Below are 57,671 nucleotides of genomic sequence, written 5' to 3'. Positions count from 1 at the left end.
TCGTAGTCTGGTTTCGTACGTCCTAACCATTGACGGCTTGTACGAGTGAAGACTTCTTGAAGACGGTTTGATTTGGTTTCATCTGGTCCAAAGATACGGAAGTTATCTGGGTTCGCATCCACAAGATCTGCTGCATACTTACCAAACTCGATCATATCTTGCGCCATGATGGCACCTGGTGTTTCGATCTTGAAGGCATGTTTCTTCCAATCAGCAGTGTCCATTGGTTTGATAACACCTGCGTTTGTGATTGGGTTCATAGCCATGCGACGGTCACCTTTTGGTGCGATTTCAGCAATTTCAGGAACTAGTTTACCAGTTTCGTCAAACAACTCTGCTGGGCGGTAAGATTCCAACCATGAAAGAAGGGCATCTACATGCTCCATGTGGTGAGCATCTACTGGGATTGGCACTTGGTGCGCACGGAATCCACCTTCGATTGGTGTTCCTTCCCAAGCTTTTGGACCTGTCCAACCTTTAGGAATACGAGCAATCAAGACAGGGTATACTGGTTGAGTTGCTTCTTCTGCAGAACCTTTACGAGCTTCTGCTTGGACTTTCTTGATTTCTTCAATCGCCTCGTCCAATTTTTCTGCAAACAAAGCATGAGCTGCTTCATGGTCGTCAGAAATAGCCGTTACGTCTGCAAAAATTGGTTTCCATCCAAGACCTTCAAAGAAGAGGGCCAATTCTTCGTCTGTTTTGCGTTCGAAGATTGTTGGATTGTGGATCTTTCCACCGTTGAGGTAGAAGATTGGAAGAACAGCACCATCATTGACTGGGTTCAAGAAGGTATTGGCCAACCAACCAGCCATCAATGGACCAGTTTCCCCTTCACCATCACCGATTACGGTTGCGGCAATCACATCTGGATTGTCCAAAACAGCTCCCGCTGCGTGAGAAAGAGCATAACCAAGTTCTCCACCTTCGTGGATAGATCCTGGAGTTTCAGGTGCCGCGTGAGATGCAATCCCTCCTGGGAATGAGAAGATTTTACATAGGTGTTTAAATCCTTCTTCATTTTGTGGGATATTTGGATTCAATTCTGTGTAAGAACCATCTAAGTAAGAGTTGGACACCATAACTTGTCCACCATGACCTGGTCCTTCAATGTAGAACATATCCAAGTCATACTTGTTGATTGCACGGTTCAAGTGTGCGTAAATAAAGTTTTGTCCAGGTACAGTTCCCCAATGTCCGATTGGGTGAGCTTTCAAATCGTTTTCAACCACTTCACGTTTCAACAACGGGTTGTCTTTTAAGTACATTTGAGCAGCTGAAATATAGTTTGCTGCGCGCCACCACGCATCCACTTTATCCAAGTATGCTTTGCTGTTAAAATCAACAGTCATATTGTCTCCTCTCAAATTCTAGCTATGATTCTGATGAATTAGAATCCAGTGCAAGTATTTAGGTTATAAACATTCTGTTTCACTAACATGAAGACAGAATGAGCGCGAACCAAATTTAATTCAATTCTTTTCTATTCTATCAATAATTTATCTTTTTGTATATAGAAAAATTAAAAAAAATATAGTTTTTTATAAAAAGTTACTAATCTCTTCTAAAATCAAACCATTTTTCAATTATTTTACAGACAGCTTTTTGGTAAAACTACTAAAAAGCCTTAAAAATCAGCCATCTATAAATTTCCTTGTCACATAAAATCTTTCATGATATACTTTAGATATCAAACTAAAGGAGGTCGATATGATTAAGGAAAAACGCAATAAAGGATTTGTTTCAGGTCTGGTGCTTGCCCTTGTCTTCCTGGCATTCGCAGGATTAATGTTTTCATTATGGATTCGTCACCAAAATCCTGCTACTAGCTTTGCTAAGGCAGAAAAGTCTGGGGATCCTGTAACGATGCAAGTCTATGATATTTATCCAGAACCTGTCGGAACTGTGGACAAAAGGCATGTACTCTATATTGTCCAATACGATAACCAAAATGATGGTAAGTATGCAGGGATCGAAACCAAAAAAGACGATACGACGATTAAAGAAATCATTGATAAAGCGAAGAATGGGGAACTGCAGACCAATCCTTATCAACTAAAGGGAACGCAATTAGCCCCTTTGGCAAAGGATAGCAAGAATACATCTCGCAATGGTCGCCTTGTCGGTTATAGTGAGTACATCCATTCCCTCCTTGACCCGACTTCTGTCGTGTCACTCAATATGACGACCAGCTATTACTTAAGCCTTACGGAATATAACAAAGACTCCTTATTCCTCTTACTAGGTTCAGTTGCTTTAGTTGGACTTACCATTACAATGGTTGTAGCCAGCTTCTCTGTTCGGAAACGGACCATTGCTTCCTATCAGGAACTCCACCAAAACTATCCCGAACTCCAAGGAGATCTAAACCGTTTGGCTGATGAGGCCAGTTACTACAATCAAGACTTAAAAGTTATCTTATACAAAAATCATTTGATCACCTATTTCAGAGGAACACAAACGATTGATTTACGAGATGTTCAACAACTATACTTACATGTCACTCGAGTTCGTCAATCAGGTATTGCCCGCTCTATCTTCCAATTGTGCTACATCCGCAAGGACAAGCCAAAGAAACAGCACCGCCTAGCCATTAAAAATAAGAAGAACGCTGAAGAACAACTCTACACTCTCTTTGCACAGGTGTCTGAGCGATTCCCAGATGTCAAGGTTGGAATTTAAAGCTTTCTAACTCCTCTTTTGAAATACTTTTCTAAGCCCTAAAACCCCCTCATCAACCAATTCTGATGAGGGGGTTTTTCTATTTAGGTCACATTTAAAACGAAGAAAATTAAATCACTTTCTTACCATTTTTATAGACATCTGTCACTAGGTTGGTCGCAAAGAAATAGAAGAGATAATCTAGATTTGGTGCGTCATAAATCGTGATATCAGCTTGTTTTCCAACATCGAAAGAGCCAATCGTTTTGGCACGATCTACTGAGTAGGCTGCATTGATGGTCACTGCATTGAGAATTTCCACTGGAGTTAGGCGCATCATGAAGCAACCAAGGTGCATGGCAAACTGGAGATTGGCTGTCGGACAGGATCCTGGATTGCTGTCTGTTGTTAGGGTAATAGCCATGCCAGCGTCCAACATCTTACGAGCTGGTGCATAGGTATCTTCCATGAGGCTGAAGGTTGTTGCAGGCAAAAGATTTCCAATAACTTTTGCTTTTGCTAGTTTTTGAATGCCCTCATCAGTAATGACCATCAAGTGTTCTGCACTGGTAGATTCCAATTCGGCTGCCACATCCACGCCACCAATGGACTCAATTTCATCCGCATGAATTCGTAATTTGAAGCCCATTTCCTTGGCTTTCGACAGAAGATAGCGTGATTCATCCGCTGTAAAGACACCCTTTTCACAGAAGATGTCACAGAATTCAGCCAGATTGTCTTCTTTTACCTTTGGAAGCATTTGTTCAATAATCAGATCTAAATACTCTTGAGAACGGCCCTTGTACTCTGTCGGGATCGCATGAGCTGCCATAAAGGTTGAAACCAGATCAATTTCATGGTCTCGGTCCAAGGCTGCTACTACATCTAATTGGCGTTTTTCCGTTTCCCAATCCAAACCGTAACCACTCTTGGCTTCAACAGTTGTCACCCCATGGCGCAACATATAATCCAACAGTCGTTTGGATTTGTCATAAAGGTTGTCGAAGGACGCTTCTCGTGTCGCCCGGACAGTGCTCAGAATCCCTCCTCCTTGAGCGAGAATATCTAAGTAGGAAACACCCGCTAACTTTTTAGCAAATTCATGTTCACGACTGCCTCCATAGACCAAGTGGGTATGGCAGTCAATCAAGCCAGGGGTCGCAACTTTTCCTTCACAGGATTTTACTTCCGTATGGTCATCGATCAGTCCTGAATCTGGTTGACCGGTCCCCACTGCAAGTATCTTTCCATCTTTAATGGCGATATAAGCATCGGAAAGGATTTTTGCCTCTGCCATCTCCTTGCCATAAAGAGGATGACCGAGGTCGTTTGGACAAAACAACTGGTTAAAGTGGGTTAAGATTACATCAGCAGACATATGAATACTTTCCTTTCTATTTCCATTGTTATTCATTTTATAATTCTAAAGCAAAAGCGTCAAAAAAAAGTCAAAAAGTTTTTCCCTCATTTTTTTTTGCTTTATTAAAAATTAAATTTATTTTTGACTCTTTATTGACGTTTCTTGGATACAATAAAGAAAATATAAATTCATAGTTTATACATAAGGAGGTTCCTACTATGTCATTTATAGACGATAAAGAAATTGCAGCTGCTATGTCTGTCAAACTTGACTTTGATGTCCTACCTGAAAAGGCAACGTTTCAAGAAGGCATCCGTCGTGCACCTGATAGAGGCTTCCGCTTAACGCAAGCTCAGACTGAGATTGCCCTTAAAAACGCTCTGCGTTACATCCCTAAAAAATTCCACCAAGAGTTGATCCCAGAATTTCTAGAAGAACTAAAAACTCGCGGTCGGATCTATGGCTATCGCTTCCGTCCAAAAGATCGGATCTATGGAAAACCAATTGATGAGTACAAAGGAAACTGCACTGCTGCTAAAGCTATGCAGGTCATGATCGACAACAACTTGAGCTTTGAGATTGCTCTTTATCCTTATGAATTGGTTACTTATGGAGAAACAGGATCTGTCTGTGCTAACTGGATGCAATACAACTTGATCAAGAAATACTTGGAAGTCATGACGGAAGACCAAACCTTGGTGGTTGAATCTGGTCACCCACTCGGTCTCTTTAAATCTAAACCAGAAGCTCCTCGCGTTATCATTACCAACGGTCTCTTGATCGGTGAGTATGACAACATGCACGATTGGGAAATTGCTGAAGAGATGGGCGTTACCAACTACGGTCAGATGACTGCTGGTGGCTGGATGTACATCGGCCCTCAAGGAATCGTTCACGGTACCTTCAACACTCTTCTTAATGCTGGACGTCTTAAACTCGGTGTGTCTGATGATGGCGACTTAACTGGTAAACTCTTTATTTCATCTGGTCTCGGTGGTATGAGTGGCGCTCAAGGGAAAGCAGCTGAAATTGCCAAAGCTGTTGCGATCGTTGCAGAAGTGGACCGCTCTCGGATCGAAACCCGTCACTCTCAAGGATGGATTAGTCAAGTGACAGACAGTGCCGAAGAAGCTGTGAAATTGGCTCAAGCAGCACTGGAAGCTGGTGAATCAACTTCTATTGCCTACCATGGTAATATCGTAGACTTGCTTGAATATGTCAATGAACACCAAGTTCACGTTCATCTCTTGTCTGACCAAACCTCTTGCCACAACGTCTATGATGGTGGCTATTGCCCAGTTGGTATCAGCTTTGAAGAACGGACACGTTTGCTGGCAGAAGACAAAGAAACCTTCCACCGTTTGGTCGATGAAACTTTGGCTCGCCACTTCGCAGTGATTAAAGATTTGACTGCTAAAGGCACCTACTTCTTCGACTATGGTAATGCCTTCATGAAATCCGTGTACGACTCAGGCATCAAGGAAATTTCTAAGAATGGTCTCGATGACAAAGACGGCTTCATTTGGCCATCTTATGTAGAAGATATCATGGGCCCTATGCTCTTTGACTATGGTTACGGTCCATTCCGTTGGGTCTGCCTCAGCGGTAAACACGAAGACTTGATTGCAACTGACCACGCAGCTATGGAAGCGATCGATCCAACTCGTCGCTACCAAGACCGCGATAACTACAACTGGATTCGCGATGCTGAGAAGAACCAATTGGTGGTGGGTACAGAAGCTCGTATCCTCTATCAAGATTGTATGGGTCGTGTCAACATTGCTTTGAAATTCAATGAACTCATTCGCCAAGGTAAGATCGGACCAGTCATGATCGGACGTGACCACCATGACGTATCTGGTACAGATGCTCCATTCCGTGAAACATCCAATATCAAAGATGGATCGAACGTTACTTGTGATATGGCCGTGCAATGTTATGCTGGTAACGCTGCTCGCGGTATGAGTCTTGTTGCTCTCCACAATGGTGGTGGTACTGGTATCGGTAAAGCTATCAACGGAGGATTCGGTCTCGTTCTAGACGGTAGTCACCGAATCGACGAAATTATCAAATCTGCTATTTCATGGGATACCATGGGAGGGGTTGCTCGTCGGAACTGGGCACGGAACGATCATGCTATTGAAACAGCGATCGAATACAACCGTCTCCATGCAGGAACAGACCACATCACTATTCCTTATCTTGCAGACGAAGATTTGGTCAAAGATGCGGTTCAAAAATTGTTTTAATTCAAAAAAATAAAAATTGAGAAAGGGGAGGAGAATACATTGCCCTCCTTCCCCACTTCTCCTATAAAAAGAGGTAATCATATGGCAAAAATTGTTGAGTGTATTCCAAACTTCTCTGAAGGACGCAATCAAGCTGTAATCGACGGATTAGTCGCTACTGCGAAAAGCATTCCAGGTGTTACATTATTAGACTACTCGTCTGATGCTAGCCACAACCGCAGCGTCTTTACACTCGTTGGGGATGAAGAAACCATTCAAGAAGCGGCTTTCCAATTGGTAAAATACGCATCTGAAAACATCGATATGACCAAGCACGAAGGCGAACACCCTCGGATGGGAGCAACAGACGTTTGTCCATTCGTTCCAGTCAAAGATATCACAACAGATGAATGTGTCGAAATCGCTAATAAAGTGGCGGAACGCATCAATCGTGAATTGGGTATTCCAATCTTCCTCTATGAAGATGCCGCAACCCGTCCAGAACGCACCAACCTCGCTAAAGTTCGTAAAGGCCAATTCGAAGGAATGCCAGAAAAATTGTTGGAAGAAGACTGGAAACCAGACTACGGTGAACGCAAGATTCACCCAACTGCAGGGGTTACTGCTGTCGGTGTCCGTATGCCGCTCGTTGCCTTCAATGTCAACCTGGACACAGATGATCTAGAAATTGCCAATAACATTTCTAAAATCATTCGCGGATCCAGCGGTGGATACAAATACTGTAAAGCGATTGGTGTTATGCTAGAAGATCGCAACATTGCCCAAGTTTCTATCAACATGGTCAACTTGGAAAAATTCCCATTGTATCGCGTCGTTGAAACCGTTCGTTTCGAAGCACAACGCTACGGGGTTCGAATCATCGGAACAGAACTCATCGGACTTGCTCCAGCTAAGGCTTTGATCGACTCAGCGGAATACTACTTGCAATTAGAAGACTTTGACTACAGCAAACAAGTCTTGGAAAATCACTTGTTGGGTTAGAAAGGGAGTTCTATGAAACTAGTTGACTTAAGTATTACTGAGTTTGCCAAGGTTCTTGGTTCAGATGCCCCAGCTCCAGGTGGTGGTTCTGCTGCTGCCCTATCTGCTGCAAATGGGATTTCCCTTACAAAAATGGTCTGCGAACTGACCATTGGTAAGAAGAAATACACTGAATTTGAAGACCACATCAAAGGGGTTCACGAAAAAAGTGCCCACCTCCAAGATCAATTACTAGAAGCCATTGACAAGGATACAGAAGCTTTCAACGTCGTATCAGCTGTCTTTGATCTTCCAAAAGAAACGGAAGAAGAGAAAGCCGCTCGTCGTGAAGCCATGCAAAAAGCTTTGAAACATGCGACAGTATCTCCTTTCTCTATGATGGAGCTCATCGTTGAGGCGCTTGAAACCACCAAAGAAGCTGTTGGCAAGTCCAACACCAATGCGGCGAGTGACCTAGGGGTGGCTGCTCTCAACCTTAAAGCTGGCCTTCAAGGGGCTTGGCTCAATGTCCTAATCAACATTTCAGGAATCAAGGACCAAGACTTTGTCCAAGAATACCACGGCAAGGGTCTCGAACTCCTCCAAACAGGCTCTGACCTTGCAGATAGTATTTACCAAAGCATTTTAGAAAGCCTATCATAAACCTATCATTCAACTTTATAACTTTAATACCTACAAAGAAAGAAGGGATTCTATGGTTTTATCGGATATTGAAATTGCCAATTCTGTCCAAATGAAGCCCATCACCGATATCGCTGCTGAACTTGGATTGACCGAAGAGGATATTTCACTCTACGGAAAGTACAAGGCAAAAATTGATAGCAACCAACTGGAACAACTCAAGGATAAGGAAGATGGAAAGCTGATCCTCGTGACAGCCATCTCCCCAACACCTGCTGGAGAAGGAAAGACAACCACCTCTGTTGGCTTGGTCGATGCTCTTTCAGCTATTGGTGAAAAAGCCGTCATTGCCCTGCGCGAACCTTCTCTTGGCCCTGTCTTTGGGATCAAGGGGGGAGCTGCCGGTGGCGGGTACGCTCAAGTGGTTCCAATGGAAGATATCAACCTTCACTTTACCGGAGACTTCCATGCCATTGGGATTGCCAACAACCTCCTTGCAGCCTTGATTGACAACCATATCCATCACGGCAATGAGTTGGGCATCGATTCTCGTCGCATTACCTGGAAACGGGTGGTCGATATGAACGACCGTCAGCTCCGTCATATTGTCGATGGCCTTCAAGGAAAAACAAACGGGGTTCCTCGTGAAGATGGCTTTGACATCACCGTGGCTTCTGAAATCATGGCCATTCTCTGTCTCTCAGAAAATATCCTTGATCTCAAAGAACGTCTTGATCGCATCATTATCGGGTACAACTACCAAGGACAACCGGTCACAGCCAAAGACCTCAAGGCTGGAGGGGCCATGGCAGCTGTCCTCAAAGATGCCATTCATCCGAACTTGGTGCAAACCTTAGAGCATACTCCTGCCATCATCCACGGCGGACCATTTGCCAATATCGCCCACGGCTGTAACAGTGTGCTGGCTACTAAACTAGCCCTCAAATATGCAGACTATGTTGTGACAGAAGCTGGCTTCGGAGCAGACCTCGGTGCTGAAAAATTCATCGATATCAAGTGCCGTATGGCTGGACTCAAACCTGCTGCCGTTGTCCTCGTCGCAACCATCCGTGCCCTCAAGATGCATGGTGGGGTTGCCAAGGCAGACTTGGCTACTGAAAATGTCCAAGCCGTTATCGATGGTCTACCAAACCTAGACAAACACTTGGCCAACATTCAAGAAGTCTATGGTCTACCAGTGGTCGTTGCCATTAACAAATTCCCACTGGATACAGAGGCAGAGCTAGAAGCTGTCTATGAATCTTGTAAGAAACGCCATGTAGATGTGGTCATTTCAGATGTCTGGGCACATGGTGGAGCTGGTGGTCGTGACTTGGCTGAAAAAGTCATTCAACTGGCTCAAGAAGAAAACCACTTCTCTTATGTCTATGACGAAGAAGACAGCATTGAAACAAAATTGACCAAGATCGTCACAAAAGTCTATGGTGGTAAAGGCATCAGCTTAACACCAGCGGCCAAACGCGAACTGAAAGAATTGGAAGCTCTGGGCTTCTCAAACTACCCAATCTGTATGGCCAAAACCCAATATTCCTTCTCAGACGATGCGAAGAAGATGGGAGCACCAAAAGATTTCACAGTTAAAATCAGTAACCTTAAGGTGGCTGCCGGAGCTGGCTTCATCGTAGCTCTCACTGGTACCATTATGACCATGCCTGGCCTACCTAAAGTTCCTGCCAGTGAAAAGATTGATATCGATGCCCACGGCAATATCACTGGTCTCTTTTAAGAAAGAGGACGTCCTATGGTGACTATCCTTCATCTTACCCCCGCAGATTATCAAACTTCTACTTGGTCTGGTGGCCAAACCACCCAACTCTTTCTCTCCCCAGAGGGAGGAAGCTATCCAGATCGGACCTTTGACTTCCGCCTCTCTACTGCAACGGTAGAGGTTGAAAAAAGTAACTTTACCGATCTCACGGGCTACCACCGAATCTTGATGCCCTTGAATGCCTCCATTAGGCTCACCCATCACCATAAAGAAGTGGTTTTGAACCCCTTTCAAAGCTACTTCTTTGATGGGGGAGATCCTGTATCTAGCCAAGGGACTTGTCAAGACTTTAATTTGATTTACAAACCTTCTTATCAGGGGCATATGAGTGCTATATCCCCAAAAGAGAGTGTCAAAAGTCAGAGTCGCTATCAATTGATCTACGCTCTCTGTCCACTAACACTCGAATGGGGAAACAATCATTCTCGAACTCTCCAAACTCACGAGCTCCTGTATATCGAACAAGCATCTCCTCTTCAAGAGATGACAATCACGTTTTTACCCCATCAGTCTGGGGAGCAACCGATTGCTATCTGGACTGGACTACAATAATGTTCACAAAGGAGAAACATTATGAACGGAGCACATAAACAGTCGATTGAGGAACAAGAAAAAGCGAAATTCAGCTTTAGCGGTGCCACTCTTTACGGTATCAACGCCGTAATCGGATCTGGTATCTTCCTCCTTCCTCAAAAAATTTATTCTGGCCTCGGACCAGCTTCTCTAGCTGTCATGTTCGGGGTTGCCATTCTCGTCATGCTACTATCAGCCTGTCTGGCTGAAACGGCTGGCTACTTCGACAAAAACGGTGGAGCCATGCAATACTCAAAAGCCGCTTTCGGAGACTTCGTTGGCTTTAACGTTGGGATTCTCGGTTGGGCCGTTACTGTTATCGCTTGGGCTGCCATGTTAGCCGGATTTGCTAAGATCTTCATCATCACCTTCCCAGCATTTGAAGGCTACAACCTACCGATTAGTATCGGTATGCTGATTCTCTTGAGTCTGATGAACATTGCCGGTCTGAAAACCTCTAAGATGTTTACTCTGACAGCTACTGTTGCAAAATTAATTCCGATTGTCCTCTTCTCACTCTTTGCCATCTTCTTCATTCCCGGTGGCGTGAGCAAGGGCAACTTCACACCTTTCCTTCAATTGGAAAGTGGAACAAACCTCTTCAGTTCTATTTCTAGTACAGCCGTCTACATCTTCTACGGTTTCATCGGATTTGAAACCATGTCTATCGTTGCAGGGGAAATGCGCAACCCTGAAAAGAACGTTCCCCGCGCTATTCTAGGTTCTATCAGTATTGTATCTGTTCTCTACATGTTGATCATCGCAGGAACAATCGCCATGCTTGGTGGTCGCATTATGCAAACTGGTGCACCTGTTCAAGACGCATTTGTCGAAATGATTGGCCCTATCGGAGCTCCACTCGTTTCTTACGGAGCCCTCATTTCAATCGCCGGTCTAAACATCGGTGAATCCATCATGGTCCCTCGTTTTGGTGCCGCATTAGCAACTGAAAAACTCTTGCCAGAAGGGCTTGGAAAAACAAACTCTAAGAATGCCCCTGTCATTGCCATTATCATTTCTGGTATCTTCGCCTTCTTACTCTTGTTATCTGGCTCTTTCGAAACATTAGCAACCTTCAGTGTTGTCTTCCGTTTCTTCCAATACATTCCAACTGCTTTGGCAGCCATCAAACTCAGAAAAATGTACCCAGACAAAAAGGTTACCTTCCGAGTACCATTTGGTCCTGTTATCCCAGTTCTAGCTGTTGTGATCAGTATCTTGATGATTGCAGGGGACAACCTGATGAACTTTGTTTGGGGTGCCATCGGTCTCGTGATCGCAAGTGGACTCTACTTTGTTTTCCACGGCGATAAACTACATAAATCTAAAGCCCTTCCTCACTAATTTTCTTTACACACTAGATGGGAACAGAGACGGGAGTGAAGCTCGGTTTTGCTCCCTAACCCATCTAGGACTCCACGAATGTCAAACCTGAGCCCTTTTCTCTATGACTCCTTTCAATTTTTTTAGATCAATAGACAATGGGCCCATGTTTGGTATTCAAACCGAAGTAAACAACACTACTTCCACAGAACAACTATTCATAATCGGAGGTTTTATATGACTCAATTGATTCATTTAGATGGTAATAGCTTAACACTCGAAGAAGTCATCGCTGTCGCTCGGCACGGTGCCCAATGTGAGCTTGATGAACAAGCCAAAGAAGCCGTTATCGCATCCCGTAAAATCGTTGATGACATTGTCCGGGAAAAACGAGTCGTCTATGGTGTAACCACTGGCTTTGGTTCCCTCTGTAATGTCAGCATCTCTCCAGAAGATACTGTTCAACTGCAAGAAAACCTGATCCGAACTCACTCATCTGGCTTCGGTGATCCACTTCCTGAAGACGCCGTTCGTGCCATCATGCTGATCCGTATCAACTCACTCTTGAAAGGTTATTCTGGCATTCGTCTATCAACTGTTGAAAAACTATTAGAATTGCTTAACAAAGGAGTGACTCCTTATATTCCAGAAAAAGGATCTCTCGGAGCTTCTGGAGACCTTGCTCCTCTTTCTCATATGGTTCTCCCGATGTTGGGACTTGGACATGCCTACTACAAAGGTCAGCTCTTGAGCGGTCAAGAAGCTCTCGATCAAGCTGGTATTGAAAAGATCCAATTGGCTGCTAAAGAAGGCCTTGCCTTGATCAATGGTACAACAGTTCTAACAGGTATCGGAGCTCTTGCAACTTACGACGGTATTCAATTGCTTAAACTATCTGATATTGCAGGTGCTCTCTCAATGGAAGTTCACAATGGTATTACCAGTCCATTTGAAGAAGACCTTCATACCATCCGCCCACAAAGTGGACAATTGGCAACCGCTCGCAACATCCGAAACCTTCTTGAAGGAAGCAAAAATACCACTGTTGCGACTCAACAACGAGTACAAGATCCTTATACACTCCGTTGTATCCCTCAAATCCACGGAGCCAGCAAGGATTCTATTGCTTATGTGAAAACAAAAGTTGAAATCGAAATCAACTCTGTGACGGATAACCCAATCATCACCAAGGAAGGTCACGTCATTTCAGGAGGTAACTTCCACGGTGAGCCAATGGCACAACCATTTGACTTTTTGGGTATTGCCCTTTCTGAAATCGGAAACGTATCTGAACGTCGAGTGGAACGCTTGGTCAACAGTCAACTCAGCAAATTGCCATCCTTCTTGGTCAAACACCCTGGGCTCAACTCTGGCTTCATGATTACGCAGTATGCTTGTGCATCCCTTGCATCTGAAAACAAAATCTTGTCTCACCCAGCTAGCGTAGACTCTATCCCATCTTGTGAAAACCAAGAAGACTTCGTCAGCATGGGAACAACAGCAGCTCGTAAAGCGGCTGAAATTCTTAAGAATTCTCGTCGTATTGTTGCTACTGAAATCATGGCAGCTTGCCAAGCCTTGGATCTCAAACCAGAAAATCATGAACTTGGTAAGGGTACAAAACCAGCCTATGACATGATTCGCAACAAAGTTGCCTTCATTGAATTTGACAAGGACATCGAAATCTTTGAAGAACTTAATAAAGCATCTGCCGTTGTTGAAAGTGAAGAATTCTTAGCAACCATCGAAAAAGCAGTTGACTTAAGCATTCAATACTGATACAGTAAGGATACAGCAGAAAAAGGCTGAGAAAATTTCTCAGCCTTTCCCTTTCTAGCCAAATACAGACAAACGGAGGCATGTAACGTGCTTAGAGATTATTACCCAATGACTTACAGTTATTACCAAGGCAGTATTGAAGACAATCCTTATACAGCAAAATGGGGAATGCTGACGAAGTTTTTGGATTTAAACGATGAAAGCTTGACTCCTTTTGAAGAAGTCACCTTTGGAATCCTAGGTTTTAAAAGCGATAAAGGAGTATATATCAATAACGGTCGCGTCGGTGCTGTCGAAAGTCCTAATGCTATTCGAACCCAACTCGCTAAACTTCCTTGGCACTGGGGCACCAACGTCACAGTTTTTGATGTCGGAAATATCGATGGCCCCAATCGTTCTCTTGAAGATTTGCAAGAGAGCCTCTCTCTAACTGTCAAACGGATGTTGGAGCTAAATATTCAACCAATCGTCCTCGGTGGAGGGCATGAAACGGCTTATGGTCACTACCTGGGCCTCAAATCCTCCTTGCAACCAGATGAACAATTGGCTGTCATCAACCTAGATGCTCACTTTGACCTGCGTCCTTACGACCAAACCGGTCCCAACTCTGGAACAGGATTTCGCCAAATGGCAGACCACGCAAAAGAAGAGAGCAAAGATTTCCCATACTTGATCTTGGGTATTCAGGAACATAGCAACAACCTGTTCCTATTCAACTATGTGGCAAAAACACCAAGCATTGATTTCTTAACAGGACAGGATCTCTTCCGGATGAGCCACCAGGCCATTCTTGATCGGATTGATCAATTCTTAGAAAAACAGACAGCCGTCTACCTCTCTATTGATATGGACTGCTTTGCCGTTGGTTCTGCCCCTGGCGTCAGCGCCATCCAGTCACTTGGTGTGGATCCAAAACTAGCCCTGATGCTGCTCCAACACATTGCAGCTAGTGGCAAACTGATTGGATTTGATATTGTGGAAGTTTCCCCTCCTCATGATATTGACAACCACACCTCCAACCTTGCTGCAACCTTTATCTTTTACTTGACCCAAATCTTGTCTCAACAAAAATAAGATTCAAAATCTCTCTAACATACAAAAGGCTTAGCAACTTCCAGCACTTGGGTATTGCTAAGCCTTTTGTATTCTTCCTTCATGACACTCGATGAGCTACACTAGAGATCTTTTAATCTCTTGAGGAAGGGACGATCTCTATATGGAGTCAGGTGTTGCTCTGCCAGTTTCTTGTAGTAATTCTTATCTTCTTTCAAGAAAGCGCTCAAAGCAGGAACCAGTTGCTCTCCTTGCTCCTTCTGGGCCGCTAGGAAGGCCAAGAGATAATACACCATCCCCTTGTCTCGTGCATTTGTCGTTTGCTTCATGGCTCCTTCTTTACGAGCCAGGTAAGTTGCCACCTTCTCTTGCGCTCCGAAATGACAGGCAATTAAGGATTGATAAAATCCGAGCAATTCTTCCTTCCAAGGGAAGCGAACGCTGGACAAAACCTTTTGAGCCCTATCAAAATAGAGGCGGGCTTTGACCAAATCTCCCTTCCAATAGTAAGCAATCCCAAGATCAATTTCAAACACCACTCGGACTGAGTCAACAGATTGATCCCCCACCAAGCGTAGGACCTCTTCCAAGTGGGTGACAGCTACTTGAAAATGCCCTCTCACTTGCTCTATTTCAGCGAGGTAGGCTAAAGATGCTGCAATTTGAATGGCATACTTGGCCTGCATGCTATTGGTCAGACTAAAGCAATCAATGGAGCGATAGAGGTGGCGGGTCGCCTGCTCCTCATCCCCCACCATCAAATGATACAAGCCCTTCAAGCGCAACTGAATCGCAATCGCTTCATGGTTGTTGGCCTGAATCGCATCTTCTAAAGCCAAATCTGTGTAATAGGCCATTTCAGAAATATTTTCTGTTTGAATGCAATAATAAATGATTTGCCGGTAACCTTCTAAAAGAAAGTCGAGCCGTTTGAGTTCCCGCGCATAGGAGATGACCTTTTGAATATCATGAATCCCCTTTTGGTACTCACCACTTCGAATAAAGTAGCGCCCCTCTAGATACAAGTAGCGCAGTTGCAAATACTTGTAGTCTCTATCTTTTTGATGTCGTGAAAAAAGCTGATCCAGTTCTCGACGAAGACGAGAGAGTTCCCCAAAAATATCCAAATGGCTATTTTCACCATCTGATACTACTCCCTCTTCTCCCTTGGAGTATATTGGGAATAGTTCATGTTCTAGCTGGAGGATTTCTTCTAAGTAGGTCAGCTCAAAGGATAGGGAACGCAAGAGATTCTGGGACTGCTTGTATTGGTAAGCTATTTCCTTATAGAAAAGCAGGTCTGTCGAATCTTCTAAGGTTTCTTCCAGTTTTTGCGCGATTTGTTGGTGGAAGAGGCGCCGTCTGGCTGGCGACAGGAGTTGGTAGAAGTACATAGCTTCCAATTGCCTGCAAAATTGGACCAAGAGATCCTCCCCTTCCTCCACTATTGAGATGATTCCTCTTTGAGCTAAAGGATCTAATAATGCTGTTAAAACAGGAAAATCTGTAGCTGTCAAATCGGCCAAGATAGACATAGATATCGGCTTATGAAAACAAGACAAATAATGAAGAAGAGACTCCTCTTCACTATTCAGGTCACCTAGTTCTTGAGAAAGATAAGCTTGAATGATATCAGGCAAGGGCTCTAAACTTTCCTTCTCTTTCCACTCTTCTATATAGCTGGACAGCAAGAAGGGACTACCTTCACTCCACTCCATCATTTGCTCGATCAGGGCTGGTTCTATCTGCCCCAGTTGCCCTTGCAAGAGTAATCGACTTTCCGTCGGATCAAAATTGGTCAACTCAAGCTGGGACAACCGTCTCTCTACTTTTAAGCTCCCAAAGAAGGTGACCAAGAATTCTGGCAAGGGCCCTTCTGCTGTAACAATCAGTTGCCATCTTTCCCCGCTACTTTTCTCCTCTAATTGCTTTACTTTATTGAATGAGGTCGCATCCATCCACTGGGCATTTTCAAGCAGAATCAAGAGAGGTTTTTCTTGGCTAAGTCTTTGAAGGTTCTTCCGGACAGCAGGGAGATCGTCCGCTTTTCCTAGAGGAGAGACTTCTAGCTCTTCACTCACTTTCTCTAGGCAAGCTTTGAGGTCATCCCAGATTCCTCCTTCTTCTTGGCGACTGCCGGCTTTGCCTTCCAGCTTGACAAAGCTAAAACTGCGATTGGACATCAAGACTAACTGCCGCAAGAGACGTTTCTTACCTGTTCCCGATTGCCCCATGACCAAGAGAGGACCGACCGCTTCCCCCTTCTCTACTAAGGAGAGGTATTCCTCCAGTTGGGACAGTTCGTGTTTGCGACCAAAGAAAGGGAGTTCTCGAACATTCACACGATTGCTCTGTTTATGGGTGCGTTTGGCTTCCAAAACAGAATGGTAGAGTTCTTCTATCGCTCGACTGGGACGAACATTCAGCTCACGATCCAGTAAATCGACCAACTTGTAATAGGTCTCAAAAAATTTCCCCAGCTGGTGATGAACTCTATAATACTGCATCAAGAGTTGGTAGTTCTTTTCTTCAAATTCATCTAGCTCTACTAAATGGTGGAGTAAGGACTCTATGCTAGGGTCCCCTAGCCCCTCTTTGTCAATTTTCTGGTAACAGCTTTCAATATAGAGTTGCTTATAAGCGCTCCGTTTGCGCGAAGCCCACTGGTCAAAGTCCTCATCATCCTTGACGTAGAAGCCTTCTAAAAAGTCTCCCTGATAAAGATGTAAATTGCTTATCGGATCCCTTTCAAAAAGCTGGACATCCAAAGAAAGATTCAGCTCAGGATTAAGGGCCAGGCTACTCCTACTTGGAGAGACGATGACATCTCCTTCAAAGATTTTATTGGCTTGGTAAACAGTATTGCGTAGATTTTTCCGAGCGACTTGGTTTTCCTTATCCCCCCAAAGAATACCCGCAATTTCATCACGGTTAACCTCACCCGATACAGCTAAGTAATAAAATAAAGCCTCCATCTTCGAGAAGGAAAAACGGATGTCTTTCTGTTGGAAAACAACCTTAGGGGGTCCAAATAACTTCAACGTGAGCTCTCTCTTCATTGCAAGCGCCTCCAAAATCTTCATATTAATACTATAAAAAAAAAGTTGACTTTTAGCAAGCGATTGGCCCAAGTAAAAAAGAGACTGAGAAAATTTTTTCTCAATCTCTACAATTCCTGCTTAGACTGTTGATTAAATCACTTCCAACTTTGGTTGGTGTTCAAATAAGGCTTTTGTTGCATGGTGGACATGATAGGCTACATCTTCATTGTTCATTGTGTAGAGATGGACACCGGCAACATCTTGTGTGACCAAATCAACGATTTGATCCACCGCATAGGCCAAACCAGCTGCACGAAGGGATTCTGGATCATGTTCATACTTATCCAGGATGGCCTTGAACTTCCGTGGGATATGAACATTTTCACAAGTCTTCAACAAGCGAAGGGCCTGGTTTCTGTTAAGAATTGGCATCACCCCTGCATGAATGGGCACATCAATTCCCGCCAAGATACACTTATCTTGAAAATCGTAGAATCGCTCATTGTCAAAGAAAAGCTGAGTCACTAGGCTCGAACATCCAGCATCCACTTTCTTTTTCAGATTTTGAATATCTGAAATTTGGTTTGGCGAATCGGGGTGACCTTCTGGGTAACAAGCACCGATCACATCAAAGTGAGGAGCTTCTGTTTTAATAAACTCAATCAAGTCCGTTGCATAACGAAAGTCTTTTAAAGGCTCAATACCAGGAATAATATCACCACGAAGGGCCAAGATCCGATGAACCCCTACTTGATCTAATTCATGAAGAGTATCTGCTACTTTTTCCTTGCTTAGATAGATGGCAGGTAAGTGGGCAATGGTCGGAATAGACAATTCATTCTGAATATGATTGGCTAAAGCAACCGTCGTCTCTTTGATATTGTATTTATTATTGCTAGCTGTCACACTGATAAAGTGAGGAGCTAATTCCTGCATATTTTCCAAGGCACGTAAGAGCTTGGCATTGCCTACTTCAGGATTCGGAGGGAAAACCTCAAAGGAGAGCGACGGTGTTTGCTTAGTCATCAAATGTATTCCTTTCTTGATTGAGCAATTCTTTTTTTGCTATCGAGCAAGCTTAGGAATTCCTACTTGCTTTATAGCGCTTTACGAGCAGCTTTTGCCGCTTCTACAAGACGGATCAAGCTTTCTTTTGTTTCTTTAATTCCACGTGTTTTCAAACCACAGTCAGGGTTGATCCAAACTTTTCTGCTTGGTACTTTGGCAAGGATAGCTTCGATGGTGTGATCGATTTCGCCTTCATTTGGCACACGAGGTGAGTGGATATCGTAAACCCCAGGTCCAACTTCTGTTTGGAAGTTTTTCGCTTTGAGTTCATCCAAGATTTCAAGGTTTGAACGGCTAGCTTCAAAGGAAATAACGTCCGCATCCATGTTGTCGATAGCTGGGATGATATCTGTAAATTCTGAGTAACACATGTGCGTGTGGATTTGTGTGTCTGGTGCTACTGTTGAGTGTACCAAACGGAAGGCTGGAATAGCCCAGTCAAGGTAGTCTTCATACCAGTCACTACGACGGAGTGGCAATTTTTCACGAAGAGCAGCCTCGTCGATTTGGATAATCTTCACGCCTGCAGCTTCAAGGTCAAGAACTTCCTCCTTGATCGCAAGAGCGATTTGAAGTGTAGAATCCTTAATAGAGATGTCTTCACGTGGGAATGACCAGTTAAGGATGGTAACAGGTCCAGTCAACATCCCTTTAACAGGTTTGTCCGTACGGCTTTGTGCGTAGCTAGACCATTTAACAGTGATTGGGTTGAGACGAGTCACATCACCCCAGATGATTGGTGGTTTCACCCCACGCATACCGTATGATTGTACCCAACCATTCTTAGAGAAGAGGTAACCTGACAAGTTTTGACCGAAGTACTCAACCATGTCATTACGCTCGAATTCACCGTGTACAAGCACGTCAAATCCAACTTCTTCTTGCCATTTGATCCATTCGTCGATGGTTTCAGCAAGGAAGGCATCGTATTCTTCTTGAGTCAATTCACCCTTACGGAAGGCCAAACGTTTCGCACGAACTTCTTTCGTTTGAGGGAATGAACCGATGGTTGTTGTTGGAAGAGCTGGAAGTTTGAAGGCGTCTTCTTGGATAGCTTCACGTTCAGCAAAGGCTGGCAAACGAGTGTAGTCTGCGTCAGTCAATCCAGCGATACGCGCACGAAGCTCCGCATTTGCTCCGACACGTTCCGTCGCAAAGAGTTCTTTGTTGGCTGCAAGAGCTGCTTCACCTTGGCCATTGCGGATAGCATCCAAGTCACGAAGTTCTTCCAATTTTTCAACTGCAAAGGCAAAGTGGTTCAAGATAGCTGGCTCAAAGTCTTCGTTAGCAGTTGTAAATGGCACATGAAGTAGTGAGCAAGAAGTTGTCAAAACAAGGTTTTCAGCTGGCACTTGTTTCAAGATTTCCAAGCTTGCTTCGTAGTTGTTGCGCCAGATATTCTTACCATTGACAATCCCTGCATAAAGAGTCTTGTCAGCTGGGAAGCCACCTTTAACGAGTTCAAGAGTCTTCTTACCTTCAACGAAGTCCAAACCAATCGCATCTACTGGCAAGTTCACAAGGTCATTGTAGACGTCACGAACGTCACCAAAGTAAGTTTGGATCAAGACTTCAAGACCTTTCTTATCAGCCAAGAGCTTGTTGTAGAGGTTCAAGAAGAGGGCTTTTTCTTCTGCTGTCAAGTCTTTGACAAGAGCAGCTTCGTCCAATTGGATACGAGTTGCACCAAGTTCAGCCAATTTAGCAAAAACGTCTTGGTAAGCAGCTACTAAGCTATCTACAAAGTCTTCTGCTTTTACGCCTTCTTCAAAGTCTGACAATTGAAGGAAAGTGAATGGACCAACCACAACCGGGCGAGTGTCAAGACCCAATTCTTTGGCTTCTTGGTACTCATCAAAAATCTTGTGACCAGCCAATTTAACTTCTGTTGTTTTTTCAAATTTTGGAACGATATAATGGTAGTTGGTGTTGAACCATTTCTTCATCGGAAGGGCACGAACATCCCCCTTTTCACCTTGGTAACCACGCGCCAAAGCGAAGTAGCGTTCAAGGTCAGACAAGTCCAAGTTTTGAACCGACTCAGGAACCACGTTGAAAAGGAAGGCTGCATCTAGGAAGTTGTCATAATGTGAAAAGTCATTTGATGGGATTTCAGTGATGCCTTTTTCTTTGACAATATTCCAGTGTTTCGCACGCAATTCTTTTGCTGCAGCCAACAAATCTTCTGCTGTAATTTCATTTCTAAAATATTTCTCAGTTGTAAATTTTAGTTCGCGGAATTCACCCAAACGAGGGAATCCGATAATTGTAGTTGACATGTTTTGTCCTCCAAAAATTCAAGTTGAGTCTATCTTATCAGAAGAAGCCCCTTCTGTATAATTGCTTTTCAATGGTTTATGGTATAGTCAGAAGCTATAACCTTATAGATCAAGGGTTTTCGCCCCTTGCCATTGACCAGAACTAATAGTCCTTATAAAAAATAACTATAGGGCTTCTACCAGACAGACTGAGCCCCTTCCCATTAGACAGTCCTCGCTCCCTCTAAAACAAAAAAAGAAGCTATCCGCTTCTTTTTTGTAGGAACTTATGCTCTAGTTAGTTGTACACAAAAAGCATCCCAAGGCTCCAACACCTTCTTCTCTTTGACCTGCTCTACATCTGTATTGCTAATAAGAACAGACTGGTAGTCTTCCTCCAGTTCAAACCTCTGGACTTGACTAGACAAATTGACAACGACCAAATAGCGCTGGTCATCCTCTACACGTTGGTAGGCAAAGACTTGATCTGCTGTATTAAGTAGCTCAAAGTCAGCAGAAACCAGCCAGTCTTGCTCCTTACGGAGGGCAACCAATTGTTGATAGGTATAAAAAATGGATGAGGGATCAGCCAAAGCTGCTTCTACATTAATTTCCTGATAGTTTGGATTGACTGCTAGCCAAGGGTGAGCAGTCGTAAAACCAGCCTGTGGCTGCTTGGACCACTGCATAGGAGTCCGAGCATTGTCCCGGCCAATATGCCGGATCTGGTCCATAATGGTGTCGAGGTCTACTCCCTTTTCTAGACTTTCCTTGGCATAGTTGACGGACTCAATATCCTCAATTTCGTCTATACTTTCAAATGGATAGTTGGTCATACCAATCTCTTCTCCCTGATAGATATAAGGGGTCCCTCTCATCAAATGAAGAAGAATGGCTAAAGCCTTAGAGGACTTCACCCGGTAGGATTGGTCATCTCCCCAGGCAGAGACAAGCCGAGGAAGGTCATGGTTGTTCCAAAAAAGGGAGTTCCAGCCCTCGTCCATGCCCAGTTCCATCTGCCACTTGTTGAATATTTCTTTCAACTTAGGAACATTGAGCTTCTTGGCATAGTGCCATTTTGGCTGGTCTTCTTGGAAGAGAAGGCCAATGTGTTCAAATTGAAAGACCATCGACAATTCCTCATTGTCAGGATCAGAGTATTGCTTGGCAATCTCAGGTGTCGCTCCCCAGGTCTCCCCAACCGTCAACAAATCCTTATCCCCAAAGGTCGCTCGATTCATTTCCTTCAGATAGGGATGGAGCATGGGACCATTGGCTACGATCTTCTGATCTGGAATCTTTCCAATCATATCGATGACATCCATCCGAAAACCACCGATCCCCTTGTCGATCCAAAAATTCATCATATCGTAAATCTTCTGCCGAAGGGTCTCATTTTCCCAATTCAGGTCCGGTTGCTTCTTGCTAAAGAAGTGCAAATAATACTGCTGGGAAGCTGGATCAAATTCCCAAGCTGAACCACTGAAGTTAGAGAGAAGATCATTGGGTTGGTCTCTCCAAATATAGTAGTCTCGCTCTGGACTGTTTGGATTTTCCTTGGCCTCGATAAACCAGGCATGCTCATCAGATGTATGGTTGACCACCAAATCCATGATCATCTTAATACCGCGCTTTTGCCCTTCGGCGATCAAGTTTTCCATATCCTCCATGGTCCCAAAGATAGAAGCAATCTCCTCGTAATTGGAAATATCATAGCCATTATCATCCATAGGACTTTGGTAAACAGGCGACAGCCAAATGGCTGTAATGCCTAACTTCTCCAAATAATCCAATTTACTGGTAATCCCCTTGAGGTCACCGATTCCATCCCCATTGCTATCTAAAAAGCTCTTGGGATAGATTTGATAAATCACAGCATCATGCCACCATTTTTTCTCCATGTGTTTCTCCTTTTTGATTTTGCTTGTAATCCCTTACATCATAACCAAAGTTGAAAGGAATTGCAACTCTTAGTTGTTTTATAAGTCTTCCTTAAGGTAAAAAAGGTAAAAAAAGAAAGTCTCTTTAGAGACCTCCCTTGTTAAAACTTCGATTCTTCCTTTCTTTTTTGCCTAAAGTGATAAGAAAGCATGGCCACTCCAAAGAGATGGCTTCCAAACAAGGCCACCACAAAAATCAGCTTGCCCCTATCTGGATAAGAGAGAGGGAGATTGCTAAAGCCATAGCGAGCCCATTCGATGAAGATTGGATGCGAAAAGTAAAGCGCCACACTCATCTGTTTCAAATACTGTAAATCATAGGTTTTTAGAAAGAACGATTTTAGGCAAGCATTGACCAAATAGACCGTGACAAAGGGAAGGAGCAAGAAAAAGTTCTTATCGATTCCTTCATGTTGAAAAATGATCACGCCTTCTATACAGAAAAGTCCAAAGGCAAGAGCTACTTTTTGCCAACGGTGAACCCTAAAATTTTGTGAATGAAAATGATCATACAGATAGTAACCCATAAAGATAAAAATGGGCGTGTAAAAGAGACCATTTCGAGCGGTGAAAAATAAATTGCTGTAGAGCTGGTAACCTTTGAGAAGACTCGTGGTGTCTAGATAAGCCGAATAGGTCTCGATCAAGCCCCAGCAGTATAGAAGAAAGGTGATCACCCCCGTCCAAACCATACCTAGGCGTTTGACCAATTGATTGACCAAAAACAGGCCCAGCAAAAAGGCCGGGATATACCAGAGTTGGTAGCACATTCCCAGATAGAGCAGAGCAATAAGAACGCCTGCTGGAAAGAGATAGACAGGGAGATGGAGACTAGAAAAGAAGATCCAGGCATAGGGAAGATAGACACAACTCCAAAATAAATAGGTTTTTACGATTTTGACCAGATAGGCCTTCATTTTCCTTGCATCCCTTAGTGATTGCTTGAGGAAAAAGCTAGCACAGACGATAAAAAATGGCACTGCTAGCCGTCCAAGGATGCTCTTGAGTCCAAAATGCAGCGGTTCATAGGATGTTAAGCGACCGCTATGCACCAAAATCACTGCAATCGCAAAGAGGTATTGAAAGAGACTAATACTAGAAGTATTGTAGAGGGAATTCTTTTGCATGTTCCTACTCCTTGCAAAATGCAGATTCTATGGTTATTTTAGCATGAAAGAGAGGACCAAGCAAGGAATCTTTAGAACCTTATCTACCTTTTTCCCTCTATTTTTGATATACTCAAAGCATGCACAAACAAACGATTATTGATTTTAAAGAGCTTGGATTGAGACACCTTTTCACCGAGCCCATAAAAGAATTAAAAACCAGAGACCTCGACCAGGTAGAGGCTCTTCTAAGAGAGGTAGAAGCCTATCAGGAGGCTGGTTTTTATGCCGTTGGCTATGTCAGCTATGAAGCCGCTCCTGCTTTTGAGAAAAAATTAGCCGTCCACCCAGCACCTCTCATGGGGGAGTATCTCCTCTATTTCACCATTCATGAGGAAGTCGAGACCCTTCCTTTCCCAGAGGACTACGAGGCTGTGGACCTTCCAGCCAATTGGCAGGAAGAGGTCGAGGCTCCTACCTACCAAGAAGCGATCAAGACCATCCATCACCACATCCGCCAGGGAGACACCTACCAAGTCAACTACACCGTCCAGCTTTCTCAAGAGCTAAAGGCTGATCCTTTGGCCATCTACAACCGACTAGTGGTGGAGCAGAAGGCCCATTACAATGCCTTCATCCAGCACGATGATGTCGCCATCCTCTCCATTAGTCCTGAGCTCTTTTTTGAACAAGAAGATCGTCTATTGACCACGCGCCCCATGAAGGGAACGACTCGTCGCGGTCTCACCAACCAAGCCGACCTCAAGGAAGCCGCTTGGCTAGAAGCAGATCCCAAAAATCGGGCGGAAAACATGATGATTGTGGATCTCCTGCGCAATGACATGAATCGGATTTCGGAAATTGGAAGTGAGCAGGTGACCCGCCTCTGCCAAGTCGAGCAATACTCCACCGTTTGGCAGATGACGTCGACCATTGAAAGCCGCTTACGCCCCGAAGTGGACCTAGTCCAAACCTTTCAGGCCCTCTTCCCTTGTGGATCGATCACAGGCGCACCGAAGATTTCTACTATGGAAATTATTCAACAGACAGAGATTGCTCCTCGTGGAGTCTACTGTGGCACGATTGGGATCCTTCTTCCAAGAGGGAAACGGATTTTTAATGTGGCCATCCGGACCCTTCAAATGCAGGGCACCAAAGCTATCTATGGAGTTGGTGGTGGCATCACTTGGGATAGTAAATGGGAAGGCGAATACCAGGAAACCAAACAAAAATCAGCTGTTCTCTATCGACAAGAGCCTCGATTTGAGCTCCTGACGACTGGTCGCATCCATCAAGGAGAGCTGACTTTCCTAGAGCAACACCTGACCCGTTTGAGAGAGGCCAGCCGCTACTTTGCTTATCCTTTTAATGAGCCAAAACTCCTGAACGACCTTCAAGAAGAGCTCACTCATTTGGATCCTTGCCTTGACTACCGTTGTCGCATTGCCTTGCAGAAAAACGGAAGCTTCCAACTGACAATCACCGAGCTAACAGACTTGCCAGCTAGCTATCTACAGGCCCAATTGACCGAACAAAAGCTTGATCTAGCAACTCCGTTTACCTATTTCAAGACTAGCCAGAGAAATCATCTAGCAGCTAAACATCACGAGCAGATCTTCTATCTGCCTGATGGCAGCTTGTTAGAAACGACCATTGGCAATCTGGTCCTTGAGATCAAGGGCAAGCTCTATACCCCACCAGCTCACCTCCCTATCCTCGACGGAATCTACCGCCGCCATCTATTGGAAACTGGACAAGTAGAGGAAAAACTATTGACACTGAAAGATTTAGAAGTTGCTGACAGAGTCTATGCCTGCAATGCCCTTCGTGGCCTCTATCCACTCGATTTCACAAGAAAGGACTCAGAATGAAACTTATTTTTTTACATGGCCTAGGCCAGGATGCTCACTCTTGGCAAAAAGTCCAAGATACACTTTCCTCCTTGCATTCTGAATCTTTTGCTATTTTCTCCCATGCAAGCGAAAGCTATCAGGAGGCCAAAGAAAGATTGACGGAGTACCTCCAACAAGAAAGCGAACCCTTTATGCTGGTCGGACTCTCACTGGGAGGCGTTCTCGCTCTCGATCTCTCCAGCCAAGACTTGCCACAACTCAAGGGTTTGGTGCTTTCAGGGACTCAATACAAACTCAACACCAATCTCCTCTATCGGCTCCAAATTCTCCTTTTTCGTCTGATTCCCAAACATGTCTTTGAAAAGCAGGGTGCCAATAAACAGCACATGTTGCAAATATTTACCGAATTAAAAACCCTCAATCTAACCGATACTGCAAAAACTTGTCCTCTTCCTAGCTTAGTGATTTGTGGCAGCAAGGATGGGTCCAATCAGGCTTCTTCTAAAAAGTTGGCAAAACTTCTGCCCAAAGGTCACTATCAAGAAATCGCAGATGGAGGCCATCTACTCAATACTCAGAAACCCCATGAACTGGTAGAAGCCATCAAGAAGTTTGTTGGTGAATTTTAATAGGAACCAGAGGCTGGGCATAAAGTGTCCAGTCTCTTATATATGATAGTTATAACTGCAAGACGCAGTAGCTGATTGGCATCTTTGTTCGCCTTTTAAGCTCCAAAGATGACCTAATCAGCCTTGCGGGGGTGGGACAACGAACGATTTTTAGTCAAAATTCGTTCTGTCCCACTCCCGTTTTTTTTAGAAATATTTTAGAATTACTTGATAGTTATTTGAAAAGCAAGCTGTATACTAAGAGTGTAAAGAAAATAACCAAGAAGGAGTTCACTTATGAAAAAGAAACTAATGATTGTCGCCATCGCCTCTATCATTGCTCTTAGCGTCTGGAGCCTCGTACATAACGATTTTAACTTTGAGGTCACATTCAACGATAGTCAAACAAATTTTATAGAGCATAGCTACGAGCATGAAGCCTACGGAATCGTTTTCGATTTGCTAGAAAATAAGCTGTACTAAGGAGAAGAAGCCATGGAAAAAGTATTAGAAATTAAACACTTGAGCAAAAAATTCGGTCAACAATACGCCTTAAATGATGTGAATCTGACTATTCGCAAAGGTGACGTCTACGGCCTGATCGGTAAGAACGGAGCTGGGAAAACCACCCTCATCAAGGTCATCACCCAGCTGATTCAAGAAACTGACGGAAGCGTCTCCCTCTTTGCTTCTTCGAATCGCTCCCAGTGGACGCAAGCCCTGAAACGTGTCGGATCCGTCATTGAGAGTCCCGTGGCTCACAAGCATATGACCGCTTATCAAAACCTAGTCTACTATTGCAAGGCACGCCATATCCCCAATCCCGACCAGGTCATCAAAGAAACCTTGAACTATGTTGGCCTGAATAATACGGGTAAGAAGAAATTCCGTGATTTTTCACTGGGGATGAAACAACGGTTGGGAATTGCCATCGCGCTCATTGCCAAGCCCGACTTCCTCATTCTAGATGAACCCATCAATGGCCTTGATCCGGTCGGAATCAAGGAGTTCCGTCAGATGATCAAGCGACTCAACGATGAACTCGGCATGACTATCCTCATTTCCAGTCACATCCTCTCTGAACTCTATCTGGTTGCCAATCGTTTTGGCATTGTCGACCAAGGACTCCTGATCAAAGAAATTAGTAAGGCTGAATTCGAAGAACAAGGCGAAGACTACATCATCCTCAAGACCAATCAACTAGCCCTTGCGAGTCAATTGATCCAAGATCAGCTCCATCATCGTATCAAGGTCATCGATAAGGATGGAGAAATCCATATCTTTGGACAGACTCACGATATTAAAGTCATTGTCAAAGCGCTCGTTCAAGAGGATATTGACGTGGATGAAATCTACTATGCCCGCCAAGATCTGGAAAAATTCTTTACGGACTTGGTAGACTAGTCAACCTACCGTCTTGCATTACTTATCCCACATATTTCATTTAGGAGATTTATCATGTTGCATACCATTCAAGCAGATTTTTACAGACTTTTTCGCTCTAAAGGTTTTTGGATTACAGAAGCTATTCTCGTTCTCAACATCCTGTCTGGAGTCATCTTTGGAGCTACCGGCCACGTCGGCGTCAATACGGAATCCAAATTACCCCAAGCGACAGAAGTTTGGACGGGCTTTAAAGCTTTGACCAACTACTCTTCCAGCATCAGTGTGACTATCCTCTTTACCATTATTGTCATCACCTTGGTCCTGGGAACAGACTTAACGCAAAACTTATACAAGAATAGTCTGGCCTATGGCGTTTCGCGCACCAGTTACTACTTTGCCAAAAGCGCCGTTGTTCTGACCATTGCTCTCTTCCAATTTCTTGTTTCTTATGGTCTCGTCTTCTTGATCGCGACGCTCTACAATGGACTTGGCACCATGCCAGAGCACTTCCTTGCTCATTTTGGACTGACCGTGCTGATTCAGTTCCTTTCCACCTTGGCTTGGGTCAGCATCATTTCCTTCCTTCTTTATGCCAGCCAATCCATCACCTTGGCCTTCGTTGGCTACTTCATTGGAAATATCCTCTTAAGCCTTCCTGCGCTCTTCCTTAAAGATATTGATATTCTCCACTATCTAAACTTGGAATTCCAATATTCCATGGTACAGAGCACAACAGCAACAACCAACACCCTCTCGATCGCCCTTGGATTCATCCTTGTTTTCGGCTTCCTAGGACTGGCTACTTTTAAACACAAAGATTTATAACAAAAAGACTTGAGCAGTGCTCAAGCCTTTTTTCTTAGTGTAATGGTCAAGATAAACCAGTCTGCCTCCGTTGCCAGTTGCAAGTCCCCGCCTAAGATCTCTACAAAATTTTGAATGATATAGAGACCCAAGCCAGATGACTCTTCTGTATCCGAGAGATTTTCAGAGTAGAATCGACTAGCCAATTGGTCTAAGTGCTGGATCGGTTGTTGCACAATATTGCGCAGCTCGACTCGAATCGTGTCCGCGTCCGACATTAAGGTCAAGCGAGCCTGATCCTTTCCATGCTTGAGGACATTACTGAGCATATTTTGCAAGAGGCGCTCCCAAAGTTCCGGATCCGTAGCATAATGAAGATGCTCTTCTAGCTCCACCTCTAAGGCAATCCCCGCTTCGGACAAGCTGTCATAATACTGGAACAACTGCTGGGTCAGGACTTGGCTGAGATTAACGTCTGTAAGCCGAGGCTGAATAGCTCCCTCCATCAAGCGTCTGTATTCCAAGAGAGATTCCAAGCGTTTTGAGACGACTTGAAGATTGGAAGCAATTTTCTTCAGCTTTTCCTCTTCCTGCGTCCCACCTTTGATGATTTGTTGGGTATAGCCCGACGCAATGGTCAAAGGCGTCCGGATATCGTGAGCAATATTACTGATGGCCATATCCAAGGTCTTTTTCTCTTGAAAGGCAATCCGATTGGTCCGCTCGATCTGATCAAAGAGATCACTGACCTGCTTGGTCAAGGCGACCATTTCTTTTTTTGAAACATGTGACGTTAACCGCACCCCACTCCCATTTTGGAGCTTCTTTTGAATTTGCTCCTGCAAATCTTTGAGAGCAGAGAGTAGGCGAAGGTAGCCAAGTCCCAAGAGAAGGACAAGGACGACTAGAATTAGAACCAATCCCCACATTACTTGTCTCCTTTCAAGCGAACACCCAAGCCCCAGACGGTTTCAATGTAATCTTCATTAGGATCAAGTTGGGCAATTTTCTTTCGGAGATTGCTCAATTGGGCATTAAGTGTATTGTCTCCAGGCAGATAGACTTCTTCCCAGACCGCCTCATACAATTCTTCCTTGGTGAAAATCTTCTTTGGATGTGCCAGCAAGGTCTCAAAAATTTGAAATTCTTTTTTGCCCAAGCGAAGCGTCTGTTCGCCAGACTCCAGTTCAAAGGTTTCTGGATTCAGGACCAAATTCTTAAAGGACAGCTTTTGCGACGCTTGAGCTTCCTGTGCCGGAGAGACGTGATTTCGCAACTGCACCGTCACCCGAGCCGCCACTTCGTCCAGATTAAAGGGCTTGACAATATAATCATTGGCACCGGCAAGGAGGTACTGGCTAATGAGGTGTTTATCCCCAAGAGCGGTCATCATGATGACCGGCACTTGACTCTGCAAACGGATCTCCTCCAGGACCTGATCGCCATTTTTCCCTGGAAGCATAATATCGAGAAGGACCAAATCAATGCTTTCTTGCTGGAAGAGTCGCAACCCTTCTGTACCTGAAAAAGCCTGAAGGACCTCATGGTCTTCACTTAAGAGACTGTATAAAATTTCTTGGATATCATTATTATCCTCGATTAATAAAACCCGCGCCACTTGCCACACTCCTTTTTCCTTTGAACTCCAAATCATTTCTATTCCTCTAGCCTATCAAATAAAGGGTCCTTCGTCAATGAAAAATGCGAAGAAAACACTCGATCAAGAAGAACATTCCTCCTAATCGAGTGTTGAATTTAATTAACAGAAGCTCCATTGGTCGCAATGACTTCTTTGTACCAATAGAAGGATTTCTTACGTGAGCGGGCTAAAGTTCCTTTTCCTTCATTGTCCCGATCAACATAGATGAAGCCGTAGCGCTTCTTCATTTCTCCAGTCCCGGCAGAGACCAGGTCAATACAGCCCCAAGTCGTATAGCCCCAGAGGACAACACCATCTTCGTTAATGGCATCTCGCATGGCCTTGACATGGGCAGCAAGGTAGTCAATCCGGTAATCATCAGCTACATAGCCATTTTCATCTGGAGTATCCACTGCACCAAGACCATTTTCCACGATAAACATCGGCTTTTGATAACGATCCCAGATGGTATTGAGGGTGATGCGGAGACCAAGAGGGTCAATCTGCCAACCCCATTCCGAGCTTTCTAGGTAGGGGTTCTTCAGAGAGGCAAAGATATTGCCCGCTGTTTTCTCCCTTTCAGCTGGATCACCTGAAGCGACCCGACTAGCATAGTAGGAGAAGGAAATAAAGTCCACCGTATGCTCTTTCAATAATTGAAGGTCCTGCTCGGTCATCTCAACCGTGATTCCCTGACGCTCCCACTCTTTCTTAGCATAGTTTGGGTATTCCCCACGCGCCTGCACATCGATGAAGAAATAGTTCTTGCGGTCTTCTTCTAGACCAGCCCAGACATCTCGCGGAGCACAGGTATGCGGATAGTTTGGTCCTGCTGCCAACATACAGCCCACCTTATTGTTCGGGTCAATTTCATGAGCAAGCTTGGTGGCAATGGCTGAAGCAACTAACTCATGGTGAGCCGCCTGGTATTTGACTTGCTCCTCATTCTCCCCTTCTTCAAAGCAAAGGCCCGCTCCCATAAAAGGCGCATGGAGGATCATATTGATCTCATTAAAGGTCAGCCAGTAGTTGACCAAGCCTTTGTAACGAGTGAAGAGCGTTCGGCAGAGGCGCTCGTAGTATTCCAACATCTTGCGACTACGCCAGCCACCGTACTCTGTAATCAAATGCATGGGACAGTCAAAGTGGGTAATGGTCACCAAGGGCTCAATGCCATACTTGTGGCACTCCTTAAAGAGGTCTTCATAGAACTGTAGACCCGCTTCATTTGGCTCCAATTCATCCCCTTTCGGGAAGATCCGAGACCAGGCAATGGACAAGCGATAGGTTTTAAAGCCCATTTCCCCAAAGAGGGCAATGTCATCCTTGTAGCGATGGTACATATCAATGCCATCTTTAGCCGGGTAAAAATAGCCCTCTTCAAAGTCGAACATCTTTTTCTGACCCGTAATAATCGCATGACGATCAGGCCCAATCGGTACCACATCCACATTGGCCAAGCCACGGCCATCTTCATTATAAGCTCCCTCACATTGGTTAGCAGCCGTCGCTCCACCCCAAAGGAAACCATCCGGAAATTGAAGTTTGTCTGTCATCTCTCTACCTCACTTGATTTGATAGGTCTATTATATCCCTCTTTAACCCGAAAGTCTTACAACATCCTAGGAAAAACTGATACTATTCTAATATTGTTTCTGTTCGCATGCAACACAAAAAGACCGGATGACTCCGATCTTTCCTTTGTTATTCATAACGCTTAGTGATTATAAAACTACTTCCAAGAAAAAGCAGAACAAAGATAACTTTGACTTATATAAAGCATCGTTTAGCATCTGTGTCCAAAAGAGCTCCTCCTGTAAGAAGTAAAGCCAGCCTTATCTACATTAGCAAATTATTCTTTTCTATTTCCCTAGCTATGCTAACCATTAAAACAACTCTTTATAAAAGGCAATTGTTTCTTCCAAGGTTGGCATAAATGGATTTCCTGGAGCACAGGCATCAACGAGGGCATTTTTAGAAAGGTATTCAAAGTCAAACTCTTCTTCTTTGATATCTAATTCTGTCAATTTTTTAGGAATTCCAACGGTCTCAGATAATTTCTCAATTTCAGAAATGGCGTATTCCGCACACTCGGTATCTGATTTCCCTTCTGTATGAAGTCCTAGAGCCTTGGCCACATTACGAAAGGCGGCCGGTACTCGCTTAGCATTCTCACGCTCAACAACAGGAAGCAACATGGCACAGCAAACACCATGTGGAAGGTGGTAAACCGCACCTAATTGGTGAGCCATGGAGTGCACATACCCCAACCCCGCATTGTTAAAGGCCATTCCTCCAAGGAAAATAGCATTCACCATAGCTTCACGTGCTTCAATATCCTGCCCATTTGCCACCGCACGTGGTAAATGTTCTTTGATTAATTCAATCGCTCCAATAGAAAGTTTTTTGGTAACGTCATAGGCACCTGGTGTAACCAAGGCTTCAATGGCATGAGTGAGGGCATCCATACCTGTCGCTGCTGTTAAATCAGCTGGTTTTGAAAGCATCAGTTCAGGATCATTGACAGAGACAAGAGCTAAGCTATTCTTGTCAACCATGACCATTTTAACCTTTCTTTCTTCGTCCGTAATGACATAGTTGATGGTAATCTCTGCAGAAGTTCCCGCAGTTGTGTTGATTGCTACAACTGGAAGTCCCTTTTCTTTAGACTTATGAAGACCTTCATAATCCTGTGGTTTCCCACCATTTGTGGCCATAATAGAGATGCAGCTTGCTGCATCCTGTGGAGAGCCCCCACCAACTGAAACGATAAAGTCACAGTTATTTTCTTTTAACACAGCTAACCCATCATAGACATTCTTACATGATGGATTTGGATCTACATCCTCAAATACAACATACTCGATCCCATCTGCTTCTAAGGGAGCTGTTACCTTAGGCAAAATATCGCTGGAAGCAATGTAGTGGTCTGTGACAATCAAAGCTTTCTTGAAGCCCAATTCCTTAACGTGACTTCCAAATTCGTTGATCACTCCACGACCGATAAGGTTGACTGCTGGTACATAAAAAACTGACATTTCTTTTTCTCCATTCTTCTTATGTTGATATAATTATAATACTCTAACGAGTTTTAATCAACTATTTTGTGATTTTTTTAACAAAATTTTATTTGATAGAAGGGAGGTCGCACCTCCCTTATCATCATCATCTTTCACTGCCCTCTCTCCAGTCTACATCCAAGAATCCTAGGTGCAGTGTAATAGTAGAGAATCTAGCACTTTCTTCTAATTCTTGATCTGTGATTTCTTATTTCATGACTCCTCCATTTACCAGACAAGAAGGGATAAGTGACATTTTTCAAACAGATGAATAAAGAACAGATCAATCAAAAACTTAAAGGCCAGATATTAGCATGAACAAAAAGAAACGACTCAAAAAAGATCGGACCAATGAATGGCTCCGATTTTTTTCTCTATTAGTAGGTTTCTCTCTATGAAGTCAATTAATAAACAAGGCGGAACCAAGTTTGATGGCAAATCCTTGCTCATCAAACTACGAAAAATCCTTTGGGACTTTTTCTAGGCTCCGCACTAGATTCCATCATTGAAAATTAAGGTTTCAATGATGAAATCATCGGCAGTAACCTAATAAAGAAGTCTACAAATTTATCTTTGATTTTCGACGAGAGGAATTATTTGATTGCGCGTGATTGCAATCCTTCTTCTTCCAAGAAGAGACGGAATGGTACAAGTTCTTCAGCTTCGTATTTTTCCTTAAATGCTTTGATAGCTTCTTCTGAGTGAAGTTTTGGATCCAATTCAAGAACTTCTACTGGAAGTGGACGGTGTTGTGTGATGCGCGCATCGATGACAACTGTTTTACCTTCTTTGTTCAATTTAACAGCTTCTGCAACAACTGAATCGATATCTTCGATACGGTTTACAGTGAATCCAACAGCTCCTTGTGCTTCAGCAATTTTAGCATAGTCAGCATTTGTGAAGTCTACACCAAACAAGTGTTTGTTTGTGTCTTCATATTTGTTTTTGATGAAGGCATATTCATCGTTTGTAAAGACAACGTTGATAACTGGAAGGTTGTATTGAACGTTCGTAATCACGTCTGGGTAAACCATGTTGAAGGCTCCGTCACCCATGATGTTCCATACTTGGCGATCTGGGTTGTCCTTCTTGGCAGCGATACCACCAGGGATAGCGATACCCATTGTTGCAAAGAGTGGAGATGTACGCCACATGTTCTTAGGTGTCATGTGAAGGTGACGAGTTGATGTTTGAGTAGAGTTACCGACATCGATTGAGTAGATTGCATCTTCATCAGCGTATTTGTTGATAGCGTTGTAAACTTGGTACAATTGAAGCGCACCCTCAGTTTTACCTTCGAGTTTGTTCATGTAATCGCGCCAGTTTTGGTTGTTCTTCACGTTTGCACGCCACCATGGAGTAGACTCAACTGGGTTTACCTTATCAAGGATAGCTTGTGCTGCTTGACCTGCATCACCAAGGATAGAAGCGTCAAGAGCGTGACGTTTACCAAGTTTGTAAGGATCGATATCCACTTGGATGAATTTTTCAGTGTTCTTGAAGGCTTCGTAAACTTCAGCAAATGGGAAGTTTGAACCAAGGAAAAGAACTGTGTCTGCTTCAAAGACCACTTCGTTGGCTGGTTTCCAACCAACACGGTAAGCAGAACCTGTCAAACCTTCGTAGTTCCATTCGAACGCTTCGAAGTTTTTACCAGTTGTGATGATTGGTGCTTTGATTTTACGTGACAATTCGGTGATCACTTCACCAGCTTTCACACCACCGTAACCAGCGTAGATTACTGGGCGTTCAGCATTGTTCAAGATTTCAACTGCTTTGTCGATTTCAACTTCGTTCAAAGCAGGAGCGATGAATGAACGCTCGTATGAACCTGATCCGTAGTATGAGTTTTCGTCGATTTCTTGGAAACCGAAGTTTACTGGAATTTCAACTACTGCTGGACCTTTTTTAGAAACTGCAGCACGGCAAGCTTCGTCAATTACTTTTGGCAATTGCTCTGCGTAAGCTACACGTTTGTTGTAAACAGCGATACCGTTGTACATTGGGTTTTGGTTGAGCTCTTGGAAGGCATCCATGTTAAGCTCGTTGTTTGGACGTGATCCAAGGATCGCAAGGAATGGAGTGTTATCCATCGCTGCATCGTAAACACCGTTGATCAAGTGAGTTGCACCAGGTCCACCTGAACCAACTGCAACACCGATAGAACCGCCAAATTTAGCCTGCATAACCGCTGCAAGAGCACCTGTTTCTTCGTGGCGAACTTGCAAGAAACGGATATCTTTGTCTTCAGCCAAAGCGTCCATTAATGAGCTAAGTGTTCCTGATGGGATTCCGTAGATAGTGTCTACGCCCCATGTTTTCAATACGTTGAGCATTGCTGCAGATGCAGTAATTTTCCCTTGAGTCATAATGATAACTCTCCTTCAATAAAAATAATTGTCAGTCTTTGAACTGAATTCGACAAAGAGTGAAAACGTTTCAAATAACTTTACTATATCAATTTATCACGTTTTATTGTCCTTGTATAAGAATATGCTCACTGAACGCCTGGAACTATTACATAACAAAAAGCAAAAATCTGTTCTGTTTCCATTAACTATTTTATAACAGAAGTCAAAAAACTGCATAAAAACAAGGTTTTTGCTTGTTATAAAATTGGTACAAAATAGAGTACTTCCTCAAACTGTTATATGGAAAGCGTTAAAAAATCCTAGCTGGAAAATCATTTCCCTTGCTAGGATGGGTTATATTTCGTTTTGAAGAGCCTTACTCAAGATCCTGTATCCTTCAATTGTTAAATGAAGGCCATCTGTTGTATAAGCCGGTTTGAGCTGACCATCCTCTCCAAGCAAATGGTCAAAAACATTGATAAATTCAACATTTATCATCCCTTGCGCCAATTCGTGGTAGGCCTGGTTCAAGGTCTGAATCTTCTGATTGGTCCGGATATAGACCGTCCCCTTATAGGACTCTCCCTCATTCACAGGAAGAACCGAAACGAGTTTGATTTGCGCCAAAGGCAAGAGTCGTACCATCTCCTGCAGGATGATGCTCATGTTATCGATGGTTTCTGACAGGGGCATTTCCTTACCGATATCATTGCTCCCAATCAGCAAAAAGACCTTGTCCACTGCTTGCCCAAAAATATGGGCATCTAGATGCTCTCTTAAGAGGTCTGTCTTGTAGCCTCTGATACCCCGATTCACCATATACTGATCCGTCAAAAGCAACTCCTGAAGAGGATAGTATTCGATGATAGAGTCTCCTATAAAAAGTATATCGGGTTCCTTCAAAGGATTTTGATTCAGCTCTCGGTAGTTCTGTTGTATTTTTGCCTGTTCTTTCAACAGCCAAGTCTCCAATAATTGTACAGCCATAAAGACTCCTTTCGATTCGTATGGTAAAAACTGTGCAAGGTAGGATACTCGCCTAGTCGAAACTTAGTCTTCCGTCCAAATAAGCTTCGATGATTTCATATACCCCACCTTCTTGATGAGAGGGCGCTATATAGCGGGCTACTTTCCGAGCATGGGCATCCGCATTTTCCATTGCATAGGAATAGGTCGCTAACTCAAGCATTTCCACATCGTTTTGACTATCGCCAAATGCCATTAGGCGACCTCCATCTACGCCCCAGCGTTCTTCCAAGAATTGAATGGCTGTGGCCTTATTGACTTCCGGTTGCAGAATATCAATAGCTCCATAGCCACTAGCTGCTGGAAGCAGGCGCTCCCCAAACTCTTTTCGCAACTCTTGCACAAAGGCTTCGACTTTTTCAGTGTCAGTGACAACACTTAGCTTCAGAACCTGCTCACCATGCTCTTTGGTCAGATCATCCACAAACCGCATCCGTTTGTAAAAAACAACTGCTAACTCCGGCGTCATCAATTGCTCTAAAAGAGGAAACTCTGTTCCTTTCTTGGCATAGCCTCCCGATAAGCTACTAACGACCAGATGGAGTTCTTCTTCTCGACCTTCTAGATACTGCAAGACCTCCTGCACTAGTTCTTCCGACCAGCTACACTCTCGGATAAGCTTTCCCTTTTCTAATATCCGTGCCCCATTGGCCAACACCAAGGTGACGCGATCTTTCAGCTCTCCCAATACATGAGCCATACGGCTATAGCCATTCCCTGTCGCAATGACAAAGGGAATCCCTCTTTGGTCTAGCTGATCCAAGATGCAGCTCAAACGCTCACGGTCAACCTCTCCTTGCTCGTCCATCAGAGTACCGTCCATGTCTGTCGCAATCATTTGTAACATACCGCCACCTCTTTCTACCTTTTCCCTATTATACACCATTCCCTCATCATTTTGGAGCCTTCTCTCCCACAAGCGCTCCCTTTTCGCCTTCCTTAAAATTTTAGAAATTCCACTGAATCCTCTTTAATTTTTGGTCCAATTTTATTATAATATAGATAGTAGATTTTCCCTGTATGAAGTAACTAGCGGACCCTCTCTCACACCTAGTCAAAGCGTCTGCTACTCCCGAAAAAGATCTAAGAGGTAGGCATGAACACAAAGACCTTATACCGCCAAACATCCTTTACCAATAGCGATTTCCCTTTTTCAATTAAACAGATTAGCACTCAAAATGGCCAACCGGATATTTTATTTCATTGGCACACTGATATTGAGATTATTTATGTCAACGAAGGGACTGCTCAATTCCATATCGATTATGAATATTTTAATAGCCAGCCTGGTGATATTATTTTGATCCGGCCCAATGCCCTTCACTCCATTCATCCCATCCAGAGTTCTTCCCATACCATGAATGTCCTCCATTTTAATCTAGACCTGATTGGGATTACCCATAAAAACATTGCCACTCTAAAATATTTACAACCCCTCTACAATGGTGATTTTGAATTTGTTCGACGCATCCAAGCCCAATCACCCGGTTACGAAAAAATCAAACAGAGCCTCTTGACCTGTATGGCAAACGGAAGAGAACAAGGCCCCTTCTATGAACTCCGACTCAAATCCCAGCTCAATGAACTCCTCTATCTCCTCTTTTCTCACCACTATATTGTCGAGAAGAAGTTTTCAACGGATGCTTATCGGAGAGAAGAAAAAATTCGTTTGGTCCTCGACCATATTTCGAACCATTACCAAGAGGAGCTCATGATTGAGCACTTAGCAGAATTGTGTCATTTTAGCCCGACCCACTTTATGAATTTCTTTAAGAAACAATTAGGGATTTCTTGTATGGAGTATATCATCCAATATCGGCTGAAAAAAGCTGCCCATCTCCTCCAGCATTCCGATCTGGCAATCATTGATATTGCGAGCCAATCTGGCTTCAACAACCTCTCAAACTTTAATCGCCAGTTCAAAAAATACTATCAGGTCACTCCAAGCCAATACCGAAAAGCTTGTCTTTAACCAATAGATCAAATAATAAAAGCACATGAAACACAAGTGAAGTTTGCGTTTTATGTGCTTTTTATTTTTTACAACAGAAGGTCTGATAAAGCCTAGCGACCTTCCTCTTTATCACTCAACATTCTATTTAAAGACCATTTCCCTGTCTTTTCATATTGTCCAATTAATTCTTGGGAAGTTTGAGTGATTTCTGAAGGAAAATGGAGGCTTTTTAATGTATTGACCGCATTCTTCGTTACTGCAGCTCCCTGCTTTATCTGATAATCAAAGACGATTTTCCCGTCAACATAGCGACTATCGAAATGATAATTATCATTTACTGCACCAGATGCCGCAACTAGCTCAATATCATGGCTCGAAATCATATACAGGCAATCGTGTCTCGATAGCCAGCGGACAATGCCCAAGCCAGACCCAATTCGCTCAATGGTATTGGTTCCCTTAAAGAGTTCATCGATAAAGAAATAATGAAAGCCAGACTTTTCCAGACTCTCAATCATTCGGAGAATCGTTTTGCTCTCTGTAATAAAATAGCTATCTCCAATCTCAATATCATCGCTGACATCCATAGAGGTCATGACATGTCCATAAGAAAGCTCCAAACTTTCGCCATAGGCGAAGCCCAAGCCCTGCGCTAAAATACAGTTAATGGCTACCATTTTCAAATAAGTGGATTTCCCTGAGGCATTATCTCCACTGATCACCATATTTTTTTCAAAACTAACGTCATTAGCAACCGGATCCGTTAGTAAAGGATGGTAGATCCTCTTACCTTTGATCCCTCCATCTTGTTTAAAATAGGGATGACAGACCAATTTACCATCACGCTTATGGCGTAGAAGGCTAATAGCTACTTCCAATTCCCCCAAAAGATTGATTGTTTCCTGCGCTTCTTTCTGATGAGCCCTCACTTGCTGATAGATATAGATCTGGGCAATCTGCGGAATTAAGAAAAGAAAATTAAGGTAAATCAGGATAATTTCCATCTCGGAGCTTCCTGTTGGACTTTGTAAGATGCTGGAAATGACTTTCGTCTTCTTAAATGGTTGGACAGCCTGTTTGAGTGCTTCTTGTTTCGGAAGCGCTAAACGACTCAACTTTTCCGCTGAAGCAAAGATGCGAACCAGGTAACTAACTTGATCCAAGCGCATTGTATTCGACCAATTCCGAACGCTCGAAAAAATGATATTAAACGTCACACTCGCTATCAAGACTGACAAGGCTTGAATTTTAAAAAACGGAAGAAAGAAAAGAGAGAGGACTGGCAAACACGCTAAAAAAATATAGAGAGAAAGATAGATCCTCGAATCTTGCTTCCCTGGATTCGCCACAATACTTCTAGCCATATTGTGGTTCTTTTTTCCTAACTGGTTCATAACAACCTGAACCTTCAGACGAAGATCCGGGTGATGTTCAAAGAAATCTTCTAACTCCTGCAAAGATGCATCTGGTTGAAAGTTTAACAAACGCATCTTCTGATACAAGGCCTCTGCCCCAATACTAGACTGTGTATGGTTCAGCTGATCAAAGACTCTATGCATGTCTAAATCATGCCAAGTTTGACCATCCACTTGACTATCTGTTGGTTGTAGTGTAGATGCCAAAAGCATCGTTTCCACTAAACTCTCTTCACTATCATTTTTTATAAAAAAAGGTTTTCCCTCCCAAGCCTTGGCTAAATTTTTTCTCAGACGAATCGTTGCTATCCGATTTGTTAGAACCATAATGATGATCAGTCCAACAAATCCAATTGGTAACCATCCAAGTTTATCCATTTCTTAATCCGCCCCTTCCTACTCCCAATTCAAATTCACACGTTCTTTCACTTCCTGGTAGGCTGTATCGACACGCACCTTTGTTTCATCATCCAATTGATCCCGATACTTGCCTCCTTCAATCCAGTCCTCCAAGATATAGGTCTGGAAATGATAGAGTTCATAGCCTTCAGGAGAATAACTGTCCTTTGGCGTCCGGTTGACCCAAGTAGGATGAGCTGCGGCCGTTTTGATCCGTGTCTTGCGCCCTACCTTCTCAATAGTTATATCCATCAGGACACCCCGTTCAGTCCATTGGGCATTGTCTATCCCTTCCATGGTTTCCATGCGCTGGTTGGAAAGGAAATTCCCCATAGAATAAACAATTAATTTCTGTTGCCCATCCTTATCCACAATCTCAGCAGGTTGGACGACGTGAGGATGGCCACCCAAGACAATATCAGCTCCCCAAGAAATCATCTTATGGTATAGTTCCTTTTGTTCCTCTGTTGGCTCTAGGTCGTACTCAATTCCCATCTGTGGCATAACGATCGTAAGATCTGCCTCCGTTTCAGCCTTTTGGATTTCCTTGCGCATACGTTCCTCGTTGAGGTCCGACAAACGATTGTCATAATCTTCTTGATCTAAATAAGCTTCCATCCCATTAAAGCCGTAGGAATAAGCCAAAATTGCAATCTTGATTCCATTTACTTCCTTGATCAGGATAGGGGCTTGGTCTCGCGTCTCATGCGGATAGACACCAACCGTTTGGATCCCTGCATCTTCAAAGGCCTTGGCCGTCGAAAACAGTCCTTCCAAGCCAGAATCGAGGATATGGTTATGCCCCAGGTCCATCACCTGATAGCCTGCATCCTTAATCGAAGCAACGACCGCACCAGGGGCATTGAAAAGTGGATAACCCGAAAGTCCATAATCCGAATTGATGGTTCCTTCAAAATCTCCCAAGACCAGATCCCCTTGCTTCAACCATTCCTGAGCATAGTGATAATTCTCAGAAAAATCATAGCTTCCATCTTCCTTGGCGGCGCTCATGTAAATCAAGTCATGGTAGAGTTGATCTCCATTTGCCATGATCCGAGCCGTATGCGGTAACTGATCCGGATGAATTTCTTCTTGCTTTTCAACGACTTCCGGCATTTCTAGCGCTGTAATAGGAAAACCATTCCATTTTTGAACCCACAAGACCAGATTTGCTGCCGCAAATACTGTAATCAGTAAACCGTAGACAAACTGTTCGTTGGTCAAGCGAAAAGCAGTCACCTTTCCCAAGCCAATATCAAGCCATTCATTGAGCATCCTGAGGATATCTTTCCCGAGCTCACTCCATCTCTTTAGGAGATCCTTCCAATTCTTCATTTTCTTCTCTTCCTATCCATTTCTCTTGCTCTTGCCAAAGGCCCCTCCGTCATCTGTCAGGCCTTTTTTTCATTGTAACACAATTTTGACAAAAGAAAACAGACTGACCTAAACTTCCATGTATAGATAAATGGAGGGACTAAAAAGAGGGCTTACACCCCCTCTCCATCATTCTTTTAGTGCATCTGCTTGAGTAGATCCCCGTATCCCTCTACCTCCATCTCCTCTTTAGGAATAAAGCGCAGAGAGGCCGAATTGATACAGTAGCGAAGGCCACCTTGCTCTCTTGGCCCATCGGTAAAGACATGACCGAGATGGACATTGCCTGAGCGGGAACGAACTTCAATCCGCTCCATCCCGTGGCTATGATCCTGGTAATAATGAATGACATCTTTGGCAATAGGGCGAGAGAAACTCGGCCATCCACAGCCAGACGCAAACTTATCCTTGGCAAAGAAAAGAGGCTCTCCAGTCGTAATGTCCACATAGATTCCCTCTTCAAAGGTCTGGTCATAGGCATTGTGGAAAGGTCGCTCTGTCGCACTCTCTTGAGTGACTTGGTACTGCTCCTCTGTCAATCGTGCCTTTAATTCCTCTTGACTGGGCTTGGGATAGGTTGCTGGATCAATCAAGGGTTGGTCAGCATCCGTCACATCGATATGGCAATAGCCCCCAGGATTCTTCTTGAGGTAGTCTTGATGGTAGTCCTCCGCCAAAATATAGTGGCGCAGGGGTTCTAGTTCAACCGCTATTTTGCGTCCCAGTTGCTTCTCTTCTTCCGCAAACACTTGGGCGATCACCTCACGGTCCGCATCGTCCAGGTAATAGACACCGGTCCGGTACTGGCGACCTCGATCATTTCCCTGCTTGTTCATGGACAAGGGATCGATCACCCGGAAATAGTAGAGCAGAATCGCTCGTAAGGAAATCTTATCTGGATCGTAGATGACTTGTACGGTCTCTGCATGATCCGTTTCCTTGATCAGTTGGTAATTGGTCGTTTCTACCTGGCCATTGGCATAGCCCACCGTCGTCTTTTCTACACCCGAGATCCGAGAGAAATACTCCTCTAAGCCCCAAAAACAGCCACCTGCTAGATAAATCTCTGCCATCTTTTTTCCTCGCTTCCTGCATTCCCTATGTGGAACGCTTGACATCTATTAGCTCCATCATAATCTAAGAGCCTCAGATTTTCAAGCATTCCGCATCAAAAATCCCTTCTACTATACTAGTAAAAGGGATAAAGGCACTCCCACTTATTTTTCAAATAAGAAAAAGAGCGAGTAACCAAGATTACGTAAAGATACTAAAAACTGATGGAAAAAATCATGCATGAGAGACATATCCCACACCTCCTCTCAATCTCTGACCTTCTTAAGCACCGTTGCCAAGATTAAAGAAGCACCGTTGGTCCATACACCTGCAACTGAGGCTTCACAACTTCATAATGCCAATGATCATAAGCTCGCCAGACTTGATAGGCCTCTTCACTCAAACCGAGCTCACCCAGGCCAATCAATAAACTGGTACTTTGATAAAATTTTTCCAACTCAATCAACAGGCGATTGTCTACCTGTCTTGCCTTCACTAAAACTTCCAAAATATGATTTAGATTTCCCTCAAATCGAAGGGCATCTGGACTGGTTTTGCATTCCCTAGAAAAGGCTGTTTGGAGAGTTTTGATCATGGTCTTTGCCTCTTGAATCACATCCCTTTCTCCCATAGCAATCACCTTCCTTCTCACCTCCATTGTACACCTTTTTCTCTCTATAAAAATGGAAAATCTTTAAAACTAGGAACAGATTCTCTCTCTTGACAAGAATCCATAAAAAATCCCCAAGTATCCACTTGAGGAAGTTCTTTTCGAAGGATTAGTCAATGTAGTGCAGTTTCCCACGGAAGTCTTCTAGACTTTGGTAGCCTTTTTCTTCCATGATGTCTTTGAGTTCCGCAGTAATGCGCTCGAAAGCCCCTACTCCTTCTTTATGAAGTGTGGTTCCGATTTGCACCATACTAGCTCCACAAAGGATATGCTCAAAGGCATCGCGACCGGTCAAGACGCCACCTGTCCCCACAATCTGAATTTCTGGATTCAACCGTTGGTAAAAGGCATGGACATTGGCCAGAGCCGTTGGTTTGATGTATTCGCCACCAATCCCACCAAAGCCGTTCTTCGGACGGATCACAACGGATTCATCCTCGATGTAAAGGCCATTTCCAATCGAATTGACGCAATTGACAAACTTGAGCGGGTATTTGTTAAAGATCGCTGCAGCTTGGTCGAAATGAACGATATCAAAATAAGGTGGCAACTTGATCCCAAGAGGTTTGGTGAAATAGGCGAAGACCTCTGACAAGATCCGATCCGTCGTCTCAAAATCATAGGCGATCTGAGGTTTTCCTGGGACATTGGGGCAGGAAAGGTTCAATTCAGTCAAACCTTTAAAATCACTTTCTTGCACCTTTTTCAAGATGATATGGGTTTCCTCAGGAGACATGCCGACAAGAGATAGGAAGAAAGTCCGATCGGGATCTGTTTCTTGCAACTCCAATAGGTAATTCAAATAATAGTCCAAGCCTTGGTTAGGTAGCCCCATCGAATTGATTGAGCCCAGTGGGACATCTTGGTAGCGTGGCTCTGGATTTCCAGAACGGAACTCCAAGGTAGCTGTCTTGGTCACAAAGGTCCCAGCAGCCGAATTCTTCACTTCTTCTAATTCCTCAGTGGTCATACAGGCCACACCTGCCGCATTCATCAGGCAGTTGTCAAATTCAAAACCAGCAATTTGCGTCTTTGTCGATACCATCTTCTTCTCCTTAAAATGAATTCTTACAGCCATTATAGCACGAAAAGAAGGATTCATGGCTAGAAAACTAAAAAAGAACAAGGATCGTCCGGAAATAGAAAAAATTACCATAAATGTTATCCATTTATTTTCTATATAGAGGGGAAAAATCAGACATTTTTCCAATCCTATCATCCTTTCGCATCCATTTTTTCCCACTTTATAGGTAGTTGTGAAAATTTTCAGAAAATTCAACTTTTTTCTTTACAAGTCAATAAAAGTCTGCTATAATTATCGACGTAATAAAACATGACATTGCTTTCAGCAGTGCCTCCATATACCAGTAAGTTCGCTAACCTGCTGGAATTCGTTTCAATGAAAAAAGGAGAAACATGATGACAACTGCAAAAGAATATATCCAAAGCACTTTCGAAACCGTAAAAGCTCGCAACGGCCATGAAGCGGAATTCCTTCAAGCTGTTGAAGAATTCCTCGGCACTTTGGAACCTGTATTTGAAAAACATCCAGAATACATCGAAGAAAACATCTTGGCACGTATCACTGAGCCTGAGCGCGTAATTTCTTTCCGTGTTCCTTGGGTTGACCGTGACGGAAAAGTTCAAGTTAACCGCGGTTACCGTGTTCAATTCAATTCAGCTGTCGGTCCTTACAAAGGCGGACTTCGTTTCCACCCAACTGTAAACCAAGGGATCTTGAAATTCCTCGGCTTCGAACAAATCTTTAAAAACGTTTTGACTGGTCTTCCTATCGGTGGTGGTAAAGGTGGATCTGACTTCGATCCTAAAGGGAAAACAGAGGCTGAAGTGATGCGTTTCTGCCAAAGCTTCATGACTGAATTGCAAAAACACATCGGTCCTTCTCTTGATGTCCCAGCTGGTGATATCGGGGTTGGTGGACGTGAGATTGGTTACCTTTACGGTCAATACAAACGCCTTCGCCAATTTGATGCTGGTGTCTTGACTGGTAAACCTCTTGGTTTCGGTGGTAGCTTGATCCGTCCAGAAGCAACTGGTTATGGTTTGGTTTACTATACGGAGGAAATGCTCAAAGCCAATGGCGACAGCTTTGCTGGTAAGAAAGTCGTGATCTCAGGTTCTGGTAACGTTGCCCAATACGCTCTTCAAAAAGCAACTGAACTTGGTGCAACTGTTATCTCTGTATCTGACTCAAACGGTTACGTGATCGACGAAAACGGTATTGACTTTGACCTTCTGACAGACGTCAAAGAAAAACGTCGTGCTCGTTTGACTGAGTATGCTGCAGAAAAACCAACTGCTACTTACTACGAAGGATCTGTATGGACTTACGCTGGTAACTATGATATCGCTCTTCCATGTGCAACTCAAAACGAGATCAACGGTGAAGCAGCGAAACGCTTGGTTGCTCAAGGGGTAAAAGTTGTTTCTGAAGGAGCCAACATGCCTAGCGACCTTGATGCGATCAAAGTCTACAAAGAAAACGGCATCCTTTACGGACCTGCTAAAGCTGCCAATGCTGGTGGGGTTGCTGTATCTGCTCTTGAAATGAGCCAAAACAGCCTCCGCCTTTCATGGACACGTGAAGAAGTGGATGGACGCTTGAAAGACATCATGACCAACATCTTCAACACTGCTAAAACAACTGCAGAAACCTACGGTCTTGGTAAAGATTACCTTGCGGGTGCTAATATCGCAGCCTTTGAAAATGTCGCAAATGCGATGATTGCCCAAGGTCTTGTTTAATTTGATTCTTTTGCCACACCTCTGAAGCCTTTGGTTTCGGAGGTGTTTTTCTTGATAAAAAAAGAAGATTGGAAAAACCAAATCTTCTTTTATTTTATAAATCATCCAAGGCATCTTTAACCTTATCAAAGAAGCCTTTTTTCTTTGGGTTGACCTTCAAATCACTTGCTTCCGCAAATGCACGAAGGGCTTCTTTTTGCTTGTCATTTAGACCTGTTGGTGTCACCACATTAACAGATACATATTGATCTCCTACAGAGCCACCACGCAAGCTTGGTGCTCCCTTGCCACGGAGGCGGAATTTCTTACCAGTCTGGGTTCCTTCTGGGATGACCAAGTCAACATCCCCATGAACCGTTGGTACATGAACCGTATCTCCAAGGGCAGCCTGAACAACATTCAAGTTCAATTTATAGTAGATAGTTGATCCATCCCGTTCAAATTTGTCGCTTGGCTCAACATTGACCACCACATAAAGATCTCCGTATGGACCTCCGTTAAAGCCAGCTTCTCCTTGACCAGAAAGGCGAATTTGTTGCCCAGTTTCAACCCCAGCAGGGATTTTCACATTGACACTGTGGGCTTGCTTCTCGTGACCAGTCCCATGACAGGTAGTACAAGGTTCTTTGATTTCTTGACCACGTCCGTGACAGACATCACAGGTTACCTGACGGCGCATCATTCCTAGAGGGGTTTGCGTATCCACATTGATCACCCCAGAACCATGACAGCGTCCACAAGTTACGGGACTTGTTCCTGGTTTAGCACCAGTGCCTTCGCATGTCTGACAGCTAGCTTCCCGATGGTACTTCACTTCCTTCTCAGTTCCAAAGATGGCTTCTTCAAACTTGAGGTTTACGCGGTACTGAAGATCATCTCCCTGACGTGGAGCATTGGGATTGCGACTTGCACCGCCACCTCCAAAGAAGCTTGAGAAAATGTCCTCAAAGCCACCAAAACCAGTACCATCAAAACCACCGAAACCACCAGCTCCGCCACCGAAGCCACCAAAACCACCGTTGGCTCCTGCAGCACCGTATTGGTCATAAGCTGCCCGCTTTTGTTCGTCACTTAAAGTCTCATAGGCTTCTTGAACTTCCTTGTACTTGTCCTCAGCACCAGGTTCTTTGTTGATATCTGGGTGATATTTTTTAGATAATTTCCGATAGGCTTTCTTGATCTCATCTTGAGACGCATTCTTTGAAACGCCCAAACGGTCATAAAATTCAGTATTGTTCATTTAAGATACCAAGACCGTAAAATTCGACTGAAAAATAGGAAATCTGACGCAGGAGCGATGCTCCTAGACAGATTTATCTTTTTTCCGAGAATTTAGGTCGGGTTCAGTTCCTTTCTTTCATATTGAGTAAGAAACTTCAGAACTCAGGTTCAATTCCCCGAATGCTCTTTGTTCCTTTCCATTGTTATTGTGAAACAAACCCTACATCAATCAGGTTTATTCCCTTTTTACCGAAAAACAGAGGCTGGGTTACAACCTCTGGATTTCTTTATCATTTACTAGTTAGGCGTTTAGGCAAGTCGCTATAGCGATTGCCATAGAATGCCAATCATTAGAGTGAACAGTCATTCTTAACGCCTCGCTCCCCGATTTTCAAGCTCGGGATAAAATAGTCCACTGGACTATTTTATTTCTCCGTAAACTCTCCGTCTACGACGTCATCGCCTGCGTTTCCTGTTGCTTGTGCGCCTTCTGCTCCTGCTTGGGCTTGTTGCGCTGCTGCTGCTTGTTCGTAGAGTTTAACCGCAAGTCCTTGAGCTTTTTCGTTTAATGCTTCAAGTTTTGCTTTCATTTCGTCCAAGTTGTTGTCTTCTTGGGCTTTCTTAAGCTCATCAAGGGCAGCTTGTGCAGCATCACGTTCTGCATCGAAGCCTTTGCCTTCAGTTTCTTTGATTGTCTTTTCAGTCGCAAAGATAGCTTGGTCTACTTCGTTACGAAGGTCAACTTCTTCTTTACGTTTCTTATCTGCTTCAGCGTTTGCTTCTGCATCTTTCATCATGCGGTCGATTTCTTCGTCTGTCAAACCTGAGTTCGATTGGATAACGATTGTTTGCTCTTTTTGAGTTCCAAGGTCTTTAGCCTTAACAGATACGATACCGTTCTTATCGATGTCAAATGTTACTTCGATTTGTGGGATTCCACGAGGTGCAGCTGGGATATCTGTCAATTGGAAACGTCCAAGAGTCTTGTTATCTGCTGCCATTGGGCGTTCCCCTTGAAGTACGTGGATATCAACGGCTGGTTGGTTGTCTGCTGCAGTTGAGAAGACTTGTGATTTAGATGTTGGAATAGTAGTGTTGCGGTCGATGAGTTTTGTAAAGACTCCACCCATTGTTTCGATACCAAGTGACAATGGCGTTACGTCAAGAAGGACAACATCTTTCACATCACCAGTGATCACACCACCTTGGATCGCAGCACCCATAGCCACTACTTCGTCAGGGTTCACTGATTTGTTTGGTTCTTTACCAGTTTCAGCTTTAACAGCTTCAACAACGGCAGGGATACGAGTTGAACCACCAACAAGGATGACTTCGTCGATTTCTGACAAGCTCAAACCTGCATCTGAAAGGGCTTGGCGAACTGGAGTTTTTGTACGTTCTACAAGGTCACGAGTCAAATCGTCGAATTTAGCACGAGTCAAAGTCGTTTCCAAATGAAGAGGTCCAGCCTCACCAGCAGTGATAAATGGCAAGCTGATTTGTGTTGAAGTTACACCAGAAAGGTCTTTCTTCGCTTTTTCAGCTGCGTCTTTCAAACGTTGAACAGCCATCTTGTCGTTTGACAAGTCGATACCATTTTCTTTCTTGAATTCTGCTACTAAGTAGTCGATGATTTTTTGGTCAAAGTCGTCACCACCGAGTTTGTTGTCCCCTGCAGTTGCCAATACATCAAAGACACCATCACCGAGTTCAAGGATAGATACGTCAAATGTACCACCACCAAGGTCGAATACTAAGATTTTTTCTTCTTTGTCAGTCTTATCCAAACCGTAAGCAAGAGCTGCTGCAGTTGGTTCGTTGACGATACGTTCTACTTCAAGGCCAGCGATTTTACCAGCATCTTTAGTTGCTTGACGTTGAGCATCGTTAAAGTAAGCTGGAACTGTGATAACAGCCTTGGTTACTTTTTCACCAAGGTATTCTTCAGCATAACCTTTCAAATATTGAAGAATCATCGCTGAGATTTCTTGTGGAGTGTATTCTTTCCCGTTAGCAGAAACTTTTTCAGAAGTACCCATCTTAGATTTGATAGAGATGACTGTATCTGGGTTTGTGACTGCTTGACGTTTTGCAGCGTCACCAACGATGATTTCACCGTTTTTGAAAGAAACTACAGATGGAGTTGTACGGTTCCCTTCTGGGTTTGCGATGATTTTTGATTCAGTTCCTTCAAGAACTGCTACTGCTGAGTTTGTTGTACCTAAGTCAATACCAATAATTTTAGACATGTGTTTTTCTCCTTAAATTTATCTTCTTTTTTTCTTTTTGATATTTTCCCTTAAGTGGTGGGGACGTGAGCAACTCCCTTTGGGATTTCATCACTTATTTTTGAGCCTACTGTCTCAAAAATCCCCTGCTTCAGTAGCACAAGCTACTGAAACTTTCACCACTGCGGGAAATATCTTCCTTGCAAGCCTCCGGCTTGCATCTTATCTTTCTTTCATAGTTTAGTGTCGTTTCGGACAAGGTATCCTAGTTGAACACGCCCTAAGCTCTGGGTAAAAAAGATAGATTTCCTTGTGTTCATCGAACACTTCGTCAATCTCCTATTTTTACTGTGAGCTTTTTACGGGCTTTGTATCCTAGTTGTAGACAACTACCATGGCTGGGCGCAGGATGCGGTCATGGAGTTTGTAGCCTTTTTGGAAGACTTGTGCGATGGTGTCTGCTGGATGTTCGTCATCAGCTGGAACGGTTTGAATAGCCATATGATAGTTATGGTCAAATTCTCCGTCTGCTGCAATTTCTTCGATCCCTTCTTCTTTCAAAGCATGTACCAAGCTTTCTTGCACCATTTCTAGTCCTTTTTTGACATCATCTGTCAATCCTTCGACGGCAAGGGCACGTTCGAGGTTGTCCAGTGATGGTAAGATCGCTTTGGCCAAATCTTGGCTACGGTATTTTTGTAATTGCTGACGTTCTTCATTAGCACGGCGCTGAATGTTTTGCATTTCTGCATGAGCACGAAGGTATTTGTTTTCAAATTCCTCGGCACGCGCTTGTGCTTTTTCTAACTCAGAAGGTTGGTTGCTTTCCTCTACAACTTCTTCAGTTGTTTGGGCAACTTCCTCTTCTTTCACGTCTTCTTTTTTGATATCTTCTGTCAAGGCATACACCCCTTTCATTTGGTCTTAATTTACTTCATAATGGTTGCTGTTGAGATAACGGTAGTAATCCGTCAACTTCATGACCAGTACTCGGCCGATGACATTGACCAGGCTAATCACACGCCTGTAATCCATCTCTACAGGACCAATCACATGCATGAGGGCCATCCCACGATAAGGAACCAGGAACTTGTGACTAATGACCGTCACATTTTTCAAGGCCTTCTCTTGGGATTCCGCAACCAGGATCTGGGTCATTTGGTCTTCTGGCATTCCCCCTCGTAACTCCAAGGCCACATGTTGGGGATTATCTAAGAACTGATAGGTCTGAAGATCGGCATAACTCAAAGATGAAACCTTTCCTTCTACAAAGACCAATTCTTGAAACAATTGCGAGAAGACGTAATCGAATAGATCCAAAACGTTGTCTGTCGTCTTGAAATAGCGCTGTACAATCTGTGGAATCTCCGTCCGCAGGCGGTAGTGGATATCCAAGACCGCATTTCCAATGAAACGTTCTTGAACTAGCTGATGGAAGATTTCCAAGTCACTGGTTAAGAAATTCTTTGGAATAGCAAACTGTACGGTGACAGGCTTTGATTCATCCAAGGTCAGAACTGCTAAGGCATCGTGGTTGGATAATGGGACAATCTCAAAACCCGTCAAGCGCTGCCGTGTCGGCTCCACATCCTGAATCACTGCGGTGTAGCCCGTCATCTGGGCTAGTAACTTGGCCGTAGCATCCAAGATATCGTCTAACTTAAAGGCTTCGAAATCAAAGGCCTTCACTACCTGGTAGACATCTTGCTCATCAATCAACTCTAGATCGAGCGAGTTCTGAACAAAATATTGGAAACCAGCTCGGCTAGGCATTCGACCACTCGAAGTATGGGCCTTTTCTAATAAGCCTTGCTTTTCGAGAGCAGCCATGTCGTTTCGGATGGTCGCACTACTGGATTGAATGACATCTTGTAGTGCTTTTGAACCGACCGGTTCGTGGGTCTTGGTAAAGATATCGACGACAAGATTTAGAATCTCATTTTGACGTTCTGTAACCATGACCTCACCTCTCTTTCATTTTTAGCACTCTAAACACTCAAGTGCTAAGATATGATTCTATTATACACCCTCTCAAAAGAAAGTCAAGAGAAAAATCCAAAAAATTAGCACTCTTTTTCAAAGAGTGCTAAAAATCATTCTTAAGACCGATACTTGTCTAAAAAAGCCTATAAACCTGCTTCTTTCAATTTTTGAATGTATTCTTCTAAAACCAGCTGATGCTTGACCATATACTGGGCATTTTCTACACCAACGTAGCGGAAATGCCAGTTTTCATAGTCCACACCTGTAATCGCATTTTTCCCTTCTGGATAGCGGAGAACAAAACCATACTGGGGAGCCAAAGCAATAATCTGCTGGGCTACCTCTTCAGACTGTCCATTTGGAGCACTCATATCAATCGCAAGACCCGTTTGGTGTTCACTAGCACCTGGAACCTGTACTTGAGCTTGTGCTTGAGCTTCTGCCTCCTCATGAGAAAGACCCGTAGCTTCTAACTGCGCTACCCGCTCATTATAGAGTTCTGTTTGCTCCTCCACACTTCGATAACCCGAAATCAAGGATTCTTCAGGCGCGACAGCTCTCGCCGCTGCTAGAAACTGTTTCGTTTGTTCTGCAATCCGACTATCCACCTTGATTTCTTCAACATCAACTAACTGAGGGTTCAGCTCGGCTAACTTGTTGTCCCGATTGACCAGGACTAGGTTCCAATCCTTGCTAGAAGCTTGAGGAAGGTCTGTTTTAGGTTTTTCTTCCTTTTTTTCAACTTTTTTTGGAGTGGTTGTTTCTACTTTTTTATCTTCAACAGCGCTCATATGAAGCCATTGAGGTTTCAAATAGAAAATACCCACTCCTGCTCCGATCAGACAGAGACCTAAACAGCAGAGCACGATCCAGCTAACTTTCTTTTCTCTTTTCTTGGCAAGTTTGTATTTAGTCATGATCTTCCTCTAACAATTTTGCTCCAACCTGTCGGTATGACATATCTCCAACTGCTTCTAGTTTAAATTGGCCATCCTCATACTCAATAACAGTCACACTACCATTGTCCAAGACCAATTCTTTAAAAGCCTTTGGATCAATCAGGTAAATCAAGGTGCTGATGGTCATCCCATGACTGACCACGATGGCATTGCCACCACCTTGAGACTCAACATCCTTGGCAATTGCCGTAAAGCCTTCCAAAATTCGATCGCGAAGAGTTTCCCAAGACTCTGCCCAGCCTGCTGTATCCACTTCGACAATTCCTTCAGCCAACTCCATCAAGCTCAAATGATGGAAATCATCGACCCGAAAGACACGTGGCAGAACCCCCATAAAGAGTTCTCCATCGTAGGCGCCATCAAAGCTTCCAAAACACCATTCGCGAATACGCTTATCATAGCGATAAGGAATTTTACCTGTTAACCCTAATTCTTCTAGCACAATCCCCATGGTTTGAATGGTTCGACCAGAGTCACTGGACACAGCTTGTTGGAACTGGATTCCTGCTTGACGCAGACCAATCCCTAATTCATGAATCCCTCGTTCGCCAGCTTCCGTCAAGGGACTATCGGACCACCCTTGGGCGCGACCGATCGTATTAAACATGGTTTTTCCGTGACGGGCAATATACAATTTTGTCTTTGCCATTTCTATCCTCCTGCAATTGTTTTCTTCTTATATAATATATCTTATTTTTTTACATCAATTTCTTCTGAGTGGGCCTCTAACCAGTTAGCACCTAGCTTGCGATAAGATTCATCTCCGATAGTCTGGATAGAGAAGTGTCCATTCTCGTATTCTACCAGGGTAACACTGCCATTTTCAACCCTTGGATCTAACACAATCTCTGGATTTAAAATGCACACAAAGGAACCGATGGTCATACTATGACTGACAACAAGAACATTTCCACCACCCTTAGCTTCAACTTCTTTAGCAATCTCTTCAAAACCATCTACAATCCGTTTTTTTAACACATCCCATGGTTCAGCCCAACCGGCTGTATCCACTTTGTAGATCCCATTCGCTAACTCTTCTAGTGTTAACTTCTTGTAGTCTTCTATATCCAGAACACGGGGAACGACTCCACGGAACAGCTCTCCTCCATAGGCACCATCAAAACTTCCAAAACACCATTCCCGGATCTTTTTGTTGAAAGTATAAGGAATCTGATCTGTGAGCCCAAGCTCGTTTAAAACAATCCCCATGGTTTGAATGGCGCGACCTGAATCACTGGAAACAGCACGGACAAAGTCCAAACCAGATTCTCTCAACCCAACTCCCAATTCACGGATACCTTCTTCTCCTTGAGCAGTTAAAGGCGTATCCGACCAACCTTGAGCACGACCTAGCGTATTAAACATGGTTTTTCCATGCCGAATAATAAATAATCTTGTTTTCGCCATGTGATCTCCTTTTACGTTCTTCTATTATATCATTTTTTATAAGGAAACTGGCAGCGATGACCTCTAGATTCACTTTCACTACCTTGGTCAACAGTAAAAGCCCTGAGCAAACAGTATGCTCCAGGGCTATTTTTTAATTTTTAAAACTATGAACTGGGGCTGGAATTTGACCACCACGGGCGATAAAGTCAGCTGACGAAGCTTTGTTAACTTTCATAACGGGGGCAGATCCAAGAAGTCCTCCAAGTTCTAACATATCGCCTTCTTCTCCATAAGGAATAATCCGAACCGCTGTTGTCTTTTGGTTGATCACTCCGATAGCTGCTTCATCGGCAATCATAGCCGCAATCGTCGTAGCTGGAGTATCAGCCGGGATGGCAATCATATCCAGACCAACTGAACAGATGGCAGTCATGGCTTCCAATTTTTCCAGGTTGATATGACCCGATTGGACCGCCGCAATCATCCCCTCATCTTCTGAGACCGGAATGAAGGCACCTGACAAACCACCGACTTGGTTACAAGCCATGATGCCACCTTTTTTCACTTGGTCATTGAGCAGAGCGAGCGCTGCAGTAGTTCCATGGGTTCCTACTACTTCAAGCCCCATAGCTTCGAGGACACGGGCAACCGAATCCCCAACAGCTGGCGTTGGCGCGAGAGACAAGTCTACAATCCCAAACTCCACACCGAGACGTTCACTAGCCATTTGACCAACCAATTGCCCAACACGAGTAATCTTGAAAGCAGTCTTCTTAACGGTTTCAGCCAATACATCAAAGCTTGCACCTGGAACTTTTTCAATCGCCCGTTGGACAACACCAGGACCAGAAACCCCAACGTTGATGACAACATCCGCTTCACCGACACCGTGGAAAGCCCCTGCCATAAAAGGATTATCTTCTACTGCATTAGCAAAGACCACCAGTTTCCCTGGCCCCATCGGATCTGCTTGGGAAGCTTCTTTAATGATACGGCCCATGTCTCGGACAGCTGTCATATTGATCCCTGTCTTAGTGGAACCAATGTTAACCGAAGAGCAGACAAAGTCCGTCTCTGCTAGAGCGCGAGGTATGGAGTTGATAAGGATTTCATCCCCCTTTTGGTAGCCTTTTTGAACCAGGGCTGAGAAGCCACCGATAAAGTTGACCCCAACTTCTTTAGCCGCACGATCCAGCGCCTTGGCAAAGGGCACATAGTCTGTCGCATTGGTTGCTGCTCCAATAATGGATATAGGAGTGACCGAAACCCGCTTATTCACAATCGGAATGCCGAGTTCTGCTGCAATCTCATCCCCGACAGCTACTAAGTCCTTGGCCTTTGTTACAATCTTCTGGTAGACTTTTTCAGCCGCCTTATCGATATCTGGATCAATACAATCTAGCAGTGAGATTCCCATGGTGATGGTCCGAACATCAAAGTTCTGCTCCTCAATCATGGCAATGGTTTCTGTTACCTGTTTAATGTCCATATTTCTACCACCTCACTCTTACAAATTGTGCATGGCATCAAAAATCGCAGCGCTCTGGATATTGATTTTTACATGAAGAGACTGACCGAATTCTTCTAATTCTGAACGAAGCTGTGTGAAATCTTTTTTCTCATCCGATGTCACAACCGCCATCATAGTGAAGTACTCATCCAATACGGTCTGGGAAATATCATCGATATTGAGTCCCAACTCTGCCACCTTAGTCGCAACACCCGCTACGATTCCTTTTTGGTCTTTTCCGACGACTGTAATAATTGCTTTCATTTCACTGCTCCATTCTATTTATTTGCTTCCATTGTAGCACATTCCCCTTAAAATCGCTTAAATGTTTTAGAAAAGGTTCAGTTTTACAAACAAAAAGAAGACATCCAAGAGAATCTCTTGAATGCCTGTAAATCTCAATATCATGATCAATCAACGGATCACTAAAGCATTTTTTCTTAAGATAGTGGCTGAAGATAAAACCAAAAGGTAACTAGCAACCCCCGAAAGATGGAGCCAAGTCGAGATCCATCCGGTGATCATTGGTAAAAGCATCAGGCTAGCTAGAAGGATTAAGAAAAGATAATACAGTTTTACGGTGCATGAAAATTCTTGCCAAATATTCGGTAAAAGTATGACTCCTCCAGTTATAAAAGCATAGCCAACCGCAGAAATCCCCGTCGCCTGAATTTTTTGCCCCTGTGTTAAGAAGTGAAAGGCGATGGAAGAGATGACTGTCGCGGTAACAAAAACAAGCAAGACATGTTTGGAGCCTCTTTTCCTTTCCAGTAATCCGCCAAAAGGTAGAATCATGAGCCCATTTAAAAATAGATGTACCCATAAAAACCAGAGGGGGGCTCCTTTACTTCCATGCATCAAGGTTCCACTCATATACTGCCAATAATAAACCGGTTTTGAATGAAAGGCCAATAGGTCGTACATAGCATTCCCATAAATAGAAGTGAGAATTCCTAACAATAAACAAATGAAAGTTAAAGTACTGACAACTGGGTAGGTTTTGAGGATGTTTTTCATGTTGCTAATTCTCTTCTATATACTTCTCATTTTAAAGTTCATCATCTATGACTATTATACTACACTCTGATTTCTAATTTCCCATTTTATGCCCACTTTAAAGACAATAGATATTAAACAAGAAAATGCCAGTAGATATAGTTGAAGATAAAAATCCAGATCGGTTTCCAAAATGTAAGAAAGTTGCTAAAGGCATGTAAGAAAATCGGTAAACGGATATCTTTATGCTTCTTATAGACAGCTGCAAAGAAGAACCCTGAACAGAAATAAAGAGAAAAGGTTACAGGGTCCCGATATTGATGGATCAGATGAAAGGCCGCAAAGAGAAAGCCTGAAAGCAAAACATCTAAATGAAATTTACTCTCTTTAAAGAAGACATTCATCAGATATCCTCTAAAAATAAATTCTTCAATCATGGGAGATGTAACGGTTGCCAGGATAAAAAATAGAGTACCCGAAATACCGGGGCCATTTAGATAAATAGAGGCTGGCAATTTTGTTTGATGAACGACAGGAACGAGAAAATCTTGAAAAGTTTGCAGCACCCATCTTTCAAAAAAGAACCACAAAAGCACCAAAGCAAAATACCCCAGATAGGACCACTTCCATTTCTGTCTGTTTGAATGGGTGGCTATCTTCTGTCTTTTAAACCAAAATAGAATGGCGATGAGTAGCAAAGAGTAGAGAATCAAATAGATGAAATAAAGAAAACTTACATCACCCTTGAAAACTCCAGTTAGGTAGATACCAAGACCTTCGATCCCAAAAACAAATAAATATAACAGGAACAGGATAGCGACTCCATGTTTGGCATATTTCATATCATCTTTTCTCCAATATCATTCTTCCATTCAATTATGTACAAGTATAGCACATAGAAAAACTTGTAAGCAAGGAAGCCCTCAATTGTACCTTTTTCACCCTAAAAAGTTACTACCAATTGTTTATTTGATTCAGATAGATATTTTAAAAAAACAATTTGGAATGCTTTGAAACTACTATTTAAGATGATGGAGGAATTGTCCAGTTTACAATGAGATTACTGTTTTTAAATCAAAAAGAACACCTCGAAAGGCGCTCTTTGTAAAGTATAGTAATTCTTTTGAATTAACGTTTACTAAATTGTGATGCTATATGAGACTTCTTAAGACCAGGTTTGGTTAACCTAAATAACAACTTAACTTAAATAGATTGATTACAAGGAA

46 protein-coding genes (1 of these 46 running past the window's edge) are annotated in these 57,671 nt (G+C 43.6%); 16 read left to right on the top strand and 30 right to left on the bottom strand.

What is annotated here, in order from left to right; all coding sequences use genetic code 11:
* Nucleotides 1-1,352 carry the 5' portion of a phosphoketolase family protein gene (locus HMPREF9421_RS03835; RefSeq protein WP_006595671.1) on the bottom strand. It extends 1,033 nt beyond the left edge of the window, so 1,352 of the gene's 2,385 nt are visible here — the first part of the coding sequence; it begins with the start codon at nucleotides 1,350-1,352; its stop codon lies off the left edge, out of view.
* 358 nt (nucleotides 1,353-1,710) lie between these two features.
* On the opposite strand from HMPREF9421_RS03835, the gene HMPREF9421_RS03830 reads away from it, so the two are divergent.
* On the top strand, nucleotides 1,711-2,682 hold the full coding sequence (locus HMPREF9421_RS03830) for a hypothetical protein (RefSeq protein ID WP_006595670.1): 972 nt from the start codon (nucleotides 1,711-1,713) through the stop codon (nucleotides 2,680-2,682).
* Between the two features lie 109 nt (nucleotides 2,683-2,791).
* Here HMPREF9421_RS03830 and hutI read toward each other — a convergent pair whose 3' ends face one another.
* The gene (gene hutI, locus HMPREF9421_RS03825; RefSeq protein WP_006597169.1) at nucleotides 2,792-4,039 is read right to left on the bottom strand and encodes an imidazolonepropionase; all 1,248 of its coding nucleotides are present in this window, start codon (nucleotides 4,037-4,039) and stop codon (nucleotides 2,792-2,794) included.
* Between the two features lie 200 nt (nucleotides 4,040-4,239).
* Here hutI and HMPREF9421_RS03820 point away from each other — a divergent pair, with 200 nt between their 5' ends.
* From HMPREF9421_RS03820 to hutG, 8 genes are all read left to right on the top strand, one after another.
* Nucleotides 4,240-6,270 (top strand): urocanate hydratase, encoded by a 2,031-nt coding sequence (locus HMPREF9421_RS03820; protein WP_006595668.1) that lies wholly within the window; start codon nucleotides 4,240-4,242, stop codon nucleotides 6,268-6,270.
* Between the two features lie 81 nt (nucleotides 6,271-6,351).
* Nucleotides 6,352-7,251, top strand: coding sequence for a glutamate formimidoyltransferase (gene ftcD, locus HMPREF9421_RS03815; RefSeq protein WP_006595667.1), 900 nt, complete (start codon nucleotides 6,352-6,354; stop codon nucleotides 7,249-7,251).
* 12 nt (nucleotides 7,252-7,263) lie between these two features.
* A complete protein-coding gene (locus HMPREF9421_RS03810; RefSeq protein ID WP_006595666.1) occupies nucleotides 7,264-7,893 on the top strand; it encodes a cyclodeaminase/cyclohydrolase family protein in 630 nt (209 codons plus the stop codon).
* Between the two features lie 52 nt (nucleotides 7,894-7,945).
* Entirely contained in the window at nucleotides 7,946-9,619 is a 1,674-nt protein-coding gene (locus HMPREF9421_RS03805; protein ID WP_006595665.1) for a formate--tetrahydrofolate ligase, read from the top strand.
* A gap of 15 nt (nucleotides 9,620-9,634) precedes the next feature.
* Nucleotides 9,635-10,213 carry a HutD/Ves family protein gene (locus HMPREF9421_RS03800; RefSeq protein ID WP_006595664.1) on the top strand — a complete coding sequence of 193 codons (579 nt, stop codon included), beginning with the start codon at nucleotides 9,635-9,637 and terminating at the stop codon, nucleotides 10,211-10,213.
* Between the two features lie 21 nt (nucleotides 10,214-10,234).
* Nucleotides 10,235-11,578 (top strand): APC family permease, encoded by a 1,344-nt coding sequence (locus HMPREF9421_RS03795; RefSeq protein ID WP_006595663.1) that lies wholly within the window; start codon nucleotides 10,235-10,237, stop codon nucleotides 11,576-11,578.
* A gap of 216 nt (nucleotides 11,579-11,794) precedes the next feature.
* Entirely contained in the window at nucleotides 11,795-13,336 is a 1,542-nt protein-coding gene (gene hutH / locus HMPREF9421_RS03790; RefSeq protein WP_006595662.1) for a histidine ammonia-lyase, read from the top strand.
* An 87-nt stretch (nucleotides 13,337-13,423) separates the two neighbouring features.
* Complete coding sequence (gene hutG, locus HMPREF9421_RS03785; RefSeq protein WP_040802970.1) at nucleotides 13,424-14,410, top strand: formimidoylglutamase; 987 nt, start codon at nucleotides 13,424-13,426, stop codon at nucleotides 14,408-14,410.
* A gap of 101 nt (nucleotides 14,411-14,511) precedes the next feature.
* Here the strand turns inward: hutG and HMPREF9421_RS03780 are convergent, their stop codons facing one another.
* From HMPREF9421_RS03780 to HMPREF9421_RS03760, 5 genes are all read right to left on the bottom strand, one after another.
* Nucleotides 14,512-17,448 carry an ATP-binding protein gene (locus HMPREF9421_RS03780; RefSeq protein ID WP_006597155.1) on the bottom strand — a complete coding sequence of 979 codons (2,937 nt, stop codon included), beginning with the start codon at nucleotides 17,446-17,448 and terminating at the stop codon, nucleotides 14,512-14,514.
* A gap of 132 nt (nucleotides 17,449-17,580) precedes the next feature.
* A complete protein-coding gene (metF, locus tag HMPREF9421_RS03775) occupies nucleotides 17,581-18,456 on the bottom strand; it encodes a methylenetetrahydrofolate reductase [NAD(P)H] (protein WP_006595659.1) in 876 nt (291 codons plus the stop codon).
* A 71-nt stretch (nucleotides 18,457-18,527) separates the two neighbouring features.
* The gene (gene metE, locus HMPREF9421_RS03770) at nucleotides 18,528-20,777 is read right to left on the bottom strand and encodes a 5-methyltetrahydropteroyltriglutamate--homocysteine S-methyltransferase (protein WP_006595658.1); all 2,250 of its coding nucleotides are present in this window, start codon (nucleotides 20,775-20,777) and stop codon (nucleotides 18,528-18,530) included.
* A gap of 266 nt (nucleotides 20,778-21,043) precedes the next feature.
* Entirely contained in the window at nucleotides 21,044-22,657 is a 1,614-nt protein-coding gene (locus HMPREF9421_RS03765; protein ID WP_006595657.1) for a glycoside hydrolase family 13 protein, read from the bottom strand.
* 140 nt (nucleotides 22,658-22,797) lie between these two features.
* A complete protein-coding gene (locus tag HMPREF9421_RS03760) occupies nucleotides 22,798-23,823 on the bottom strand; it encodes an acyltransferase family protein (RefSeq protein WP_006595656.1) in 1,026 nt (341 codons plus the stop codon).
* A gap of 119 nt (nucleotides 23,824-23,942) precedes the next feature.
* On the opposite strand from HMPREF9421_RS03760, the gene pabB reads away from it, so the two are divergent.
* The 5 genes from pabB to HMPREF9421_RS03735 all read left to right on the top strand — a co-directional run bounded on the left by pabB (nucleotide 23,943) and on the right by HMPREF9421_RS03735 (nucleotide 28,474).
* Entirely contained in the window at nucleotides 23,943-25,673 is a 1,731-nt protein-coding gene (gene pabB / locus HMPREF9421_RS03755; protein ID WP_006595655.1) for an aminodeoxychorismate synthase component I, read from the top strand.
* Nucleotides 25,670-26,284, top strand: coding sequence for an alpha/beta fold hydrolase (locus HMPREF9421_RS03750; protein WP_006595654.1), 615 nt, complete (start codon nucleotides 25,670-25,672; stop codon nucleotides 26,282-26,284). Before pabB ends, HMPREF9421_RS03750 begins: the two co-directional genes overlap by 4 nt.
* Nucleotides 26,285-26,560: 276 nt before the next feature.
* On the top strand, nucleotides 26,561-26,746 hold the full coding sequence (locus HMPREF9421_RS03745; protein WP_006595653.1) for a hypothetical protein: 186 nt from the start codon (nucleotides 26,561-26,563) through the stop codon (nucleotides 26,744-26,746).
* A 12-nt stretch (nucleotides 26,747-26,758) separates the two neighbouring features.
* Nucleotides 26,759-27,667, top strand: coding sequence for an ABC transporter ATP-binding protein (locus tag HMPREF9421_RS03740; protein ID WP_006595652.1), 909 nt, complete (start codon nucleotides 26,759-26,761; stop codon nucleotides 27,665-27,667).
* A 54-nt stretch (nucleotides 27,668-27,721) separates the two neighbouring features.
* Nucleotides 27,722-28,474, top strand: a complete 753-nt coding sequence (locus tag HMPREF9421_RS03735) for an ABC transporter permease (RefSeq protein ID WP_006595651.1) — start codon at nucleotides 27,722-27,724, stop codon at nucleotides 28,472-28,474.
* Nucleotides 28,475-28,494: 20 nt separating this feature from the next.
* Here HMPREF9421_RS03735 and HMPREF9421_RS03730 read toward each other — a convergent pair whose 3' ends face one another.
* The 7 genes from HMPREF9421_RS03730 to HMPREF9421_RS03700 all read right to left on the bottom strand — a co-directional run bounded on the left by HMPREF9421_RS03730 (nucleotide 28,495) and on the right by HMPREF9421_RS03700 (nucleotide 37,375).
* The gene (locus HMPREF9421_RS03730; protein WP_006595650.1) at nucleotides 28,495-29,382 is read right to left on the bottom strand and encodes a sensor histidine kinase; all 888 of its coding nucleotides are present in this window, start codon (nucleotides 29,380-29,382) and stop codon (nucleotides 28,495-28,497) included.
* Nucleotides 29,382-30,071, bottom strand: a complete 690-nt coding sequence (locus HMPREF9421_RS03725) for a response regulator transcription factor (RefSeq protein ID WP_040803219.1) — start codon at nucleotides 30,069-30,071, stop codon at nucleotides 29,382-29,384. Before HMPREF9421_RS03725 ends, HMPREF9421_RS03730 begins: the two co-directional genes overlap by 1 nt.
* A gap of 137 nt (nucleotides 30,072-30,208) precedes the next feature.
* Complete coding sequence (locus HMPREF9421_RS03720) at nucleotides 30,209-31,648, bottom strand: 6-phospho-beta-glucosidase (protein WP_006595648.1); 1,440 nt, start codon at nucleotides 31,646-31,648, stop codon at nucleotides 30,209-30,211.
* Between the two features lie 330 nt (nucleotides 31,649-31,978).
* The gene (locus HMPREF9421_RS03715) at nucleotides 31,979-33,130 is read right to left on the bottom strand and encodes an iron-containing alcohol dehydrogenase (RefSeq protein WP_006595647.1); all 1,152 of its coding nucleotides are present in this window, start codon (nucleotides 33,128-33,130) and stop codon (nucleotides 31,979-31,981) included.
* Nucleotides 33,131-33,744: 614 nt separating this feature from the next.
* Nucleotides 33,745-35,520 (bottom strand): pyruvate oxidase, encoded by a 1,776-nt coding sequence (gene spxB, locus HMPREF9421_RS03710; protein WP_006595645.1) that lies wholly within the window; start codon nucleotides 35,518-35,520, stop codon nucleotides 33,745-33,747.
* Between the two features lie 336 nt (nucleotides 35,521-35,856).
* A complete protein-coding gene (locus tag HMPREF9421_RS03705) occupies nucleotides 35,857-36,489 on the bottom strand; it encodes an SGNH/GDSL hydrolase family protein (RefSeq protein ID WP_006595644.1) in 633 nt (210 codons plus the stop codon).
* A gap of 52 nt (nucleotides 36,490-36,541) precedes the next feature.
* Nucleotides 36,542-37,375, bottom strand: coding sequence for a Cof-type HAD-IIB family hydrolase (locus HMPREF9421_RS03700; RefSeq protein WP_006597162.1), 834 nt, complete (start codon nucleotides 37,373-37,375; stop codon nucleotides 36,542-36,544).
* A 249-nt stretch (nucleotides 37,376-37,624) separates the two neighbouring features.
* Between HMPREF9421_RS03700 and HMPREF9421_RS03695 the strand changes: the two genes are divergently transcribed.
* Nucleotides 37,625-38,500, top strand: coding sequence for an AraC family transcriptional regulator (locus HMPREF9421_RS03695; RefSeq protein ID WP_006595642.1), 876 nt, complete (start codon nucleotides 37,625-37,627; stop codon nucleotides 38,498-38,500).
* Between the two features lie 92 nt (nucleotides 38,501-38,592).
* On the opposite strand, the gene HMPREF9421_RS03690 is transcribed toward HMPREF9421_RS03695, so the two are convergent.
* The 5 genes from HMPREF9421_RS03690 to HMPREF9421_RS03670 all read right to left on the bottom strand — a co-directional run bounded on the left by HMPREF9421_RS03690 (nucleotide 38,593) and on the right by HMPREF9421_RS03670 (nucleotide 44,438).
* On the bottom strand, nucleotides 38,593-40,275 hold the full coding sequence (locus HMPREF9421_RS03690) for a MutS-related protein (RefSeq protein WP_006595641.1): 1,683 nt from the start codon (nucleotides 40,273-40,275) through the stop codon (nucleotides 38,593-38,595).
* 18 nt (nucleotides 40,276-40,293) lie between these two features.
* Nucleotides 40,294-41,571: a CapA family protein gene (locus tag HMPREF9421_RS03685; protein WP_231911651.1), complete on the bottom strand. Its 1,278-nt coding sequence runs from the start codon at nucleotides 41,569-41,571 to the stop codon at nucleotides 40,294-40,296.
* A gap of 236 nt (nucleotides 41,572-41,807) precedes the next feature.
* Nucleotides 41,808-42,743, bottom strand: coding sequence for a peptide-methionine (R)-S-oxide reductase MsrB (msrB, locus tag HMPREF9421_RS03680; RefSeq protein ID WP_006595639.1), 936 nt, complete (start codon nucleotides 42,741-42,743; stop codon nucleotides 41,808-41,810).
* Nucleotides 42,744-43,024: 281 nt separating this feature from the next.
* Nucleotides 43,025-43,354, bottom strand: coding sequence for a helicase BlpT (locus tag HMPREF9421_RS03675; protein WP_231911636.1), 330 nt, complete (start codon nucleotides 43,352-43,354; stop codon nucleotides 43,025-43,027).
* A gap of 148 nt (nucleotides 43,355-43,502) precedes the next feature.
* Entirely contained in the window at nucleotides 43,503-44,438 is a 936-nt protein-coding gene (locus tag HMPREF9421_RS03670) for a dihydroorotate oxidase (RefSeq protein WP_006597158.1), read from the bottom strand.
* Between the two features lie 374 nt (nucleotides 44,439-44,812).
* On the opposite strand from HMPREF9421_RS03670, the gene gdhA reads away from it, so the two are divergent.
* Nucleotides 44,813-46,159: an NADP-specific glutamate dehydrogenase gene (gdhA, locus tag HMPREF9421_RS03665; RefSeq protein ID WP_006597171.1), complete on the top strand. Its 1,347-nt coding sequence runs from the start codon at nucleotides 44,813-44,815 to the stop codon at nucleotides 46,157-46,159.
* A gap of 94 nt (nucleotides 46,160-46,253) precedes the next feature.
* Here the strand turns inward: gdhA and dnaJ are convergent, their stop codons facing one another.
* The 11 genes from dnaJ to HMPREF9421_RS03610 form a co-directional block, all read right to left on the bottom strand.
* Complete coding sequence (dnaJ, locus tag HMPREF9421_RS03660; protein WP_006595635.1) at nucleotides 46,254-47,399, bottom strand: molecular chaperone DnaJ; 1,146 nt, start codon at nucleotides 47,397-47,399, stop codon at nucleotides 46,254-46,256.
* Between the two features lie 406 nt (nucleotides 47,400-47,805).
* Nucleotides 47,806-49,629 carry a molecular chaperone DnaK gene (gene dnaK, locus HMPREF9421_RS03655; protein WP_006595634.1) on the bottom strand — a complete coding sequence of 608 codons (1,824 nt, stop codon included), beginning with the start codon at nucleotides 49,627-49,629 and terminating at the stop codon, nucleotides 47,806-47,808.
* A 354-nt stretch (nucleotides 49,630-49,983) separates the two neighbouring features.
* Entirely contained in the window at nucleotides 49,984-50,508 is a 525-nt protein-coding gene (gene grpE / locus HMPREF9421_RS03650) for a nucleotide exchange factor GrpE (protein ID WP_331250618.1), read from the bottom strand.
* 24 nt (nucleotides 50,509-50,532) lie between these two features.
* Entirely contained in the window at nucleotides 50,533-51,567 is a 1,035-nt protein-coding gene (gene hrcA, locus HMPREF9421_RS03645; protein WP_006595632.1) for a heat-inducible transcriptional repressor HrcA, read from the bottom strand.
* Between the two features lie 167 nt (nucleotides 51,568-51,734).
* Nucleotides 51,735-52,508, bottom strand: coding sequence for a M15 family metallopeptidase (locus tag HMPREF9421_RS03640; protein WP_006595631.1), 774 nt, complete (start codon nucleotides 52,506-52,508; stop codon nucleotides 51,735-51,737).
* Nucleotides 52,501-53,199, bottom strand: coding sequence for a histidine phosphatase family protein (locus HMPREF9421_RS03635; protein ID WP_006595630.1), 699 nt, complete (start codon nucleotides 53,197-53,199; stop codon nucleotides 52,501-52,503). The genes HMPREF9421_RS03640 and HMPREF9421_RS03635 overlap by 8 nt, the downstream gene beginning before the upstream one ends.
* A 41-nt stretch (nucleotides 53,200-53,240) precedes the next feature.
* Complete coding sequence (locus HMPREF9421_RS03630; protein ID WP_006595629.1) at nucleotides 53,241-53,957, bottom strand: histidine phosphatase family protein; 717 nt, start codon at nucleotides 53,955-53,957, stop codon at nucleotides 53,241-53,243.
* 133 nt (nucleotides 53,958-54,090) lie between these two features.
* The gene (locus HMPREF9421_RS03625) at nucleotides 54,091-55,428 is read right to left on the bottom strand and encodes a PFL family protein (RefSeq protein ID WP_006595628.1); all 1,338 of its coding nucleotides are present in this window, start codon (nucleotides 55,426-55,428) and stop codon (nucleotides 54,091-54,093) included.
* Nucleotides 55,429-55,446: 18 nt separating this feature from the next.
* Nucleotides 55,447-55,713, bottom strand: a complete 267-nt coding sequence (locus HMPREF9421_RS03620; protein WP_006595627.1) for an ACT domain-containing protein — start codon at nucleotides 55,711-55,713, stop codon at nucleotides 55,447-55,449.
* Between the two features lie 150 nt (nucleotides 55,714-55,863).
* The gene (locus HMPREF9421_RS03615) at nucleotides 55,864-56,466 is read right to left on the bottom strand and encodes a rhomboid family intramembrane serine protease (protein ID WP_006595626.1); all 603 of its coding nucleotides are present in this window, start codon (nucleotides 56,464-56,466) and stop codon (nucleotides 55,864-55,866) included.
* A gap of 113 nt (nucleotides 56,467-56,579) precedes the next feature.
* Complete coding sequence (locus HMPREF9421_RS03610) at nucleotides 56,580-57,287, bottom strand: CPBP family intramembrane glutamic endopeptidase (RefSeq protein WP_006595625.1); 708 nt, start codon at nucleotides 57,285-57,287, stop codon at nucleotides 56,580-56,582.
* Nucleotides 57,288-57,671 lie beyond the last annotated feature (384 nt).

It is taken from the genome of Streptococcus australis ATCC 700641 (genome assembly GCF_000186465.1).
Classification (GTDB): Bacteria; Bacillota; Bacilli; order Lactobacillales; family Streptococcaceae; genus Streptococcus; species Streptococcus australis.
The sequence above is the reverse complement of the archived record's forward strand: the minus strand, read 5'-3'. Positions and strand labels throughout refer to the sequence as shown.

Bases quoted from the DNA above. Each gene is read 5' to 3' on its own strand.
- HMPREF9421_RS03830 (WP_006595670.1), top strand. From the start codon at position 1,711: ATGATTAAGGAAAAACGCAATAAAGGATTTGTTTCAGGTCTGGTGCTT.
- hutI (WP_006597169.1), bottom strand. From the start codon at position 4,039: ATGTCTGCTGATGTAATCTTAACCCACTTTAACCAGTTGTTTTGTCCA.
- HMPREF9421_RS03820 (WP_006595668.1), top strand. From the start codon at position 4,240: ATGTCATTTATAGACGATAAAGAAATTGCAGCTGCTATGTCTGTCAAA.
- ftcD (WP_006595667.1), top strand. From the start codon at position 6,352: ATGGCAAAAATTGTTGAGTGTATTCCAAACTTCTCTGAAGGACGCAAT.
- HMPREF9421_RS03810 (WP_006595666.1), top strand. From the start codon at position 7,264: ATGAAACTAGTTGACTTAAGTATTACTGAGTTTGCCAAGGTTCTTGGT.
- HMPREF9421_RS03805 (WP_006595665.1), top strand. From the start codon at position 7,946: ATGGTTTTATCGGATATTGAAATTGCCAATTCTGTCCAAATGAAGCCC.
- HMPREF9421_RS03800 (WP_006595664.1), top strand. From the start codon at position 9,635: ATGGTGACTATCCTTCATCTTACCCCCGCAGATTATCAAACTTCTACT.
- HMPREF9421_RS03795 (WP_006595663.1), top strand. From the start codon at position 10,235: ATGAACGGAGCACATAAACAGTCGATTGAGGAACAAGAAAAAGCGAAA.
- hutH (WP_006595662.1), top strand. From the start codon at position 11,795: ATGACTCAATTGATTCATTTAGATGGTAATAGCTTAACACTCGAAGAA.
- HMPREF9421_RS03780 (WP_006597155.1), bottom strand. From the start codon at position 17,448: ATGAAGAGAGAGCTCACGTTGAAGTTATTTGGACCCCCTAAGGTTGTT.
- metF (WP_006595659.1), bottom strand. From the start codon at position 18,456: ATGACTAAGCAAACACCGTCGCTCTCCTTTGAGGTTTTCCCTCCGAAT.
- metE (WP_006595658.1), bottom strand. From the start codon at position 20,777: ATGTCAACTACAATTATCGGATTCCCTCGTTTGGGTGAATTCCGCGAA.
- HMPREF9421_RS03765 (WP_006595657.1), bottom strand. From the start codon at position 22,657: ATGGAGAAAAAATGGTGGCATGATGCTGTGATTTATCAAATCTATCCC.
- HMPREF9421_RS03760 (WP_006595656.1), bottom strand. From the start codon at position 23,823: ATGCAAAAGAATTCCCTCTACAATACTTCTAGTATTAGTCTCTTTCAA.
- pabB (WP_006595655.1), top strand. From the start codon at position 23,943: ATGCACAAACAAACGATTATTGATTTTAAAGAGCTTGGATTGAGACAC.
- HMPREF9421_RS03750 (WP_006595654.1), top strand. From the start codon at position 25,670: ATGAAACTTATTTTTTTACATGGCCTAGGCCAGGATGCTCACTCTTGG.
- HMPREF9421_RS03745 (WP_006595653.1), top strand. From the start codon at position 26,561: ATGAAAAAGAAACTAATGATTGTCGCCATCGCCTCTATCATTGCTCTT.
- HMPREF9421_RS03740 (WP_006595652.1), top strand. From the start codon at position 26,759: ATGGAAAAAGTATTAGAAATTAAACACTTGAGCAAAAAATTCGGTCAA.
- HMPREF9421_RS03735 (WP_006595651.1), top strand. From the start codon at position 27,722: ATGTTGCATACCATTCAAGCAGATTTTTACAGACTTTTTCGCTCTAAA.
- HMPREF9421_RS03730 (WP_006595650.1), bottom strand. From the start codon at position 29,382: ATGTGGGGATTGGTTCTAATTCTAGTCGTCCTTGTCCTTCTCTTGGGA.
- HMPREF9421_RS03720 (WP_006595648.1), bottom strand. From the start codon at position 31,648: ATGACAGACAAACTTCAATTTCCGGATGGTTTCCTTTGGGGTGGAGCG.
- HMPREF9421_RS03715 (WP_006595647.1), bottom strand. From the start codon at position 33,130: ATGTCAGTTTTTTATGTACCAGCAGTCAACCTTATCGGTCGTGGAGTG.
- spxB (WP_006595645.1), bottom strand. From the start codon at position 35,520: ATGACTCAAGGGAAAATTACTGCATCTGCAGCAATGCTCAACGTATTG.
- HMPREF9421_RS03705 (WP_006595644.1), bottom strand. From the start codon at position 36,489: ATGGCTGTACAATTATTGGAGACTTGGCTGTTGAAAGAACAGGCAAAA.
- HMPREF9421_RS03700 (WP_006597162.1), bottom strand. From the start codon at position 37,375: ATGTTACAAATGATTGCGACAGACATGGACGGTACTCTGATGGACGAG.
- HMPREF9421_RS03695 (WP_006595642.1), top strand. From the start codon at position 37,625: ATGAACACAAAGACCTTATACCGCCAAACATCCTTTACCAATAGCGAT.
- HMPREF9421_RS03690 (WP_006595641.1), bottom strand. From the start codon at position 40,275: ATGGATAAACTTGGATGGTTACCAATTGGATTTGTTGGACTGATCATC.
- HMPREF9421_RS03685 (WP_231911651.1), bottom strand. From the start codon at position 41,571: ATGCTCAATGAATGGCTTGATATTGGCTTGGGAAAGGTGACTGCTTTT.
- msrB (WP_006595639.1), bottom strand. From the start codon at position 42,743: ATGGCAGAGATTTATCTAGCAGGTGGCTGTTTTTGGGGCTTAGAGGAG.
- HMPREF9421_RS03675 (WP_231911636.1), bottom strand. From the start codon at position 43,354: ATGGGAGAAAGGGATGTGATTCAAGAGGCAAAGACCATGATCAAAACT.
- HMPREF9421_RS03670 (WP_006597158.1), bottom strand. From the start codon at position 44,438: ATGGTATCGACAAAGACGCAAATTGCTGGTTTTGAATTTGACAACTGC.
- gdhA (WP_006597171.1), top strand. From the start codon at position 44,813: ATGACAACTGCAAAAGAATATATCCAAAGCACTTTCGAAACCGTAAAA.
- dnaJ (WP_006595635.1), bottom strand. From the start codon at position 47,399: ATGAACAATACTGAATTTTATGACCGTTTGGGCGTTTCAAAGAATGCG.
- dnaK (WP_006595634.1), bottom strand. From the start codon at position 49,629: ATGTCTAAAATTATTGGTATTGACTTAGGTACAACAAACTCAGCAGTA.
- hrcA (WP_006595632.1), bottom strand. From the start codon at position 51,567: ATGGTTACAGAACGTCAAAATGAGATTCTAAATCTTGTCGTCGATATC.
- HMPREF9421_RS03640 (WP_006595631.1), bottom strand. From the start codon at position 52,508: ATGACTAAATACAAACTTGCCAAGAAAAGAGAAAAGAAAGTTAGCTGG.
- HMPREF9421_RS03635 (WP_006595630.1), bottom strand. From the start codon at position 53,199: ATGGCAAAGACAAAATTGTATATTGCCCGTCACGGAAAAACCATGTTT.
- HMPREF9421_RS03630 (WP_006595629.1), bottom strand. From the start codon at position 53,957: ATGGCGAAAACAAGATTATTTATTATTCGGCATGGAAAAACCATGTTT.
- HMPREF9421_RS03625 (WP_006595628.1), bottom strand. From the start codon at position 55,428: ATGGACATTAAACAGGTAACAGAAACCATTGCCATGATTGAGGAGCAG.
- HMPREF9421_RS03620 (WP_006595627.1), bottom strand. From the start codon at position 55,713: ATGAAAGCAATTATTACAGTCGTCGGAAAAGACCAAAAAGGAATCGTA.
- HMPREF9421_RS03615 (WP_006595626.1), bottom strand. From the start codon at position 56,466: ATGAAAAACATCCTCAAAACCTACCCAGTTGTCAGTACTTTAACTTTC.
- HMPREF9421_RS03610 (WP_006595625.1), bottom strand. From the start codon at position 57,287: ATGAAATATGCCAAACATGGAGTCGCTATCCTGTTCCTGTTATATTTA.